The organism is Streptomyces sp. Ru73 (assembly GCF_002920575.1).
GTDB lineage: Bacteria > Actinomycetota > Actinomycetes > Streptomycetales > Streptomycetaceae > Streptomyces.
In genome coordinates this window covers 1-55,623 of sequence record NZ_PQSQ01000050.1, presented here as the reverse complement: position 1 = coordinate 55,623, position 55,623 = coordinate 1, and the positions used below count along the sequence as shown (strand labels likewise).

Sequence of the window (55,623 nt, the reverse complement as noted above, 5' to 3'; positions counted from 1 at the left end):
GGGCGGCTACGCCAAGAAGTCCCGCGCCAAGGATTCCGCCGCGCGTTCCAGCAGCGGACCCGCTTCGGCCATGGAACGGGCCGGATCCGGCTCCAGCGCCGTCAGGGGGTACGCCCGTTCGATGCCCGCCTGGAGCAGCGCCGACGGCGGCAGCAGCAGGCGGCCGCAGACCGCTACGACGGTCAGGCCGCGGGCGCGGGCCGCGGCCGCGACGCCCGCCGGGGCCTTGCCGTGGAGGGTCTGCTCGTCCAGCGACCCCTCGCCCGTGATCACGAACGTGGCCCGCTCCAGCGCCGGCCCGAAGCCGAGCACGTCGAGCATGACGTCGATACCGGGCCGGAACTCCGCACCGAGCCCGACCAGCGCCCCGTACCCGATGCCGCCCGCCGCGCCCGCGCCCGGCGCCACCGCGTACTCCGCGGCCTTCGGCCCGACCGCCGCCTCCAGCACCTTCGCGTAGTGCGCCAGCGCCGCGTCCAGCGTGGCGACGTCCGCCTCGCTCGCGCCCTTCTGCGGGCCGTAGACGGCGGGCGCGCCCTTCGGGCCGGTCAGCGGGTTGTCCACGTCGCTGGCCAGGATGATCTCGGTGCTGGCCAGCCGGGGGTCGAGGCCGCTGAGGTCGGCGGACGCCAGGCCGGCCAGCGGGCCGCCGCCCGGCGCGACCGGCTCCCCCGCGCGGTCCAGGAAGCGCGCGCCGAGCGCCGCGAGCATGCCGGCGCCGCCGTCGGTGGTGGCGCTGCCGCCGACGCCGAAGACGATCGAGCGGGCGCCCGCGTCCAGCGCGGCCAGCAGCAGCTCGCCGGTGCCGTACGTGGTGGCCGTGAGCGGCGCGAAGACGCCGTCCGGGAGGTGCTGAAGGCCGGACGCCTCGGCCATCTCCACCACGGCCGTACCGTCGGCGCGCAGCGCGAACGTGGCCGTGACGGGCTCACCGGTGGGACCGGTGACCCGTACCTCGTGCCGCGTGAAGCCCGCGGCCAGCGCCGCCGCGACCGTGCCGTCGCCCCCGTCGGCGACCGGGACGGCCGCCACCGACAGCCCCGGCACGGCGCGCCGCAGGCCGGCCGTGACGTGCTCGGCGACCTGGACCGCCGTCAGCGAGCCCTTGAACTTGTCCGCGGCGATCAGCACGTGTGCTGCCGGTGCCTCATTCGTTGCTGCGTCCGCCACCCTGACTCCCCTTGCCGTCGAACTGCCGTCGCGCCGCTGTGACCCTATCCGGCGGTGGACGGGGGCAACAGAGACGCCGATGAAGTTTTCCACGAAGCGGATTTAATTTTCCGCTGTAGTGGTCGTACGGTACCCCGCACCCGCACACGCTGTCCCGGGTGGCGTCTCCGCGGCCGCGCACGGCACACGGGGCCGCGCTCCGGAGCATCGGCCCGCCCGGCACAGCCGCGCCCGCATCCGCGCACCGCGCCCGGTTCGGCGCGTTCCGGCCCACGCGCGCCTCCCGGGTCTTCGGTACACCTGAAGACATGACGCCGTCGCACCGCAGCGCTTCCCCCGCCGCCCCGCGGCCCGGCCTCGCCGACCGGATACACGGCGGCTGGCTCGGCCGGATCGCCGGGAACATGCTCGGCAAGCCCGTCGAGCACGGCGACCACTGGACCCGCGAACGCATCGACCGCTACCTGCGCCGCGCCGGCGCGCTGCCGCTCACCGACTACCTCCCCCCGCCGCCGACCGAGGAGGACGCCGCGCTGCTGCGCCCCGAGTGGCGGAGCTGCGTGCGCGGCCGGGTCGACGGCAGCTGCCGGGACGACGACGTCGACTACTCCGTCCTGGTCCTGGACCTGCTGGAGACCCACGGCCCGGACTTCACCACCGAACAGCTCGGCACCCTCTGGCTGCGCCGGCTGCCGTACCTGCAGACCTTCACCGCCGAGCGGGCCGCCTACCGCAACCTCGCCACCGGCATCCAGCCCCCGCTCGCCGCCACCACCGACAATCCGTACCAGGAGTGGATCGGCGCGCTGATCAGGGCGGACGTCTACGGCTGGGTGTCGCCGGGGCAGCCGCGCCGGGCTGCGTCCCTGGCCCGCAGGGACGCGGTCCTCTCGCACACCGGCAACGGCGTGTACGGCGCGATGTGGGCGGCCGCGCTGATCGCCGCGGCGTTCGAGGCGAGCGGCCCGCGCGAGGCCGTCGAGGCGGCGCTGGCCCGTATCCCCGCCGGCAGCCGGCTGGCCCGTACCGTCCGGCACACCACAGCGCTGTACGAGGCGGGCGCCGGATGGGCCGACACGCTCGCCGAGATGGAGCGCGAGGCCGGCCACCTGCACTGGATCCACGTCGTGCCGAACGCCGCCGTGCTCACCGCCGGACTGCTGTACGGCGGTGGCGACTTCACCTCGACGATCGCGCTGACCGTGCGCGGCGGCCTGGACACCGACTCCAACGGCGCGACGGCCGGCTCGGTCGCGGGCGTGCTGTGCGGCGCCGCCGCCATCCCGCCGCAGTGGACGGAGCCCCTGAACGACCGGCTGCGCACGGCCGTGTTCGGCTTCGACGGCGTACGGATCAGCGAACTGGCCGAGCGCACGCACCGGCTGGCGGCGGGGAGCGCCGTACCGGAGTGACCGGCGGCGGCCGAGGAGCCACGGGCCCGGTAGCCTCCGGGGGCTTCCGCGGGCCGGCGTTAGGCTCGCGGGATGACCTTGGATTACGCCGCATACATCGCAAGCCTGCCCCGCGTGCTCGCGGGCGCCGGCACCGTCTTCCGTGACGCGGCGGGGCGCGTCCTGCTCGTCGAGCCCAACTACCGCGACACCTGGATCCTGCCCGGCGGAACCGTGGAGTCCGACCAGGGCGAGTCGCCGCGGCAGGCGGCCCGCCGGGAGACCGCCGAGGAGATCGGCCTGGACATCGAGCCCGGCCCGCTGCTGGCCGTGGACTGGGTGCGCGGCCCGGAGCGCCCGCCGCTGGTGTCCTACCTCTTCGACGGCGGGGTGCTGACCGAGGACCAGCTCGCCGCGATCCGGCTCCAGGAGGAGGAACTGCTGTCCTGGCGGCTGGTCGACCCGGCCGAGCTGGCCGGTTACGTCGACGAGCGCATGGCCCTGCGGCTCGGTGCCGCGCTGCGCGCCCTGGCGGACGGCAGCGGCCCTGCCGAGCTGGAGGACGGCGTACCGCCGCAGCAGCGCCGGGCATCGTAACGCCCGCACAGCACCCGTGCCGGTGCCCCGGCGGCGCGCTCGCGCCGCCCGCGCACCGGCCGGGCAAGGGGGTGCTCACCGCACGGCGGCGTCCTGCCGTGCGGTCGCCCTCGCCCGCTCGAAGTCGAGCAGGTGGCGCTTGCGGTCCAGGCCGCCGCCGTAGCCGGTCAGGCTGCCGCTCGCGCCGACGACGCGGTGGCAGGGCACGATGATCCCGACCGGGTTGCGGCCGTTCGCCAGGCCCACCGCGCGGGCCGCCGTCGGCCTGCCGAGCCGCTCGGCCAGCTCGCCGTAGGAGACCGTCGCGCCGTACGGGATGTCGCACAGCGCCGCCCACACGCGCCGCTGGAACGGCGTCCCTTCGAGGCGGAGCGGCAGATCGAAGGCGGTCAGCTCGCCGTCGAAGTAGGCCCGCAGCTGCCGGATCGCGGTGGCGAAGGGCTCGGTCCCGGGATCCTCCGGCGGCCCGAAGCTCTCCTGCGGCGGCCGGTGCCGCTGATCGGTCATGTACAGCCCGGTGAGCGCGCCGTCCCGGGCGACCAGGGTCAGCGCGCCGACCGGCGTACCGGTCAGGACGGTGTGGGTGCGGACAGGTGTGGCGGTGACAGTCATGAACGTCCCTCACTCCGCGGGGAGGTGGTTGATCGGGTGGTCGTCGGTGGCCCAGAGGTACTGGACCGCGTAGGCCCGCCAGGGGCGCCAGGCGGCGGCCCTGGCCAGCAGGGCCGCCGGCGTGCCGGGCAGCCCGAGGCCCTGCGCCGCGCGGCGCACGCCGAGGTCGGTGGCGGTGAACGCGTCGGGGTCGCCGAGCGCCCGCATCGCGATGCACTCGACGGTCCAGGGGCCGAACCCGGGCAGCGCGGCGAGGGCGGCGCGGGCCCGCTCGCGGTCGCCGCCGGGGCCGAGCTGCAACTCCCCTGCGGCCAGCGCGGAGATGAGACCGGTGAGCGTGGCGCGCCGGGACCGCGGCATCGCGAGCGCCTCCGGGTCCAGTCCGGCCAGCGCTTCCGTGCTCGGGAAGAGGTGGCTGAGCCCGCCCTCGGGGTCCTCGATCCGCTCTCCGTACGCGGCCGCCAGCCGGCCCGCGTGGGTACGCGCCGCCGCGGTGGACACCTGCTGGCCGATCACCGCGCGTACGGCGAACTCGTCGGCGTCCACGGTGCGCGGCACCCGGCGGCCGGGCGCCTTGGCGACGAGCGGTGCGAGTACCGGGTCCTCGGCCAGCAGCCCGTCCACCGCCTCCGGGTCGGCGTCCAGGTCGAGCAGCCGCCGGCAGCGGGCGATGGCCCCGGCCAGGTCGCGCAGGTCGGTCAGGGACAGCCGGCAGTCGATGTGGCCGGGGCGTGGGGTGAGCGCGACGATGCCGTGCCCGTACGGGAGGCGCAGGGTGCGGCGGTACGCGCCGTCCCGCCACTCCTCCACGCCGGGGACGGCGGTGGCGGCGAGGTGCCCGAAGAGGTTGTCCGGGCACAGCGGCTTGCGGAAGGGCAGGCGCAGGGTCAGGGCCGTGCGGGCCGGTGCGTCCGGCGCTCCGGGCGCCGCGGCCGGGGCCGCCGTCAGGGACGCGGGCCGTGCCCGCTGCCGCAGCTCGCTCGGCGACAGCGCGAAGACCTCCCGCACCGTGTCGTTGAAGCTGCGGATGCTGGCGAACCCCGCGGCGAACGCAATCTCCGCCATCGGCAGGGCGCTGGTCTCGATGAGCAGCCGCGCGGTCTGCGCGCGCTGGGCCCGGGCGAGCGCGAGGGGCCCGGCGCCCAGCTCGGCCAGCAGCTGGCGCTCCACCTGCCGCGGGCTGTACCCGAGGCGCGCGGCCAGACCCGGTACCCCGTCCCGGTCCACCACCCCGTCGGCGATCAGCCGCATGGCCCGTGCGACCAGGTCGGCCCGCTCGTCCCACTGCGGGGAGCCGGGCGCGGCGTCCGGCCGGCACCGCTTACAGGCGCGGAACCCGGCCTGCTGCGCGGCGGCCGCACTGGGGTAGAACCGCATGTTCGCGGGCTTGGGCGGGACCACGGGGCAGCTGGGACGGCAGTAGATCCGCGTCGTGGTGACGGCGGTGTAGAACCACCCGTCGAACCGGGCGTCCTTGGACTGCACGGCGCGGACGCACCGCTCGGTGTCGGTGTGCATACCTCAAGGATTCCGCAGGCGGCGCCGGGTGGCTGGCGAGAATCCGACATGGACGTGCCGGGCCGCGGGCGGCGCCCACCGGCGGCCGGCGCCTGCGACGGGGCGCCCCGGACCATGCGCCCCACCGGCGGCGGCGCCTGCCGCGAGTCGTCCCCGCCTACTCCTCCAGCGCCGCCGCGAACGCCTCACGGGCCCGCTCGTCGAACACCACGAACCGCACCTCGTCGAACGGACCGGTCCCCGCGGCCAGCGCCTCCCGCACCGTCCGCACCGCGATCCGCGCCCCGTCGTCCAGCGGCCATCCGTACACCCCGGTGGAGATCGCCGGGAAGGCCACCGTGCGCGCGCCCAGCCCGGCCGCCACCGCCAGCGACTCCCGGTAGCAGGAGGCGAGCAGCGCGGACCGGTCCTCGGACTTCGCGTACACGGGACCCACGGTGTGCACCACCCAGCGGGCCGGCAGCTCCCCGGCCGTGGTGGCGACGGCCTGCCCGGTCGGCAGCCCGCGCCCGTACCGGGAGGCCCGCAGCGCCCGGCACTCCTCCAGGATGCGCGGCCCGCCACGCCGGTGGATGGCCCCGTCCACTCCCCCGCCGCCGAGCAGCGAGGAGTTCGCCGCGTTCACGACGGCGTCCACGTCCTGCTCGGTGATGTCGCCCCGCACGAGCGTCACCCGCCCGCCCCCGTCGTCCTTCTTCGCGCTCTCACTCATGGGGGCATGATGACGCAGCGGGGCGGCGTCGCAGGTCCGGCGGGCCCAACTCAGGGGCGCGGATTGACCGGTGAGGGAAATGACCGCTCGGGTTAAGCTCGGCGAATGACCTTGCGATGGCAACATGTGATTGTCCATTCGGCGGACCCTGCGGCCCTGGGACAGTGGTGGGCCGAGGCCCTCGGCTGGGTCGTCGTCCACACCTCCGACGTGGAGTTCGCGATCCGCCCGGCGCCGGACCGCCTGCCGGGTCTTGAGTTCGTCCTGCTCGACGAGCCCAAGAAGGCCAAGAGCCGGCTGCACCTCGACTTCGTGCCGGACGATCAGGACGCCGAGGTGGCCCGGCTCCTGGCGCACGGCGCTCGGCGGGTCGACGTCGGCCAGGGCGAGCAGCCGTGGGTGGTCCTGGCGGACCCGGAGGGCAACGAGTTCTGCGTGCTCGGCCGACGGAAGCAGTGAGTCCGCTGCCCTGAGCCGACGGTGTCAGGAGGGCTCGCGCCCGGTCCGGACGGGTCGTACCGGTCGCGGGTCCTACTGCCGCGTCTCCCTGATCCTTCGCCAGGCGGCGCGGGCGGCGTTGTGGCCGCACATGCCGTGGACGCCGCCGCCGGGCGGGGTCGCCGAGGAGCAGAGGAAGACGGCGGGGTGGGCGGTGGTGTACGGGATGCGGCGGAGCTTGGGGCGGAAGAGGGTCTGGAGGCCGGCGAACGCGCCGACGCCGATGTCGCCGCCGATGTAGTTGGCGTTGCGCGCGGCCAGTTCGGGCGGGCCGGCGGTCGCGCGGGCCAGTACGAGGTCGCGGAAGCCCGGGGCGAAGCGTTCCAGCTGGGCCTCGACGGCTTCGGTGAGGTTGCCCGTCCAGCCGTTGGGGACGTGGCCGTACGCCCAGAAGGTGTGCTTGCCCTCGGGGGCGCGGCTCGGGTCCGTCAGGGACGGCTGCGAGGTGATCAGGAAGGGGCGCTCCGGGGCGCGGCCCTGGTGGACGTCGCGCAGCGCGCGGCCGATGTCCTCGGCGGTCGGGCCGACGTGGACCGTACCGGCGCGGCGGGCCTCCGGTGAGGTCCACGGCACGGGCCCGGACAGCGCGTAGTCGATCTTGAAGGCGGAGGGGCCGTAGCGGTAGCCGTCGAAGGCGTTGCCGAGGCCCGCGATTCGGGCCAGCGCCGTCGGCGAGGTGTCGAAGAGGTACGCGCGGGCGGGCGGCAGGTCGTCCAGCCGCTTGACCTCGTAGTCCGTGTGGATCTCGCCGCCCTGGTCGCGGAGGTACCCCGCCAGGGCATCGGGAACGGCCTGCGAGCCGCCGCGGGCGATGGGCCAGCCGTACGCGTGCGCGAGCAGCGCGAAGGTGAGGGCGATGGCGCCGGTGGCGACGCCGCTCAGCGGGTGGATGACGTGGGCCGCGCAGCCGGCGAGGACGGCGCGCGCCTTCTCGCCGTGGAAGCGGCGGTTCAGCACGGACACCGGCGGGATGCCCGCCAGCCCGAAGCGGGCGAGCATGACCGGGTCGCGCGGGAACCCTTCGAGGACGCCGCGCATCATGTCCCGCGCGAGCGTGTCCCACTTGCCGCGGAAGGGGTCGACCAGACGGCGGTACGCGCCCGCGTCCCGTGCGCCGAAGGACATCGCGGTCTCGCCCACGGAACGGGCGAGCACGGCGGCGCTGCCGTCCGGGAACGGGTGCGCCATGGGGAGTTCGGGGTGCAGCCACTCCAGGCCGTACCGCTGCAGCGGCAGGGCCCGGAAGGCCGGCGAGCCGATGCCGGTCGGATGGACCGCCGAGCACGGGTCGTGCCGGAAGCCCGGCAGGGTGAGCTCCTCCGTGCGGGAGCCACCGCCGATGGTGTCGCGGGCCTCGAAGACCTCGACGGACATGCCACGGCGGGCCAGTTCGACCGCCGCGGTCAGGCCGTTCGGCCCGGCCCCGATCACCACGGCATCGAGCATCGTCGGCACCTGCGCCACTCCCCTCGTGTCGGCCCTCCTCGGCGAGGACCGGTCAGCGGCTGCCGGCCTGTGCCAGGACGGTGGTCGGGGTCATGCCACAGGCGCTGCCAGCAGATCGAGGATACGCCGTGCCGTGGCTGTGTCCCGTGCTGCCGTGAACGGCAGGGTGTTGCCCCCGGCTATCCGGAACGGGTCGCCCGAGAGGGTCATGCTGCTGCCGCCCGCCTCCTCGACGAGAAGCAGGCCCGCCGCGTGGTCCCAGGGGTTCTCCCAGGTGAAGGCGGTCGCCTCCAGCGTGCCGCGGGCGATGGCCAGGTACTCCAGGCCCGCCGAGCCGCAGGGGCGCGGCGCGATGCCCTCGCAGACCAGGCCGGACAGCGCGCGCTTCTCGGCCACGGTGGTGAAGTCGTGGTGCGACATGGCCACTTCCAGGGTCTTGCCCTCGTGCGGCGCGCCGGAGCGCAGCCGGCGGCCGTTCAGCAGGGCACCGCGGCCGCGCACCGCGACGGCCATCTCCTCCAGCGCGGGCGCGTACGTCCAGGAGGCCAGCAGCTCGCCCCGGTGCGCGAGCGCGACCAGGGTCGAGAAGCCGGGGTCGCCGTGCACGAACTGCCGGGTGCCGTCGACCGGGTCGACGATCCACACCGGCGCGTCGCCGTGCAGCGCGTCCAGCACCCGGGGGTCGGCGTGCACCGCTTCCTCGCCGACCACGGCCGAGCCGGGGAGCAGGGCCGTCAGGGCGGCCGTGAGGTGCTCCTCGGCGCGCCGGTCGGCGATGGTGACGAGGTCGTGCGGGCCGTTCTTCTCGATCACCTCGTGGGCGGCGAGCTGCCGGAAGCGCGGCAGGATCTCCGCCGCTGCCGCCTCGCGCACGGCCTTCTCGACGGCGTCGAGGTCGACGGCGGCGAGCACCGCGTCGGCCGCGGTGGCGCCGTCGGCTGCCGCGGTCGGGCCGGCGCCGGCCGCCGTCCCGCCGGAGGCTCCGGCCACCCCGGCCGCCCCGGCCGCCCCGGCCGGCACCGTCATGTCCGTGCTGTCCGCCCTGTCCGTCCTGTCGTCGTTGTTTGCAGGAATCGCAGGAATTGCTTCGATCATGTCTCCATGGAAACACGGGGCACCGACACACCGGCTGGAATCCAGGTGAACCCGGGGTGACCTGCGTCGGGCGGGCTCAGCGCCCCACGGCGTAGCCCTGCATGCCGCGCGGATTGGCGCCGGCGGAGAGCACGCCGGTCTCCGGGTCGCGGGCCACCGCGCACAGCCGCCCCTCGGACCAGGCGTCACCCACGGTCACGTCGTGACCACGGGCCCGCAGCCCCTCGACGACCTCCCCGCCGATCCGGGACTCCACCGTCACGCTGCCCGGCCGCATGGCACGCGGGAAGAACGACCCCGGGAAGGAGTCGGTGTGCCAGTTCGGCGCGTCGATGGCGCCCTGGAGATCCAGGCCGCCGCGTACGGGGGCACGCTCGGTCACGGCCAGGAAGAAGTGCAGCTGCCACTGGTCCTGCTGATCGCCGCCGGGCGTGCCGAAGGCCATCACCGGCACCCCGTCGCGCAGCGCGAGGGACGGCGTGAGGGTGGTACGGGGGCGGCGCCCCGGAGTGAGGGAGTTCGGCAGCCCCTCCTCCAGCCAGGCCATCTGCAGACGGGTGCCGAGCGGGAAGCCGAGGCCCGGGATCACCGGGTTGGACTGCAGCCAGCCGCCGGAGGGCGTCGCCGAGACCATGTTGCCCCAGCGGTCCACGACGTCGATGTGGCAGGTGTCGCCCCGGGTGGCGCCGGTGCGGTCCACTTCGGGGGCGACGGCGGGCGGCGCCGCGGCCTCCCGTGCTGCGGCCTCCCGTGCCGCCGCGCCCGTCCCCGTGCCCTTGGCCACGGTGGGCTCGCCCGCGCCGCTGCCCGAGACGCCCAGCGCGTCGAAACCCGGCTCGCCCGCCGCCACCGCCGCGGCGTGCTTGCTGAGGCGCGGAGTGCGGCCCCCGGGGCTGCCGGGGCGCAGCTCGTACGAGGCGCTGCCGGTGATCAGCGCACGGCGCCCGGCGTTGTACTCCGGGGAGAGCAGCGTCTCCACCGGCACGCTGTCGGCGCCCTCCGCGTCGCCGTACCAGGCCTCGCGGTCCGCCATGGCCAGCTTGGTGCCCTCCACGAGGGTGTGCACGTACTCGGGGCTCCCGTGCGCGGGCAGCTCGTCGGGGAGCAGCGCGAGCTGCTGGAGGAAGGCCGGGCCCTGGGACCAGGCGCCCGCCTTGGCGACGGTCCAGCCGTTCCGGTCGTACGTCACGGGCGCCTCGTACGTCGCCCTGAACGCGGCGAGGTCGTCGCCGGTCAGGGTGCCCGCGTGCCGCTCGCCGGAGGTGTCCATGGCCGGGCGCGCGGCGAACGCGGCCATGGCCTCGCCGATGAAGCCCTCGCGCCAGATGCGGCGGGCCGCGTCGATCTGCGTCTCGCGCCCCGGGCCCGCGGCCTCGGCCTCGCGGACCAGCCGCTCCCAGGTGGCGGCCAGCTGCTCGTTGCGCTGGAGCCCGCCGGGAGCGACGGAGCGGCCGCCGGGCAGGTACACCTCGGCCGAGGTCGTCCACTCGGTCTCGAAGAGCTCGCGGACGGTCTCCACGGTCTCGCCGACGCGTTCGACGGCCGGGTGGCCGTTGCGGGCGTACCCGATGGCGTACGACAGGACCTCGGCGAGCGTCTTCGTGCCGTGGTCGCGCAGCAGCACCATCCAGGCGTCGAACGCGCCCGGCACGGCGGCGGCGAGCGGGCCCGTACCGGGGACGAGGTCCAGGCCGAGGGAGGTGTAGTGCGCGACGGTGGCACCGGCCGGGGCCGGGCCCTGGCCGCACAGCACCTGTACGGGGCCGCCGGCCGGGGCCAGGATGATCGGTACCTCGCCGGCCGGGCCGTTCAGGTGCGGCTCGACGACGTGCAGCACGAAGCCGGCGGCGACCGCGGCGTCGTAGGCGTTGCCGCCGCCCTCCAGGACCGCCATGGCGGACTGGGACGCCAGCCAGTGGGTGGAGGAGGCCATCCCGAAGGTGCCGTTGAGGGTGGGGCGGGTGGTGAACACGGGGCTCCCTTGCGGTCGCGGTTTTACGGATGGTGCGGGTGGACTGTGGCGCGCCGGAATCGCCCTACCGGGCTCGTCCTCAAACTCCCCCAGCTACCGCTGGGAGGTGCCCCCGGACGGGCTTGATTCTGCTGGGCTTGCTCCCTCACTCGACGGGCGGCAACCGGGATCTGCCAGGTGGCACGCCACCCGGCGGCCCCCGGGCAGCTCCCGCAGCTCCGGGGGTTCCGTGCGGCAGCGGTCGAGCGCCACCGGGCAGCGGGTGTGGAAGTGGCAGCCCGGGGGCGGGTCGAGGGGGCTGGGGAGGTCGCCGCTGAGGACGATGCGCTCGCGGGTGCGCTGGAGGGCGGGGTCCGGTACGGGGGCCGCGGAGAGGAGCGCCTGCGTGTACGGGTGCAGGGGTTCGGCGAAGAGGCGGGCCGTCGGGGCCTCCTCGACGATCCGGCCCAGATACATCACGGCGATGCGGTCCGCCAGGAACTCCACGGCGGCCAGGTCGTGGGTGATGAACAGGCAGCCGAAGCCGCGGTCCCGCTGGAGGTCGGCGAGGAGGTTGAGGACGGCGGCCTGGACGGAGACGTCCAGCGCGGAGGTCGGCTCGTCGGCGATCAGCAGGTCGGGGCCTACGGAGAGGGCGCGCGCGAGGGAGATGCGCTGGCGCTGGCCCCCGGACAGCTCGTGCGGGTGCCGGTCGGCGTATTCGGGGCGCAGCCCGACCTGGGCGAGCAGCTCCCCGACCCGGTCCCGGAGCCCGGACCGGGGCACCAGCCGGTGCAGCCGCAGCGGTTCGGCGACGATCTGCCCGATGGTCATGCGCGGGTCCAGCGAGGACGACGGGTCCTGGAAGACGAGGTGCATGTCGGTGCGGAGCGGGCGCAGGACGCGGCGCGAGAGGTGGGTGATGTCGGTGCCCTTGAGGGCGATCCGGCCGCCGGTCGGCTCGTCCAGCCGGACCACGCAGCGCCCCACGGTGGACTTGCCGCTGCCCGACTCCCCCACGAGGCCGAGCACTTCCCCGCGCCCGATGGTCAGGCCGACCCCGTCCACGGCCCGCACGGTGCCACCCTGCGCGGCGAAGTGCCGCTCCAGGTCCCGCACTTCGAGTACGGGCACGTCGCCCCCTTCACGCGCAGCGGCACCCGCGCCTCCCTCGCGCGGCGACGGGACTTCCTGTACGGCGCTCATCGGGCGGCCTCCTCGTGCGGGGCGACGGGGGCGGCCACGGGGTGCCAGCAGGCGGCACGGTGGCCGGTCTCCGGGGCGAGCGGCGGGCGGGACGTGCCGCACTGTTCGTCCGCGTGGGCGCAGCGGTCGGCGAAGGTGCAGGCGTCCGGCTGGACGGTCAGGCTCGGGACCAGGCCGGGGATCTCCGGCAGCCGGCGCTTTCCTTCCTGGCCGGGGCGGAGCACGGCGCTGAGCAGGCCGCGGGTGTACGGGTGCCGGGGCGCGGCGAACAGCTCGTCGACCGGGGCCTGTTCGACGGCCCGGCCCGCGTACATCACGAGCACCCGGTCCGCCGCCTCGGCGACCACGCCCAGGTCGTGGGTGATCAGCACGATGGCGGTGCCGAGGCGTTCGCGCAGCGACCGGAGGACCTCGAGGATGCCGGCCTGGACGGTGACGTCGAGCGCGGTGGTCGGCTCGTCGGCGATGAGGACCGCCGGGTCGCAGGCCACCGCGACGGCGATCATGACGCGCTGCCGCATGCCGCCGCTGAGCTGGTGCGGGTACTCCGCCACCCGGCGCTCCGGCGCGGGAATGCCGACCAGCGCGAGCAGGTCGACGGCCCGCTCCCGGGCCTCCTTGCGGCTCAGGCCCTGGTGGCGGCGGAGCACCTCGCCGATCTGCCGGCCGATGGTGAGGACCGGGTTCAGCGAGGTCATCGGCTCCTGGAAGATCATGGCGAGGTCCTTGCCGCGGACCGCGGCCAGTTCCTTCTCGGCGGCCCCCGCCAGCTCCCGGCCGCCGAGCCGTACGGACCCGGTGACGGTCGCGGTCGGCGGCAGCAGCCCCATGACGGCCATGGAGGTGACGGACTTGCCGCACCCGGACTCGCCGACGACGGCCAGCACCTCGCCGGGCGCCACGTCGTACGACAGGGAGTCGACGGCGTGCACGGTACGGGTGCCGGAGCGGAAGGAGACGGAGAGGTCGCGGACGCTCAGCACGGGCGTGCCCGGCGCGTCGGAAGCGTGCGGCGCGGTGCTCATCGGGTGGCTCCACGGGGGTCGAGGACGTCCCGGAGGCCGTCGCCGAGCAGGTTGAAGGCCAGCGTCGCGGCGACGATGGCGAGGCCGGGGAAGACGGCCATCCACGGCGCGGGCCCGAGGAAGGGCTGGGCGCCGGAGAGCATCACGCCGAGCGAGGGGGCCGGGGGCTGGACGCCGAGGCCGAGGAAGCTGAGCAGCGCCTCGCCGATGATCGCGGCGGGGATGCCGACCGTGGCCTGCACGATCAGCGCGGAGGTGGCGTTGGGCAGGATGTGCCGGAAGAGGACGGTCCCGTCGCCGCCGCCGTTGACGACCGCGGCGCCCACGTAGTCCAGCGTCTTCAGCCGCAGCGTCTCGGCGCGTGCGATGCGGATGACGGCCGGTACCTGGGAGATGCCGATGGCGATGGTGGCGTTGAGCAGGGACGGGCCGAGGACGGCCGCGAGCCCGACCGCGAGGACGAGGAACGGGAAGGCGAGCAGGGTGTCGGTGAGCCGGGAGACGGCGGAGTCGGCGTACTTGCCGTAGTACCCCGCGGCCAGGCCCAGCGGTACGCCGACGACGAAGGCCAGCAGCACGGCGAGCAGCCCCACCTGCATCGACGCGCGGGCGCCGTGGATCACCCGGGAGAGCTGGTCGCGGCCGAGGTCGTCGGTGCCGAGCCAGTGCGCCCAGGACGGCGGGGCGAGCGCGGCGCCGAAGTCGGGACGCGCGGGGTCGTACGGGGCGATGAGCGGGGCGCAGAGCGCCACCAGGACGAAGACGGCGGCGATGACGGCCCCGGTGAGCGCGAGCCGGTTCTTCCGCAGGGCGCGCAGCCGGGTGCGCAGGGTGCCGGGCCGCGGCCCCTCGGGCCCCGCTGAGGGTGCCCCGGCGGGCCCCATGGCGGACGCCGGGCCGGGCGCCGCGCCGGGACCGGTCGCCGCGGGCGCGGCCGGGATGTCCGGGGTGGTCATCGGGCGCCTCCGAGCCGGATCCGCGGGTCGATGACCGAATAGAGCACATCGACCGCGAGGTTGACGAGGATGTAGGCGGCGGAGGTGCACAGCACCACGCCCTGGAGCATCGTGTAGTCGCGGGTGAAGACGGCGTCGATGGTGAGCTTGCCGAAGCCGGGCAGGACGAAGATCTGCTCGGTGACGACGGCGCCGGAGATCAGGTGGCCGAGCTGGAGGCCGAGGACGGTCACCACCGTCACCAGGCTGTTGCGCAGCGCGTGCCCGCCGACGACCTGGCGCCGCGAGAGGCCCTTGGCGCGCGCGGTGCGCACGTAGTCGGCGGAGAGGTTGTCGAGCATCGCGCCGCGGGTCTGCCGCATCACCACGGCGGCGAGCCCGGAGCCGAGGACGACGGCGGGCAGGACCATGCGCCGCAGGTTGTCCACCGGGTCGGTGCCGAAGGGCACGTACCCGGACGCCGCGAAGACCGGTACCGCGATGGCGAAGGCCAGCACGAGGACGATGCCGAGCCAGAAGGTGGGGACGGAGAGCCCCAGCAGGGCGATCGCGTTGGCCAGCCATTCCGTGGCCTTGCCGCGCCGGACGGCCGCGAGCACGCCGGCCCCGATGCCGAGGACGACGGCCAGCAGGAGGGAGAGCGCGGCCAGTTCGAGGGTGACGGGGAGGGCGTTGCGGATCGAGTCGAGTACGGGCAGGCCGGTGCGAGCCGAGGTGCCGAGGTCGCCGGTGAGGGCGTGGCCGGCGAACCGCCCGTACTGGACCACGATGTTGTCGTTCAGGCCGTACGCCTCGCGGATCGCGGCGAGCGCCTGCGGGCTGCGTTCCTCGCCGGCGAGCGCGAGGGCCGGGTCGCCGGGCAGCGCGCGGATGCCCGCGAAGACGACGACGCTGACGAGGAAGAGGGTGATCAGGGACTGGCGCAGCCGGGTGAGGAGGTAGCGGCTCATCGGGCGCCTCCCGCGGCCGGGGAGTGGTTCATCGGGCGTACCCCGCATCCTTGACGCGGACCAGGCCGTCGCCGTAGACGCGCACGCCCGCCACGTCCTTCCGCGCCACCACGTAGTTCTTCTGCCGGTAGAGGTAGATCAGGGCGTGCTGGTCGCGGATGCGGTCGGTGAGCCGCCCGTAGACGCGGGCGCGTGCGGCCGGATCCTGAGTGGTGCGGCCCTCGGCGATCAGCCGGTCGATGTCCGGGTCGGAGATGCCGTAGGTGTTCATGGCGCCCGCCGTGCCGACGAAGGAGGCGATGTTGCCGTCCGGGTCGAGCCGGCCCGACCAGCCGCTGACGTACGCGTCGTAGTGCCCGGCGTCGGTCTCCTCCAGGAGCGTCGCGTACTCCATGGGCCGCAGCCGCACGTCGAAGCCGGCCTCGCGGGCCATCGCCTGGATCACCTGGCCGAGGCGGCTGTCCTCGGGCGAGGTGGAGACCTTCAGCTCGATCTTGACCGGGAGGTGGACGCCGGCTTCCTTCAGCAGCTTCTTGGCGCGCGGCAGGTCGCGCGCCGGGCAGCCGGCCTTCCCCGGGGCGATGGCCGACTCCGGCGAGACGGGGCCGCAGGCGGGCTCGTACATGCCCTGGAAGACGACCTTGTTGATGAGCTTGCGGTCCAGGGCGAGCGCGAACGCCTCGCGGACGCGCGGCTCGCGGGCGATGACCGTGTTCAGCTTGCCGGGCTTCCGGCCGGTGCCGTGCACGTTGCCGGTGTTGAAGCCGAGGCCCTGGTAGCCGAGCGAGGGCGAGGTGAAGAGCTGGAGCTGCTTCTCGGTGAGCGAGCTCTGCACCTCCACCGGGCCCATCTGGTCGCCGACCTGGACGTCGCCGGAGCGGAGGTTGGCCAGCCGTACGTTGCCGTCGGTGATCGTCTTGTAGACGACCCGGTCCAGGTGGACCTGGTCCGCGTCGTAGTAGTGCGGGTCCTTCGCGAGCACGATCCGGTCGCCCGCGACGCGTTCGACGTACCTGAACGGGCCGACGCAGGACGGGTGGTTGGTGAAGTTCTTGCCGTACTTCGCCAGCGCCTTCGGGGACATGACCATGCCGGCGCGGTCCGCGAGGACGCCGGTGAGCGGGACGTACGGCTCCTTGAGGCGGATGCGGACGGTGTACGGGCCGGCCGCCTCGGCCTTGACCACCGGGCCCAGTTCGGTGGCGCGTGCCGAGCCGGCGAGGGTGCGGTGGCGCTCCAGGGAGCGGGCGACGGCGGCGGCGTCGAGCCGGGTGCCGTCGCTGAAGGTCAGGCCGTGGCGCACCTTGATGGTCACGGTCCGGCCGCCGTCGGAGGTCTTCGGGAGGGCCGCCGCCAGCTGCGGCACCACCGTGCCGGTGCGGTCGGTGTCGTACAGCTTCTCGCACATGGCCGCGAAGACGGTGCGCCCGACGAGGGTCTGGGCGAGGCTCGGATCGAGCTTGTCCGGGTCGGACTTGAGGGCGACGGTGAGGGTGCCGCCGTCCCGTACGGGGCGCGGGTCGGTCATCCGGACCCCGCCCACCTCGGTGGCGGCCGAGGTCAGCGACCCGCACCCCACGGTCCCGGCCAGCAGGCCCGCCACCCCCAGAAGAGCCGCTGTTCGGCGCACGTGGTCCTACCTCCCGCATGAGTGGTGCAGACGGCGAACGATCAACTTGCGTGGCTATCGGTCAACTTGCATGGGTGGTGCGAACGCGAACGGCCGGACCGCAGGGCAACCGCGGTCACGAACGATCACGAAGAGCGAATGCAGCAGACCGTATTTCGCATACAGATGACCGGCAAGAGGTTGTCCCGGATCTTGGGCTAGTTTCTGGTTACAGCTAAATAACCGGACCCGACAACCCGGCCAAGTCCCCCGTCACCACCCCCGGCCTCCTGCGTACCCTGGCCGGATGAGCAGCACGGACGACTCCCCCGCCGGCGCGGCCCCGCGCCCCCTGGTCGCCGTCCTGAGCGGCGCCGGGATCTCCACCGACTCCGGCATCCCCGACTACCGCGGCCCGAACGGGGTGTGGCGCCGCGACCCCGAGGCCGAGAAGCTCGTCACGTACGAGTACTACATGACCGACCCGGAGATCCGGCGGCGGTCCTGGCTGATGCGGCGCGACGGCCCCGCGCTGCGCGCCCGGCCGAACGCCGCGCACGAGGCGGTCACCCGCCTGGCGCGCTCCGGCGTCCCGGTCCGCGTCATCACCCAGAACGTCGACGGGCTGCACCAGCTCGCCGGGATGCCCGACCGCAAGGTCCTGGAGCTGCACGGCAGCGCCCGCACCGCGCTGTGCACCCAGTGCGACGCGCGCACGCCGATGACGGACGCGCTGGCCAGGGTGACCGCGGGCGAGCCGGACCCCAAGTGCCTGGACTGCGCGGGATCATGAAGTCGGCGACCGTGATGTTCGGCGAGAGCCTGGACCCGCAGGTGCTCGGCGCGGCGATCACGGTGGCCAAGAACTGCGACGTCTTCGTCGCGGTGGGCACCAGCCTGTCGGTCCAGCCCGCCGCCTCCCTCGCGGGCCTGGCCGCCGAGCACGGCGCCCGCCTGATCATCGTCAACGCCGAACCGACCCCGTACGACACCCTCGCCGACGAAATCATCCGCGAGCCGATCGGCGAGGCGCTTCCCCGGCTGCTGGCCGGGTTTGCACCGGGCGGGGACCGCTAGCGGCGAGCCGGGGCGGCCCGTGCCGGGGCCGGCGGTGCGTGGCCCGCCCGTGTTGCGTGGTCCGGCGGTGCGTGGTCCGCCCGTGCCCGGTCCGACTGTGCTGGCGTCAGCGGGCGAACTTCGCGATGGCCGCCGGGGTGACGGGGGTGAAGAAGTTGACGAGGTTGCCGTCGGGGTCACGGACCAGCAGCGACCGGTTGCCCCAGGGCATCGTGGTGGGCTCGTTGACGAAGTCGGTGACGAAGCCGGTCAGGTTCTGGTGGACGCGGTCCACGTCGTCGACGAGGAACTCGGTGATCACGCTGTGGTTGTCCGCCGGGCGGGCGGAGCCCGGGGCGAACAGCGGGACCGTGCGGGTGCCGGCGATCGCGAGGGTGGCACCACCGGTCCTGAGCTCCGCGAACTCTTCGGTGGCCCACGTCGCCCGCACCCCTGTGGCGCGCTCGTAGAACTCGACGAGGCGTGCCACGTCGCCGGTGATGATGCGGATCGAGACGAACTCCATGGGGATCTCCTTGGCTGTGCTGAAGGCGTGCACCGCGCAGGCTAGGAGAGATAGTGGACAGATTCGGTCCGGTATTCGCGCTAGGTTGTGCTCGTGCCCCGACCCACTGCCCGCGTGCTGACACTCTTGGAGCTGCTGCAGTCGGGCGGCACCCGGACGGTGGCCGAACTGGCCGACCGGCTCGGCGTCGAGGGGCGCACCGTGCGGCGGTACGTGGACCAGCTGATCGACCTGGACGTGCCCGTGGAATCGGTGCGCGGCCGCTACGGCGGCTACCGGCTCGCGCCCGGGTACCGCCTGCCGCCGCTCATGCTCAGCGACGACGAGGCGCTGGCCGTACTCCTCGGCCTGATCGCCGGCCGCCGAGCGGGGCTGACCACGACGCAGCACACGGCGAGCGAGACGGCAGCGGCGAAGATCCGGCGGGTGCTGCCCCGGCACCTCGCCCGCCGGCTCGACACGCTCCTGGAATCCCTCGCCTTCACGGAACGGCCCGGAGAGTTCGACACCCCGGACGCCGGGGTCCTGCTCACCCTCGCCGACGCGGTGCGCCACCGCCGGCCGGTCTCGGTCCGCTACACCGACCGCGAGGGGCGGCGCAGCGAGCGCACGCTGCACGCGTACGGGATCGTCGCGCATGAGGGCCGGTGGTACGTCACGGGCCAGGACGCCCGGCTCGGCGAGGACCGGACCTTCCGGCTCGACCGCATCACGGACGCGCGGACCCTGCCCGGCTCCTTCGAAGTGCCCGCGGGCCCCGGCCCGGCACAGCGCGTGGTGTCGGCGCTCGCCACGGCCCCGTACCGGCACGAGGTGACCCTGCGGATCCACGGGACGGTCGAGCAGGTCCGCGCCCGCCTGCCCGCCAGTGTCGCGAGCGTGGCGGAGCACGAGCCGGCGGCGGGCCAGGACCCGGCGGCCGAGCGCTGGCTGCGCGTCGAGCTGCGGGCGGAGCGGCTCGACTGGCTGCCTCCCGTACTCGCCTCGCTCGACCGGCCGTTCGTCATCGAGCGCCCCGCTGCACTCCGCGACCTCGTCACCGCGCTCGCCGACCGCCTCGCGGCCTCCGCCCTCCGCGCCTGACCCCGAGGAACCGATGTCCTGAGCGGGCACGGCCGGCTGCCGGACCGCCGGCCGGGACCCCGGCGGGCAGGTCAGCGAGGCTCCGGGGACACGCCATGGAACAGGTCGTCCTCGGGCAGTTCGGTGCGTACGTGCGAGGCGGCCAGGTGGTAGTCCTCGGTGGGCCAGGCGGCGGCCTCCAGGTCCATCGGGCAGGAGAGTTCCGGGCCGTCGGGGTCGACCTGGGTCTCGTGCGCGAGCAGGGCCGCACGGCGGACAGGGAAGTACTCGGCGCAGGCGACACGGGTGGTCGTCTCCCAGGTGGGCCAGGAGTCCGGCCAGTCGTCGAGGAGGCCGCGGGCCGGGGAGTCGAGGCCGGCGCCGGTCATGGCGGCGTCGATGGCCTCGAAGTACTCCTTGTTGAAGGCGCAGGTGTAGTAGAGCTTCAGCGGCTGCCACGGGTCGCCGGTACCGGGGTAGCGGCCGGGGTCGGCAGCGGCCTCGAAGGCTTCGACGGTGACCTGGTGGGTCTTGATGTGGTCGGGGTGCGGATAGCCGCCGTTCTCGTCGTACGTGACCACGACGTGCGGGCGGAAGGCGCGCACGGCCGCTACCAGGGGGCGGGCCGCGGTCTCCAGCGGCTGGCGGGCGAAGCAGCCATCGGGCAGCTCCCCGTCCTCCGGCGGCATCCCGGAGTCGACGAAGCCGAGGAACTCCTGGTCGACGCCGAGGATTTCGCGGGCGCGTGCCATCTCCTTCCGGCGGCGCTCGGGGAGTTCGGCACGGACCTCGGGGGTGTCGAGGCGGGGGTTGAGGACGTCGCCGCGCTCGCCGCCGGTCATGGTGCACACCAGGACCTCGGCGCCTTCGCGGGCGTACTTGACGAGGGTCGCCGCGCCTTTGCTGGACTCGTCGTCGGGGTGGGCGTGGACGGTCATCAGGCGCAGGCCGGAGCGGGACGGGCGGACGGTGGCGGTCATGTACTTCTCCAGGGGGGTTGAGGTACGGGGAGGACGAGCGGTGCGTCAGCCCTTGCCGGGCGCGTGCTTCGGGTACAGCGCGGCCGGGACGAGGGTGAGGGCGCTGAAGGCGAGGGCCCACCAGAAGGTGTGCGTGTAGGCGTCGCGCACGCCCGCAGGGCCGTCGCCCGCGCCGGACAGGGCGTTCTGCAGGAGGACGGCGAGCACGGCCGTGCCGAGCGAGCCGCCGATGCGGTTGAGCACGGTGCGGGCGCTGGTGGCGGCGGGCACCTGGCTGCGCTGTACGGAGGTGTAGGTGGCGGCGACGTTGGGCGGGGTGATCGCGCCGAGCCCCACGCCCCTGACGAACAGCGCGACGACGAGTCCGAGGGTGCCGGCGGCGGCGTCCAGGACGAACGGCACGGTCCCGGCGAGGGTCAGCAGGATGCCCGCGAGCACCACGGCCCGCGGCCCGTACGCGTCGGTGACCTTGCCGGCGAGCGGGGTGACGACGGCCGTGCCGAGGGCCTGCGGGGCCAGCATCAGGGCGGCCTCGAAGGCGCTCATGCCGCGTACCTCGACGAAGTAGAGCGGCAGCAGCAGCATCGAGCTGTAGAGCGCGGCCCCGAGCAGGAAGGTGTTGACGCTCGCGAGGGTGAAGCCGCGCCCGGCGAACAGCCGGAGGTCGATCAGCGGCGCCCGGTCGGTGCGCAGCGCGTGCACCCCGTACCCGGCCAGCAGCAGGAACCCGCCGATCAGCAGCGCGGCCTGCAGGGGGTCGAGGCCGCCGCCGCCCACCTGGGCGAGGGCGTAGACGAGGGCGGCGAGGCCGGGCGGCAGCAGGGCCAGGCCCAGCCCGTCGGGCCGCAGCCCGGTCTGCCGTTCGCCGTGGTCGCCGGGGACGATGCGGGCGGCGAGGACCAGCGCGAGCAGCCCGATGGGGATGTTGACGTAGAACAGCCAGCGCCAGCCGGCGCCGTGCACGATGAGGCCGCCGACCACCGGGCCCAGGATCGGCGCGAGGGAGACCGGCATGGTGATGATGCCGACCAGCCTGCCGATCCGCCGGGGCCCCGCGATGCGGGCGACGATGGCCTGGCCGATGGGCTGCATCAGCCCGCCGCCGAGCCCCTGCACGATCCGAAAGCCGATGAGGGCTCCGGGGGACCAAGCGAGCCCCGCGAGCGCTGAGGCGGCGACGAAGACGGCGACGGAGGCGAGCCACATCCGCTTGGCGCCGACGCGCTGGATCAGCCAGCCGGAGAGCGGAGCCACCAGAGCGACGGCCAGCAGGTAGCCGGTGCTCACCCACTGGATGGCGGTGAGCGAGGCGGTCAGCCCTTCGGCCATGGAGCCGACGCCGACGTTCACGATCGTGGTGTCGAGCTGGGCCAGTACGGCGCCGAGGATCAGCACCCAGCCGATCCGCAGCAGCCCGGGGTCGAGGCGGTCGGCGGCGTCGCCGGGTGCGCTCGCGCCGACGGGCCGAGTGCCGGTACGGCCGGCAACCAAACGCTTCAAGGAACCTCCAGGGCGGGACGCGGGGTCGGCGGGGACGGTCGCGAGCGAACTTATGATGGACCAAAATTTATGTCAACCATAAATATCGGTCGCGCATAAGCGGGGCGTACCATGAGGCGCATGCAGCAGCGCGAAGCACGGCCGGCCGCCGGTACCGGCCTCAGGGAGCGGAAGAAGCAGGAGACGCGCGACCGGCTGTCGCACGTCGCGACGCTGCTCTTCATCGAGCGCGGCTTCGACGAGGTGACCATCAGCGAGATCGCGGAGGCCGCCGGCGTCTCGAAGATGACCGTCACCAACTACTTCCCGCTCAAGGAAGACCTGGTCTTCGACGCGCACGAACTGGTCGCCGACAGCCTCGCGCGGGTGGTGCGCGAACGGCGGCCGGGCGAGTCGGCCCACCACGCACTGCACCGGGCGTACGTCGACGCGCTCGGCGGCGCCCACCCCGTCCTCACCGGCCACTCCTCCCCCGGCTTCGCCCGCATGGTGCACGCCAGCGCGCGCCTGCGGGCCCGCGAACGCGAGATCGAGGAGCAGCGCGAGGAACGCCTCGCCGCGGCCCTCGCCGAGGAGACCGGCGCCGCCCCCGACGACCTCGCGCCGCGCCTCGCGGCGGCCCAGCTGGCCGCCGCCCACCGCGTGCTGTTCCGCCTCGTACGCACCCTGATGCGCGCGGACGCCCCCCAGCCCGAGGCCGACCGCCGGGCCGAACAAGCCGCCCAAGAGGCCTTCGCCCTGCTGGAGTCCTCCCTCGGCGACTACGCGGTCCGCGAGCCCTGAACCCCCGCCACGGCCACCGGCCCCCGGACTCTCGCGGCCCTGGCTTCCCGACCCCTCCCGCACACGAGATATGCCCTGAAAGGGCATATTCCCGCTTCGGATAGCGTTGCTACAGGTTTGGTACGGCGGATCCGGCGCGGCGAGCCGACGACGGTCCACACGAGTCGACGGGACAGGGGTCAACGGAGTGCACGGCGAGTACAAGGTGCCCGGGGGGAAGCTGGTCGTCGTCGACCTGGACGTCGTGGGGGGCGTGCTGCGGGACGTGCGCGTCGCCGGGGACTTCTTCCTGGAGCCGGACGAGGCGCTGCTCGACATCAACGCGGCGCTGGAGGGCGCGCCCGCCGACACCGGGGCGCGGGGGCTGGCCGACCGTATCGAGGCGGCGCTGCCCACCGGGGTCGCGCTGATCGGGTTCACCGCCGAGGCGGTCGGCATCGCGGTCCGCCGGGCCGTCGCGCAGGCCACCGACTGGACGGACTACGACTGGCGGATCATCCACGAGCCGCCGCAGGAGCCCGCGCTGCACATGGCGCTGGACGAGGTGCTGACCACCGAGGTCGCCGAGGGCCGGCGCCCGCCGACGCTGCGCGTCTGGGAGTGGGACCGCCCCGCCGTGATCATCGGCAGCTTCCAGTCGCTGCGCAACGAAGTGGACCCCGCAGGCGCCCAGCAGCACGGCATCACGGTCGTCCGCCGGATCAGCGGCGGCGGCGCCATGTTCGTCGAGCCCGGCAACACCATCACCTACTCGCTCTGCGTCCCCGAGTCCCTGGTCCACGGGCTGACCTTCGCGGAGAGCTACGCGTACCTCGACGACTGGGTGCTCGGGGCGCTCGGCGACGTGGGCATCAACGCCTGGTACAAGCCGCTGAACGACATCGCCACGGACGCCGGGAAGATCGCCGGCGCCGCCCAGAAGCGGATCGTCGCCGGCTCCGGGGCCGTCCTGCACCACGTGACCATGTCCTACGACATCGACGCGGACAAGATGGTCCAGGTACTGCGCATCGGCAAGGAGAAGCTCTCCGACAAGGGCACCACCAGCGCCAAGAAGCGCGTGGACCCGCTGCGGCGGCAGACGGGGCTCCCCCGCTCCGAGATCATCTCCCGCATGATCGGCTCCTTCCGCGCCCGGTACGGCGGCACGGACGACACGGTGACGGACGAGGAGTTCACCCGCGCCCGCGAACTGGCCACCACCAAGTTCAGCGACCCGCAGTGGACGGCCCGGGTGCCGTAGCGACGGCACCCGCACGACGCGCGATGCGGGCGGCCGGCTCACGCACTGCGCGGCACCGGCGCCCCGCCGTTGAGCCGGGCCGGCACGCGAGTGCGCGCCCCTTCCTTGGCTCGGGTGTCGGCGGAAACACGGGCGGGTCCGCCGGCGCCCGCCCGTGTGCGCATGGTCCGGCGGATGGCCTGCAGCTGCAAATAGGAATCACCCAGAGCGCTCTTCAACTGGGCGATTTCTTTGCGGAGTTCGACTTCCCGGTTGGCTTGCTGGTCCGAGGTCGCTTCGAGTCCGCCGCAGCCCGCCTCGATGAAGCGGCGCTTCCAATTGCTGATGGCCTGCCCGGTGACTCCCGCGGACCGGGCGGCTTCGGCGGCGGTGACCTCACCCGCCAGAATGGACAGCACGATCGCTGCCTTCTGGTCAGCGGGCATGGCTGGGGGACGGGGCACGGACGTTCTCCCTTTGTGCGTTCGCTTTCGTGGTGACCCGCGGACGGCGGGTGAAAGGACTGCTGACCTCACGGCCGTCCGGCAGAAGTGCGGCACGCCGAACTCCGTGAGCGGCCGAAGCGCTGCTCAGCGGGCCGGTCAGCTCGGAGCACGAGCCCAGCCACGCACGGTGGACCGGGCGAGTGCCTCGTCCACGGCGCGGGCGGCTTCCGCCCATGACGCTTCCCCGGGCGGGGTGAGGAGCAGCGTTGCGGTAGTGGGTGTGCACTCCAGTTGGGTGCAGGTCCACCGGGCGGGCAGGAGGGCGACCAGCCGGACTGCGGCAAGCTCCGACGGAGTGTCGTTCGGCACGTCGGCCACGATCCGCACGCGGTGTTGAGTGGGCACGGGCAGGTCCTCTGTCACAGGGCGGGTGGGCAAGTGTCGGAAGGGCATGTGCGCGGGGTGGCCCTGCTCACGGCGTCCGCGCTCCGTACGCCTGTGCCGGACCTCCCGCTTCCGGGACCGGTCATGGCCGGCCGGGGCCCTTCGCCCGCTGTCCGGCGAAGCCCCGGCACACTCCTGGCCCGGCCGTCGAAGCCGTACGGCTCACCCCCAGTCGTGGAAGTCGGGGACCAGCTCCCCGACCAGCCCGACCACCTCGCTCGGCAGGGAGGTCACGACGGGCGGAGCGGGGGGCGGCGTCGGCTCGTCGGCGTGGGCCGTACCGACGGCGCACAGGGCGAGGAAGGCCGCGCCCAGCAGCGAACAGAGCCCGGTGCGGAGAACCGATCCCTGCCGGCGGACGGCTGACTTCCCACGGACGGTGCGGTGCATGGTGTCTCCCCCTGAGGTACGAATCGCTCGGCGGCTCTCGCCTTGCGGGGACAACTCTGCCAACGGAGCGAGCTCCGCTCGAGGTCCCCACTGCGCATACTCCTGCACCGTGCGGTGCCACATGTTGCACCGCTGATCAGTGGTTTCCGGAGGAACGGAGTGCTCGGTCCGCGACATGGGGTGCTGTCGGCCGCTGCCGCACTTGCCGGGGCGATCCGTCGCTTGGGTACGCGCATGCGCCGGGCCCACCGCATCCGATCCGGTTCGCCGCAGACCTGGAGAGCGGGTCCCCGGGGTCAACTTTCGGATCCGCTTGCCTTTTCGCTCCGAACAGGCCGGTCAGCGGCCTTGGGATTCAATGGCTCGGTGCTCGGCACATCGACGCACCTGTCCGGCTGGTGCTGAACTCCTCTCACAACAACACCGACCGGTGAGGTTGCGGAACACGCGTCCCGCAGAGGCGCACAACAAAGGAGATTCCCATGAACGAGAAGCTCATCGCCGGCTACACCGCCTACACCAACGCCGACGAGTACGGCGCGACCACCCTCGGCGACGCCCCGGGCTCCGCCGAGTCGGCCAGCTGGGTCCTGTCCGCCGCTTCGCTCGGCGCCAGCGTCGCGGCCACCTTCGACAAGGGCTGCTGACCAGGCACATCGATGAGAGGTGCGATGCTCATGCACGAGCGTGTGCCCTGCGAAGGGTGGCGACGTGTGAGGGGATTCAGCGCGCCTTGCGTCCCCCCGGACAGCTCGGGCCTCCGTGCCGAGGCCCGGCTCTCCGCCAGCAGGCGCAATATCCGGGGCAGCAACCCGGTTACTCCCGTCGTTTATTGAGGTTCGCACATCGGCGCGGCCCTCAGGGGAAGCGCATCACACGGTTCTTCCACTGCGTTCCGAATTCTTCGGAACTCCTCATGAAAAGGATTCCCGCATGAACGAGAAGCTCATCGCCGGCTACGCCGCGTACACCGACGCCGACGAGTACAGCTCCGACGCGCTGGGCGAGGCGCCCGGTTCGGTCGAGATCTCCGTCAGCATCGCGTCGTTCGTGGCCTCGGCCACGACCTACGACATCAAGTGCTGATCAGGTGACTCCCTCTCAACGGAGTGCCGTCTCCGCCGGGGACGGCACCCCGTTGGGGTAGCAGTTGCACCCGCCCGCCCCGCCGCTCAGGCGTGGCGGGCAGCGCTGTCGGCGATCTCCTGCAGTGCGGCCATGTGACCGGCCAGGGCACTTCGGCCGGCCTCGGTGAGCGCGAGCCAGGTGCGAGGTGTCTTACCGACGTACCCCTTGCGGATCGCGACATAGCCCAGGTCCTCCAGGGCGGAGATGTTCTTGGAGAGGTTCGAGGGCGTGAGATCGCAGTACTCCTGGACGGCCCGGAACTCCGCCTCGTCACAGCCGGAGAGGAAAGCCGCGATCCGGATACGGGTGACGGTCCTGAACGCGTCGTCCAGCCCGGCCGTCACGTGCGCACCTGCTTCTGCAGCCTGATCCAGGTGTAGAGGAACACGACCAGACCCAGTCCGGCCCACATCCAACGGAGGTCGGGGCTCACGGCCAGTGCGCAGATCAGGATGACGGCGCAGGCGTTGACCGTGCGACTGCGCTTCTGACGGGCGGGACCACGCAGGCCGGTGACGCCCTGCCGGGCCCGGATGCGGGTCAGGATCTGATCCGCCGCCAGGGCCAGGACGACGCCGGCGGCGATGGTCAGTGCCTTGAGCCAGAGGGGCGAGGGGCTGACGCCGCCCAGCGCTATGGCAGCACCCACGAGGAAGCCGCAGGTGGGCGGTGCCCATCTCGGCAACTTCGGTTCCACGGAGGCTCGGTAGGACTCGCGCGCCTGCTCAAGGTCGTGTCGTGCTTCTTCAGCGTCCATGGTTGCCATGCTGGCACGCACTTTCCTAATATTCAAGTAGTGGCTCTCCGGAAAGTTTTGTCCGTCGCATCTCCGCCGGACCCGGCTCCGCACCACGTCCCCGAGAGTCCGCCGACTGCGGCGGCCCCCTGACACGGCCCTGCCGCCGCCCCCCTCAACTCCAGGAAGCGAGACCGGACTTGAAATCCTTGGAGATCGACTCCCTCTCGAAGCGATACGGAGCACGCCAGGCGCTCGACGCGCTCTCCTTCACCGTCCCGCCCGGCGAGATCTTCGGCTTCGTGGGCAGCAACGGGGCGGGAAAGACCACCACGATGCGCATCTCCGTCGGTGTACTCGCCGCCGATCAGGGCGAGGTCCGCTGGGGCGGCACTCCGGTGGGCGTCCATGACACCGCGCGCTTCGGCTACATGCCGGAGGAGCGTGGCCTCTACCCGAAGATGACGGTGGGCAAGCAGCTCGTCTACCTCGGCCGGCTGCACGGTCTGTCGGCGTCCCAGGGGCAGGCCGCGATGATGCGCTGGACCGAGCGCCTGCACCTGTCGGAGTACCGGAACAAGACCGTCGAGTCCCTGAGCCTGGGCAACCGGCAGCGGGTACAGCTGGCGGCGGCTCTCGTCCACGACCCCGACGTGCTCATCCTCGACGAGCCGTTCTCCGGGCTCGATCCCTTCGCCGTGCAGGACATGAGCGCCGTGCTGAAGGAGAAGGCGGCGCAGGGCACCCCGGTGCTCTTCTCCAGCCACCAACTGGAGCTGGTGGAGCGGCTGTGCGACCGCGTCGCCGTGGTACGCCACGGCAGGCTCGCCGCGTGCGGCAGCCTCGACGAACTGCGATCCGCAGCACCGGCCCGCCTTCACCTCGAGGTCGAAGGGGCCGATGAGGACTGGCCGGCGCACTCGGACGCCGTCGCCTCCTACGAGCGGTTGCACGACGGGGTGCTGCTGGAACCGGCCGGCTCCCACACCGAGAACGACGTGCTCCGGGCGGCCATGCGGCACGGCACCGTCCGGCGCATGACCTGGCACCAGGCAACGCTCACCGACATGTTCTGCGACCTCATCGAGTCGCCGGAAGGCGGTACCCACCGATGACTTCACACTCGCGCACGTACCGTTCCAGGGCCTGGCAGGACGTCCTGCTCGTCTACCGGCGGGAGATCGGGGCGCGCCTCGCCACCAAGGGATACTTCGCGGGTATGGCGGTCATGGTCGCCCTGGTCGTTGCGCTGATGGCCGGGTTCTCCTCCCTGGGGGCCGACAAGACCTTCGACATCGCGGTGTGCGGGGCGCCCCGGGCCGACTTCGGAACCACGGCGAAGGACGTGCGGGTGCGGCCCTGCTCGGGCCCCGAGCAGGCTCGGGAGCAGACCGAAAGGGAGCAGATCGAAGCCGCGGTCGTGGTCGCCGACGGCCACGTATCGGTCCTGGTCCGCGGCAACACCGACCCACTGGCACAGGAGGCCGCCATGGCCATGAGCCGGGCCTGGGCCACGTCCCGGGCCCTCGCGAGCCAGCACGTCGACCGGCAGCGTCTCGACGCCGCCGTCGCCGAAGCGGCCCCCGGGATCGTCAGGATCGGCAACAGCCCTCCCACCGGACAGGTGGCGGCCACCGTCAGTCTGCTGATCGTCCTGTTCATGCAGATCGTCGGGCAGGGCTCGGTCATCGCACAGGGCGTCGTGGAGGAGAAATCCACCCGTATCGTCGAGGTCCTGCTCTCCACGCTGACCCCGCTGCGGCTGATGATCGGCAAGGTGGCCGGCATCGGAACGGCCGCCGTCCTGCAGATCGCCGTACTGGCCGGAGCCGTGATCGGTGCGGGCGCCGTCAGCGGCGGCTCCTCCGGCCCACTGCCCGGCACCGCGGCCATGCTGTCCCTCCCGGTGTGGTTCCTGCTGTCCTTCGCCCTGTTCGCCGGCCTCTTCGCGGCGGCGGGATCGCTGGTCTCCCGGCCTGAGGAACTCCAGTCCGTCCTCATGCCGGTGATGGTGCTCGCGCTCGTCCCGGTGGGCGTCGTCGCCGCGGCCGCCGGCGACCTGTCCGCTTCCTGGGTGAGCGTCGTGCAGTACATCCCGCCCTTCTCCGGCATGTTGATGCCGCTGCAGGCCGGCCTCGGAACCGTGTCACCGGCCCAGCAGCTGCTGGCCGGCGGCCTGATGCTGCTGGCGACCGCCGGCTGCATGTGGCTGGCCGCGCGGGTCTACCGCGCCTCGATCCTGCGCACCGGAACCACCGTCCGCTGGCGTCAGGCGCTCGCCGCCTAGGCGACGAACCCGCCCCCTCGTGTCCCCTCTCCCCCGGCGAGGGCGGCGCGCCCGGGGGAGGCGGTCCCTGCTGCTTCCCCCGGGCTTCCATTTCCGCAGGTCCCCGCTCTGCCGTAGAAGGGCTGTGAACGATGGTCTTGTTGCATGTGGCGGCCGTACTCGCCGTCGTCCTGGTGGCCGCGAAGGCCGGACGCGAGGCAGCCCGCCGGCTGCGCCAGCCGGAGGTCATCGGCGAGATCACGATGGGGCTGCTCGCCGGCCCCGTTGCCCTGGCGGTACTCGGCGAGGAGACCTTCGCGGCGGTCCTGCCGGAGGCCGTGCTCGGCGATCTGAAGCTGGTGGGGCAGGCCGGCCTCATCCTCTTCCTCGTCGGTCTCGCCCACCACATGCGCCGAGGGACGAGACGTCTGCCCGGACGGGCGGTCGGCTGGGTGACGGTGGGATCGCTGGCCCTTCCGCTGCTGTGCGGGGCGCTGCTGGCGCTGTGGGTCACCACGCAGGAGGGGGCCGCCGTACGCGGCACGGCGCCCCTCCCGGCGTTCATCCTGATGGTCGCCGTTTCGCTGTCCGTCAGCGCGGTGCCGGTCATGGCCAGAATCCTGGACGCCCGCAGGATGCAGGGCTCGGCAGTGGGGGCGCTGACCCTCTCGTCGGCGATCGTCATCGACGCGGTGGGCTGGCTGCTGCTGACCCTCGCCATCTGCCTGAGCACCAGCAGCGCGAACGGGCTCCTGCACTCCCTGCTGGCGCTCGCTGTGGCAGGGGCGTGCGGGCTGGCCCTCCGGGCCGTGCTCGCCACCGACTGGGCGCGCCGTCTGTGCGTACGGGCACCCCGGCCGGCGGCCGTGGCCCTGGGCGGTACGGCGATCTCCGTGGCCGTCGCCGTCGAGCACGTGGGGATGACCGCGATCCTCGGAGCCGCGGTGGTCGGGCTGTCGATCCCCGCGGGCCGGTGCTCGCCGTGGGACCGGGCGGTGGAGAGCGTGACGCGGGCGGGGGCCGCCGTGGTGCCGGCGTTCTTCGTGGTCACCGGCGTCACCGTCTTCAGCGGGACGCTCGCCGCGACGCCGTGGGGGCTGCTCACGGTGACGGTTCTGCTGGGCATCGTCGGCAAGGCGGTCGGCGGCTATCTCGGGGCCCGTCTCGGAGGGCAGTCGCACCATGACGCGCAGCAGGTCTCCGTCCTGATGAACACCCGTGGGCTCACCGAACTCATCATGCTGCAGGCGGGGCTCCAGTCCGGGATCCTGACGCCACCGCTGGTGCTTGCCATGGTGGTGATGGCCCTCGTCACCACGGCGATGACCGGTCCCCTCCTGGCCCGTACGGAGCGCCTCGGGGCCCGGACGTCGGTACCGGTGGGCCCGGCTCGCGGAGCGCCGCGCGCGGCGGCGCGTCACGGGTCCTGAAGAGCTCTACCGCGTCCCGGTGGACTCCCTCCCGGTGGCTGTGCCGGTGACCAGCGGATGCTCCAACGCGGCCGCCACCCTGACCAGGTAGGCCCGCTCGTCACCGGCAGGCAGACCGGGCACGGGGCACGATCCGTGCCGGGGATGTGCCGGCAGGCCGCGGCGCTTGCGGGACGCGGCGTCGGCGAGCGTCGCCGCCGCACACACCGCCGCCACCTCGGACGACGGCATGAGACCGCTCGCGGCCAGGCGCACTCGCTCCGCGGGCTCCGGGGACATCCAGGGGTGCAGAGTACGCAGCGCGTCCGCGATCTCCATGACACGGCGGGGCAGGTACCAGCTCCGGACGTTCAGCGCGAGACCCTCGGTGAGGCGGCCGGGCGGATGGAGCGCCAGGTGGGGCTCGCAGCTGCGCACCGTGAGGTCCCAGAGAGAGCGCAGTCGGCGGAAGTCACGACGCTCACGGCGCCAGGCCGACCACGCGGGCGCGAGATAGCCGTACTGCACGAGATGACAGCCGACGCCCGCGGCGAGGGGCGCCACCAGGCGCAGGACGTCCGGGTGACGGTGGGTGACTGCCGCGGTCAGCAGCGGAAGCACCCGCAGGAGGTGGGACACCACGATGAGGAGGGACCCCCAGCCGATCGCCCGGAGCGCCCGGCTCATCGGCGGACGGCCGGTACCGACGACGCGATGGATCTGCCGGCATGCCCTGGCCGTGGACAGGAGCGCGTACGCGCCCGCGGCACACGAGAGGAGCAGGAACGCGAGGGCGGCAGGATCACGCGCGAGACCGGCTCCGGACGCCACGGCGGGTGAGTCCGGCAGGTCTGCCGAGAAGTACAGCGCGGTCAGCACGGCAGCGATGACGAGGTACAGCACGGCCAGTGCCCGGGGGCTCGCGCCGAGCCGGCGGTCCGGGAGGCTCTCGCGCCCCCACAGGGCGGCGAGGATGTGGGAGTGCGCGGCGAAACCGTGGACACACAGCTGAATGACGAGGGTGTCGAGTCCCGTGAGTCCGGTCAGGGAGCCGATCCACCGGTGGACGGGGAGCAGCGTCGTGACGAAGGCGGCCGTGGCGAGGACCGATCCGGACGCGATGACCACCAGCGCCGGGGAGCGATCGTGGCGCAACGCCAGCAACTTGCCCGCAGTGATCACGGCTGAGGTGAGGGCGGCACTGTGGAACAGCACCACGTACAGCACGCGGAGGTACGGACCGGCGTCAGCCACCTTGTCTCCGATGCGCCAGGGCGGCGGAGATCTGGGTGGTGCCGGTGTGTTCCCGGCGCAGATCGAGCAGGGTGACGAGCCGGGTCGCGAGGAATTCGGCCTCGCGTTCCAGCGGAGCGCCATAGCGAGTGCGCCCCAGCAGCACGGCGCGGGCGACGTCCGGGCGCACCCCGGGCAGGAGCGTGCTCACCGTCGCGTCGTCGAGCAGGCTGTCCTGCGTCGGGGTGTGACCGCACAGCAGGTGCGCCAGTTCATGGCAGACGGCCAGGACTTGGCTGAGTTGCGGGGCACTGCCGTCCACGACGATGACGTCCTGCTTCTCGAGCCGGGCGCAGATCCCGGACACGGGCAGGGGGAGCCGGCGGGTCGTGATGGAGATGGGCCTGCTCCGCGTGGCGGCCACGGCGTCGACGACGTCCTGGAGCGTCGGCGTGCCGGGCAGGCGCAGCCGGCGGATACGCCGTAGTGCCCGACGCCGCTCCCGTCCGAACCGCATCACAGCCCCCGTGAATGATCTGCTTGCATGTGGTCAACTCTGCAACGTAATCACACGGCGACGTGATCACAATCGAACGAGTTTCACCAACATGCACCGAGACTTCGGACAACGGTCGTGCAGGGACGCCCGGAAGAGCCGATGAACCGGTCAGTCTCCGGCCGGGGCAGTCCGGTCGTCGGGCGGTGCGGACGCGACGTCGTGCAGGAGGTCCTCCACCGCGGCGGCGAGCTCCGCCGCCTGCCCGGCGGGCAGCTCGGCCATGCGGAAGGCCAGCTGCACGGCTACCGGGCTGCGCGCGATCCGCCGGTACGCACGCAGCGCCTCAAGGGTGTCCATGAGTTCCGTGACGGCCGGCGCGTCGTCCTCATAGGTGAGGGCTTCCCTCCGCACGCCGAAGTGGCGGGCGAGGGCGCCGAGGTCGTCCACGGCGAAGAAGCCGATGTCGACGCGGAGGAAGGCGGCCAGCGGGGCCAGCTTCGACAGGGTCGGCTGGCTCCGGCCGTCGAGGAGCCTGTCGAGGTAGGTGGAGGACATACCGGAGGACCTGGCGACCGCGCGCATGGAGTACCGCTGTCCCCGTTCGTCCCTGCGCCGCTCCAGCAGATGGTTCAGCCGGTCGGCGAGCCGGCCGGTGACCTCGTGCTGCGGTGGGTCACGGTGGACCGGGTCGACGGGCCGGCCCCGGCGCAGACCGGCGATCCTGGCAACGGTGACACCGGACGCCTCGGAGACCTCCCGGTTCGTCCACGGGCGCCCGAGGGCCGCCGGGTACACCGTCTCGAACAGGAGATCCAGGCGCGACGCCACGCGCTCGGGTGGCACACAGCGTTCATCGCTCACCGGCCCGCTCCTCCCCACCCCGCCGACCCCGCGCCCGGCGCCGGTCGGTCGTGCGGTACGCCCCCGAAGTAGGGCATGAGTCTGTCACTCATTGATGCCTTCGCACAGTGGAATTGTCGTGCTGTCAGCCGCTTCGCCCGTCCATGCCGTGCGACTGTCACTCATAGTTGACACTTCATGGAGGTCCGGTGAAGATTCAGCCGATGACGGGAACCGCCGACGTACTGGCAGGTCCTCCGGCTTTCGGGCAGTCCCGACCAGGACCTGCTTGATCCACACGGCGCCCTCGTTGACCACGGGCGTGCACCGGTGAAGGGGGAAACATGGGAGAGCCGACGCTGGCGTTCCTGGGAGTGGGTGCCGACGACGAGGAGCTCTACCGGCTGTTGTTGCGCGCGGGCGAGGCGGGACGTGCCGAGTTCGCCCGGAACCACTCCCTCGACGTGCGGCAGATGCAGGACGCCTGCGCACGGCTGGCCGCCCTGGGGCTGGTGGGCGAGGGAGCAGGCGGCGCGCTCCGTCCCGTACCCCCCGCCAAGGCGGTCGAAGGGCTGGTGGAGACGGAAGTGCGCCGGCTGCGCGACGCCCTGGAGGGACAGGTGGTCACGCGGCGGATCGTCGACTCCCTCATCGCCGAGCGCGGCAGACGCCCTGCACCCGAGGACGCCGGTGACGCGATCCAGCACCTGGAAGGCATGGAGGCAGTCCGGGCCGCCATCGACGAGCTCACCTTCTTCACCTGGGCCGAGAGTCTGACCACCAACCCGACCGGGGTGATGAGTCCGGAGAACATCGCCCACGCGCGGCCGCTGGACGAACGCATCCTCGAGACGCGGGGTCAGCATGCGGACACTGATCGGTGCCGCCGCTCTCGATGACCCCACGACGATGGACTACGCCCGTGAGCTGATCGGCAGAGGGGCTCAGATCCGCATCTCCTACGCCCCGCTGGAACGCCTGATCATCTGCGACCGGTCCGCCGCCCTGACCCCTCTCGACCCCGCCAGGACGGCCAAAGGAGCCGTGCTCATACGGGAGTCGGGCCTGGTGGCCGCCCTGGTCGCGCTGTTCGAACGGATGTGGAGCGCGGCGCAGGAGCTGCCGCCCGCCGAGGACGCGGAGTCCCAGGGGACGGAGCCGCTCAGCCGTCTCGAACGCAAGGTGCTGAAGTCGCTGTACACGGTGGACAAGGACGAGAGCGGCGCTCGCGAACTCGGCATCTCGGTACGCACCTACCGCAAGCACGTGGCGAACCTGATGCGCCGCCTGGGTGCCACGAACCGCATCCAGGCGGCGCTGCTGGCCCGCGAGCGCGGCTGGCTCTAGCCGGGCCCCGTCACTGTCACTCAGCGGCCGCTGCAGCCCTCTCCGCAGCGATCTTCTGCCGCTCCACCATGATTTCCTGCAGGCCCTCCACACCCATGGGGTCGAAGTTGACGAGGTCCGCCACCGCCCCGATGCCGGAGACCAGCGCCATGAAGCCCACCCGGGACGACCGGGTGTACACCCGGGCGATCTGCTGTGCGCGCTCCATGTACTCCTCGCGCAGCCGGTTGGGCTCCATGAAGAAGCGCACGTACGACAGGATGTCGGAGAACAGCTGACGGTAGACGGCTTCGAAGCGCTCCAGCGCAGGGGCTTCGTTGGACGGGTCGCTGAGCGCGGCGTCGAGGGCGCGCGCCGCCAGCCACGCACCCGAGGTGCCCAGCCAGACGCCGGAGGAGAACAGCGGGTCGATGAACGCCGCCGCGTCGCCCACCGCGACCCAGCCGGGGCCGAAGAACCTGTCGCTCAGGTGGGACCAGTCCCGCGCGCTCTTCAGCGGCACGGAAACGCCAGCATCGACCATCGTCCTGGCCATGATGCTGGATTCCAGGCCCTGGGCGAAGATCTCCTGGTGGCTCAGCCCTTGCCGGGTGGCCTCGGTCAGCTTCTCGACCGAGAGGACGTAGCCCAGGGACAGCTTGCTCTTCGACAGCGGGATGCCCCACATCCAGCCCCCGCCCTCGATCGCTTCCACGAGGATGTCGTCCTCGTCCTCGAGCGGGGTGTAGGTGTCGTAGTAGCCCCAGATCGCAACGTTGCGCAGGTCGTCCTGCCACTGGGTCTCGGTGAGCCTGCGCGAGACGGTGCGGCTCTGCCCCGAGGCGTCCGCCACGTAACGGCTGGACACCCGGTGCGTCCGTCCCTCGTGCGTGTAGACCACGCCGGTCACGGTGCCGCTCTCGTCCTGCAGGATCTCCGTGACATGAGCCTCTTCCCGGACCTCGGCACCCAGCTTGCGGGCGTTGTCGAGCATCAGCTCGTCGAAGTCGCTGCGGGTGACGTGCCAGGCGTGGTCGTAGTCGGTGCCGGCCGCGGAGAAGTCACTGCGCCAGGGCTGCGGGTCCTTGCCCCAACGGAGGGATATGCCGGTCTTGTGCCGGTAGCGGGCGTCCAGCTGCTCGACCAGGCCGAGCTCCTCCATCAGCGGAGTCATTCCCGTGACCAGCGACTCACCGATGTGGTACCGGGGGAATCTCTCGCGCTCCAGGATCAGTACCCGGTGGCCGGCCTTGGCGAGCAGGGCACCGACCGTGGAGCCGGCCGGCCCGCCGCCGACGACGACGACATCGTAGTTCTGGGTCTCAGACATACAGAGAAGTCCTTCCTTGCTGCGGGGTTCAGGAGGGTCGCAGGACGTTCACGACAGGAGAGGAGAGGTTCCGGGCGGGTTCGCTCGGGTCGATGCCGGCGTCCATGAAGGCGGTGGCGATGGTGTCGGCCAGCACCTCGTGCTCGTCCGTGAGCGAGGCGGCGTGCCGTACGAGGGCCTCGGCGAAGACCTGCGCGCGGTGCTGGCCGAAACTCAGACCGCGACGGGTCGTGCCCGGGTCGTCCGGCTCGAAGGCACAGCTGACCGACGCGGTGATGGGCCGGGTGAAGGGGGACGTCCCGTCGGCCAGCAGGCCGGTGTCCTGGAGCATCTCCGCACACGGGCGGGCCACCTGCCAGGCCGGGCGGGGAAGGTAGACCACCAGGGCGTCCTTACGGGGATACACGGCGGGCGCGGAGGCGATCTTCGCCCGCCACGGGACACCGGCTTCCTCCAGGAAGTCCACCAGCCGGCCCCAGACGCCGGGCGCCACCTCCGGAGTGTCGAGGTGTGCGTACACACGCAGCAGCGGCCCCCGCCTCGCCGGCTGGGGAACGGTCGAATCGGCCAGGAAGAAGCCGGCGGACAGCCCCGGCCGGGCGCACGGCATCACCACCGTGACCTGGTCGCCCGTGCGCTCTGCCACGGCCTCGCTCGGAACCCGTACGCGCACCCCGTCCAGGTGCACCACGGTGTGTCCGTCCCCGTCGGCGACGAACGCGCCCACAACCGTGGTCGTACGGGGGCCGGTGGCGGCGTGGAGAGCCGCGTCGAGGGCCGGGGTACGCAGCGATCGCGGCTTCATGCCGAGCGGCTCGTCCCGCCCCGAATGCAGGGTGTCGTACAGCACCGAGCCGAGCGTGCGGGCCAGGGACTGCGGGCTGTCCGCTTCATGGACCTCGCCGGCGGTCTCCGCCTTCAGGCCCCCGTCGTACACGGTGACCAGGTCCGTCAGTGCGGCGATCCGGTCGGACAGGCCGAGGTTTCCGTGTGCCATGTCATGCCTCCAGGCCGAGGGACGAGGTGAATTCGGCCGGCGACAGCAGCACCGTGCGCCCGATTCCTGCCGCGGCCCGGGTGACCGGGGTGAGGCGGGTGGCGGAGCCCGCCGTGGCGAGCATCCGGTCCATCATGTGCCAGCCGGCGTAGGCCGCTGCGCGGGTGGCCAAGCCCTTGTCCTCGCGGATGAACGCGGGCGCCCGGTCCAGGTACGCGCTGAAGAAACGGCGCGCCAGGGGCGTACGCTGCTCGATCTCGCCCACCCCCGTAGCGATGATCTCCTCGTGGGTCGCGGTGTGACCCATCGGGGACGCGTCGGCGAGGGTGCGCGGGATGGCCATGGCGGCCTGGTGGAGCCACTCACCGGCGAAGGCACCGAGGTCACGCGCCGGGTCGCCGAGCCGGGACTCCTCGAAGTCCGTCAGATGCAGCACTCCGTCGGCCAGCAGGAACTGGTCCAGCCGCAGATCGCCGTGGATGGGACAGCGTGCAGGGAGGTCCTCGGTGTCCGCCGCCCGCAGTTCCCGCAGCGCCCGGGCCAGCTCGGCATCGCCGTGCAGGAGCCGCCAGGTCGCCAGTTCCGCGGCGGTCGCCTGGGTGTAGAACTCGTACCCGACCGCCTCCAGGTAACCGGTCGGGGGCAGCGGGTGCGGTGCGGTGTCGAAGCCGTCCGGGGGCAGGCCGTGCACCTCCGCCAGGGCAGCGGCCGCGCGCTCGCACATCGCCTCGTCGAAGGCGTCGTCCGCCACCAGGTCGCGGCCGGAGCGGCTACCGGAAAGACAGGCGAAAACGAGCAGTCCGTGGTCTTCGTCGAAACCGAGCAACCGGGGGGTGTTCAGGCGGCCTTCGGCCGCGGCGCAGAACGCCGTGGTGTGCCGCATACGGGCGGCGCGGTCCGGGCTCGTGATCTGCTTGACGAATACCTCGGTTCCTCCGGTGGTGGTGCCGCTCCAATTGTCATTGCGCCCCTGGGCGCTGGTGACGGTCGTACGGTCGAAAGGACCGAGCCCGAGGCTGATGAGCAGCGCATCGACGTGCGGGACACCATCCAGATCGACCGGTGTGAACCGGAGTGCCCCGTCCTGGGCACGGCTACTTGTCTGCATGGTGAGGGACGCTAGAGAGCGTCATCCGAGAACGGCAACCTTCAACTAACGAGGAAACTTGAAGCGCCGCCAGGACTGTTCTCGGGGAATTGGGATGATGCGGCACCGACGAAAGTAACGGTTGCCGCTTCGGGTCCGACGGGCGTCTAATCCGCCGTATGCCGGACGCCATCCATCACACGACACTGGACAACGGGCTGCGCGTCGTAGTCCAACGGGTCGAGGGAGTATCCGGGGTAGCCGTATCGGTCAACTACCGGGCCGGCTTCCGGACCGAGAAACCGACTCGTTCAGGCTTCTCCCACCTGTTTGAGCACATGATGTTCCAGGGATCGAAAAATGTGGCCGGCGGCGAGCATTTCGCTGCCGTCCAGGCGAGGGGAGGCGTGGCCAACGCCAATACGTTTCCCGATTCGACGGACTATTACCAAGTCGTGCCCGCCGATGCCCTGGAGAACGTGCTCGACCTCGAAGCCGATCGCATGGGATTCCTGGCCATCACCGGAGAACGTCTCGCCACGCAGCGGAACGTCGTCAAAGAAGAGATACAGCTGCAGGTGACCGGGCGCCCCTACGGCGGATTCCCGTGGACAGTCCTTCCGTCGGTCATGTTCGACAGGTGGGAGAACGCCCACAACGGCTACGGCGAAATGGCCGATCTGGACGCGGCCACCGTCGAGAACTGTGCCGAGTTCTTCCACCATTACTATGCGCCCGGCAACGCCGTACTGGCGGTCTGCGGGGACGTCGCCCCAGGCCCGGCTCTGGCCGCGGTGCGCCGCAGCTTCGCCCGGGTGGCTGCGCGGCCCGTCCCCGTCCCCCCTGACATCGACGAACCGGTGCCCGGGGAGGAGCGGCGCGGCACCTGCCACGACCCGGTCGCCCCGCGTCCCGCGCTGGCGATCGGCACCCGCCTGCCCGACGCCCGCACGGACCTGAGCGGGTACGCCGCTCACGTCGCCCTCTCCCACCTGCTGACCACCGGCTCCGACTCCCGCCTGCGCAAGGCGCTCGCGGCCATCGGGGCGAAGGCGGACTCCGCCGTCGGGTTCTTCGGCCCCCTGGTCGTCACCCGTCCCGACACCTTCGTCATCGTCGCGCACCACGGTCCCGGCCAGGCGCACGACGCCGAGGCGCTCATCTCACGGCAGCTGGCGGAGGTCGCCGACGGGGCGGCACGCGGCCCCGAAAGCAGCCGCGCCGTGGCCTGCGCCCGCACCACGCTGTACCGCAACCTCGATTCGCTGTCCTATCGCGTGCGCTTCCTCGCCCGCGGGCAGCTGCTCTTCGGCCGGGCGGACATCGGCGACGAACTCGCCGAGCGCGTCGCCGCCACCACCGCGGACGACATCGCCGCTGCCGCTGCCCGGGCCGCCTCCCCCGCGGGGCGCGCGGTGCTCACCCTGCTCCCCCACGAGGACGCCTCATGACCGTGTCGACCACCCGGGCATTCAGTCTGGTCACCCGCCGGGCGGCCAGTGGGCTCACGCTCACCGCCTCACAGCTGAACACCGTCCCGCTCCTGCAGGCGAATCTCACCGTGCGGCTGCCGATCGAGACCCGTGCGGACACCGCGGCCCTGGAGGTACTGGCCGCCTGCTGGTCCAGCCACCCGGCCGGCGCCCGCCTCGAGCAGCAAGGTGGCATGGTGAGCGTCCACCGCACGCGCAAGTGGCTGATGTTCTCCATCCTGGCGACCTCCGACCTGCTTCCCCTGCTGGCCGACACGCTGACCGACGTCATCCACACCCAGTACCCGCAGCAGCTGGTCGACGCCGCGGCCGCCAAGGTCGCCCAGCAGGCGACCCTGGTCAACGCGCAGCCGGCCGTCGACTCCGTACGCCAGATGTGGACCCGTTTCTACGGGCACCTCCCCCCGGAAGCCGATCCCTCCCCCGGCGCCGAGGAAGTCCTGGGCGTGACGGCACGTCAGGTCACCGAGGCCCACCGCCGGTTCATCGTCCCGCAGCACGCCGATCTCGCCCTCGTGGGCGCCGCAGCACCCGAGTACTGTCTGGACCGCTTCGAAACCGCACTGACCAGCTGGCACCCCAGCCGTACCGCCCCGCTGCCTGCGCCCAGGGAGCTCGCCGGCCTCTCCCCGGGCGTCGTCACCTGCGACCGCCCCGGCCGGCAGCAGACGCAGATCCGTCTCGTCTCGGCGGCACAGCCCCGCACCGGGATCGCGGACTTCGCCGCGAACCAGGTCGCCGCAGCCGTCCTGGGCGGCAGTTTCTCCTCCCGGATCAACACCGTGCTGCGCGAGGAGCACGGCCTGGCCTACCGCTGCAAAGCAGCGCCCGACTTCATCGACCGGGACGTCTTCATCATCGAGGCGGACGTCACCGCCGCCCGGGCCGCGGAGGCCATGCATCATCTGCACCGCCTCACCGAGGAGTTCGCGACCGACGGCCCCACGGAGGAGGAGCTCGCTGCCGCCGTCGGCTTCATCACCGGCACCTACGCCCTCAACCTGGGGTCCCAGCTCGGCCGGGTCGCCCTGCTGAACGCGTGCAGCACCCAGCAGCTGCCCGGCACGGCCCTCGTCGACATTCCCGCCGCCGCGGCGCGCCTCACGGTCCACGACGTCCGGCGGGCAGCGGCGCACTGCCATCCGTCCCGTCTGCGCGGTGCCGTGTGCGGGGAGGGCGAGAACCTCCCGGACCACTGGTTCTGAGCACCGCGCCGCGCCCCGGCCCCGCAGCGGAAGAAGGAGAAGTATGACCACGATCAGCGTCATGTACCCCGTCATGCCCACCGACATCGGAGACGTGCTGCCGTACGCACGCGTCGCCGAGACCACCTCGGCACGCCGACTGTGGCTCGGGCAGTCCTTCGGCATCGAGACCCATGCCGTCTTCGCGGCGCTCACCGGCATGGGCCTCGACCTCGGTTACGGCACCGCCGTGACGCTCATGCCCCTGCGCCACCCGTTGACCGCCGCGGTCAACGCCCGTTCGATCGCCGCCCTGTCGGGCCATCCCTACGTCGCCGGGATCGGGCCCGGCGCCGCCGCGTTCCAGAAACGCGCCAATGGCCACGCCTACGAGAAGCCCGTCACCGCCGCCCGGCACTACCTCCGCATGCTGCGCACCCTCGCCGACGGCAAGGAAGCCACGGACGACGACGGGCCGTGGCCCACCGAGGGACTCCAACTGCCCCCGCTGGACGCGCCGCCCGTCGAAATCGGCCTGGGGGTGCTGCGCGAGCCGATGGCCCGGCTCGCCGGCGAGGGCGCCGACCGGGCCATCACCTGGCTGACCCCGCTCGACTACCTCCGCGAGCGGCTCGCCCCCGCCATGCAGGAGTCCGCCCGGAAGACCGGCCGGAACACCCCGCGGATCGTGAGCGTCGTCCACTGCGCCGTCGCACGCCCACGGCGCGACCTGCAGCAAGTGGCCCTCAAGGCAGTAGGAGCACACCTTCGGTCACCGCACTACAGCAACATGCTCAACCAGGCCGGCATCCCCGTGGACCCCGCCGATCCGTCCACCGCGGCGCAGATGATCGTCAAGCACAATCTGTACGCCACCGGCACCCCCGACGAGATCGCCGACACCATCGCCTCCTACCACCGGGCCGGGGTCGACGAGGTCGCCCTCAACGTCTGCGGCGTCCACCTGCACGAAGGACGCGGCGCTGCCCTGCGCGACCTCACCGCCATCACCACCGCCCTCGGCCGCCGGAGCGCCCAGTGACCCTCCACGCCCCGCAGCCCGCCGCGCCGGAGTTCCACGCCAAGCGCCTGCTCCACCTGGTCACCGGCGGAATCCAGGCCATGATGCTGCCCACCTGGCTCACCTGGTTCCGCTCCCACTACCCCGAAACGGAGGTGCACACCGTCCTCACCCACTCCGGCCGGCGCTTCGTGGGCACCACCGCCGTCGCCGTCACGGGCGGCGGCAAGCTGCCCACCATCGACACCTGGCCGGAAGAGCCGGACCGGTCCCTGCACGTCGAACTCGCCGCCTGGCCCGACGCCGTACTCGTCCACCCGGCCACCATGCACTTCGTCGCGCGCCTGTCGCTCGGACTGGCCGACACCCCCGCCCTGCTCGCCCTGCAGTGCACCCGGGCCCCCATCGTGGTCTGCCCCTCGCTCCCCCCGGGCGGGCACCTCAACCCCGCCTACCAGCGGCACGTCCTCGAACTGTCCGAACGCGACAACCTCACGGTCCTCCCGCCCGTCCGCGGGACCAGCGTCTCCACCGGAGAAGAAGGCATCGGCACGGCCGCCTATCTGCCGCACGCCCTCAGCGCTCTGGAGGACCTGCGCTCCTGGAAGGAGAGTGCCGCGGCATGAGCGTACTGACCGGCCCCGAACTGATCGACACCTTCGCCAGCGGACTCCAGGTCACCCGCATCACCCGGCAGGCCGACGGCCGGATCCACTGGCAGCGCACGCCCGGCGTCAACCACAGGACCCCCTACCCCGCGGTGCCGCCCGGCTTCGCCGAGCAGGCCGCGAACGCCTCCGACGACCGCGTGTGCTTCGCGACGCCCTTCGACGCGGGGCCGCACCACACCAGCTGGCACACCACCGGGAGCACCACAGCGGCCCGGGCACTGCTCAGTGACACCGTTCCCGTCCGGCAGCTGCTGGACGTCTGCAGTGCCCTCGGGTCCCGGCTCACGGTCCTGCACGGCCGGCGCGCCGCGGAGCCACCGGCCGCCGGCCCGCAGCCCGTCGGCCCGGTCCCGCCCTGGCTGGACAGGCTCAACACCTGGCTGGAGAGCGGGCGCGGCCCGCGCGCCAGCGCCGGCTTCCACTACCGGCTGCGCAGCCAACTCGGCCCCTCCCGCTGGGACAGCCTCCGCGACTGCTCGCGAGAGCTGCTCCGGCCCCAGGAACCGGCCGCCACGCTCCACGGATGGCTCACGCTGGGCAGCGTCGTCCTGCCCGACCCGCCAGGGCGCGGCCGGCCGAGCACCGTCCTGTCCGGCGCCGAAGCGACCGTAGGGCGCCCCGAGGTGGACCTGGCCTGTGTGATCGGCGAACTCGAGGAGTTCCGCATCACGGCCGACCGCCTCGGCACCGACGCCACGGTGCAGCGCTCCCTGGCCGCCGCCTTCCTCACCCACTACGGCGACGGATGGGACCGCGACGCCGTGGCCGCCGGCGCCCTCGCCCGGATCGCCTCCCACGCGCACGACTTCGCCTCGTACGTCGGTTGGCACGCCAGCCTCCACGATTACGTCCCGATGCTGGCCGACCTCCTCGACGGCGCAGGAAGCACCGTACTTTCCGACCTGTGACCGGCGGACACACCACCGGACCACCCGACGCATCACCACAGGGGGCTGCCGTGGCACCACAACCCGTCATACCGGCAGAGGAAAAGGCACGCCTCGTCCTGGACCTGCTCGCCAAACGCACCACACTGTCCCAGGCCGCACAGCACATCGGCGTCTCCCCGCAGGCGGTCGCGAACTGGCGGCGCCAGTTCGTCACCGCCGGCCAGGACGGACTACGACCCGTCGCCCGCCGCACCGAGGACTCGCGCCGCGAGCGTCAGCTCCTCAGTGAGATCGCGCTCCTCAAGGCCGCACTCGGCGAAGCACACCTCGCCCTGCGCAGTCACCGCATCCGGGACCTCGACCGCCGGGCCACAGCGCCCCGGGCCCACTTGAGAACTCCCGACCTCTAGACCCCAGCCGCACCCACCAGAGAGGTGCTCCACGTGAAGCAGAAGCAGTCCACTCCCGCAACGGGCCGGCCGTCCGCCGGCCGCATCCGGATACGTCGTGAACTTGCCACCGCACCCGCCCCGCTGGCATTCGCCCTGCTCCTTGCGGTGGCCGCGACCGGAGCCGCACTCGCGGTGCCCCTGCTGGTCCGCGAGGTCATCACCGACGTCACCCTGGGCGAGTCCATCACCACCGCCATCGTCTGGATGTGCGCCGCCGCCGTCGGCGGCGCACTGACCCAGGCCTGCGCCGGGTTCCTCATCGCCCGCGTCGGCGAGCAGATGATCTACCGGCTGCGCAACCGCATCATGGCCCACACCCTGCGGCTGCCCCTGGCCACCGTCCGCGCGCAGGGAACCGGCCATCTCACGGCCCGTGTCACCTCGGACGCGCTGCAGCTGCGCCAGGTCGTCGATGTCGGGACTCAGGTGCCCATCGCCGGGCTCACGGTGCTCCTGACCCTCGTCGTGATGATCTGGGTCGACTGGCTGCTCACCCTCGTCACCGTCCTCGCACTCGCCATCGTGACCGTGACCCTCACGACCCTGCTCCGGCGGCTGCGGACGAACGTCATGAGCCAGCAGAACGCCATCGGCCGGATCGCCCAGCGCTTCACCGCCCACCTTGACGCGCTCACCACCATCAAGACCTACCGCGCCGAACCGCTCGTCTCCCGGGCCCTCGACAGCGACGCGGGCGACCTGCGCGACGAATCGCTCACCGGAGCGCGGCTGCAGGCCGTCATCCCGGCCATCACCCAGCTCGGGAACCAGTTCGCGATCATCGCCGTGATCTTCACGGGGGCCGCACGCATCCACTCCGGCGACCTCAGTGTGGCGGACTTCGCCGCGTTCTTCCTCTACCTCCTGCAGACCATTCCCTCCGCCACCACGCTGACCAGCAGTCTCGGCCGTATCCAGGCCGGCCTGGCGGCGCGCGACCGCTGCAACGAACTCCTCGACATCCCCGGCGAGGCCGCGACGTCCCACGCCGTCGATGCTCCCCTGCCCGCGCCGAAGGCACCGTCCGTCGCGTTCAGCGACGTCTCCTTCACGCACCCCGGAGCGAGCTCCCCCGCACTCCGCGGCCTCTCCCTCACCGCGCCTGCCACCGGCCTCACGGCCATCGTCGGGCCCTCGGGCGCCGGAAAGAGCACCGTTCTCTCCCTCATCGGCCGCTTCATGCACCCCGACCGCGGTGACATCCGCGTCCTGGGCCATGACGCCGCCGCCTGGCCGCTCGACGAGCTCCGCTCCCACATCGCCTTCGTCGACCAGAAGTTCACCCTCCTGGAGGCGACCGTCCGCGAGAACCTCCAGCTGGGCAGGGCCACGGCGGCCACGGACCGAGAGCTCCACGATGCCCTGAAGGCCGTCGACCTCAGCGCGGACATCGCGGCACTCCCCCAGGGACTCGACACCCTCCTGGGGCGGGAAACGGACCTGTCCGGTGGCCAGCGCCAGCGCATGGCCCTTGCCCGTGCGCTCCTCTCCGACGCGGACATCGTCCTGCTCGACGAACCCACCAGCCAGCTCGACGGCATCAACGAACAGCGCTTCCGGACAGTCGTGGACGAGCTCGCGAAGAACCGCTCCGTCATCGTCGTCGCCCACCGGCTCTCCACCGTCCACCACGCGCACCACGTGGTCCTGATGGAGTCCGGCGGCGTCGTCGACTCCGGCGATCACGACACGCTCATGCGCCGGTGCTCCGCCTACCGAGAGCTCGTCGCGACCCAGACCCTCCGGGCCGGCGCCGATCTCACCACCGTCGCGTAGCCGCCCTACCCCCTCCTCCGCGCCGTCATCAGCCCCGTGTACACCAGCAGCGACGTCAGCAGGCCCACCGCCCAGCCGTAGTCCGCCAAGGGCCGCAGGAAGGGGATCAGGCCGTCGGCGGGGAACGGGCCCTTGCCCGGGTGGGAGTAGGAGCCGCCGACCGCGAGGAGGCCGCCGAGGGCGAAGGCCGCCAGGGCGCGCCGGTTCCAGCCGGCCCGGTACCAGTACGGGCCGTCCGGGCGGTAGAGGCCCGCGAGGTCGAGGACGGTGCGGCGGACGAGCCAGTAGTCGGCGATGAGGATGCCGGCGACCGTGCCGAGGAGGCCGCCGACCACGCCGAGCCAGGTGAAGATGTACAGCTCGGGCGTGGCGGTGAGCTTCCAGGGGAGGACCAGCACGCCGACGATGCCGGTGATCAGCGCGCCGCCGCGGAAGGTGAGGAAGCGCGGGGCGAGGTTGGCCAGGTCGTACGCCGGGGAGACGACGTTGGCCGCGATGTTGACGCTGATCGTGGCGATCAGGACCGTGACCAGCGCGAAGAGCAGGCCGAAGACGTTGTCGGCCTTGCCCGCGAGGGCCACCGGGTCCCAGATCGGCGCGCCGTACACCGCCTGGGAGCCGGAGGTGACCAGGACGGAGAGCAGTGCGAAGGCCGTCATGGTGGTGGGCAGGCCGAGCGTCTGGCCCCAGACCTGGGCGCGCTGCCCGGCACCGAAGCGGGTGAAGTCGGGGATGTTGAGCGAGAGGGTGGCCCAGAAGCCGATCATGCCCATCAGGGACGGGAAGAAGACCGGCCAGAAGTCGGCGCCCCAGCCCAGCTTGCTCGGCTGGTCCAGCAGCGGGCCGAGGCCGCCCGCCTTCGCCGCGATCCAGGCGAGCAGTGCGACAGCGCCGACCAGGACGAAGGGCGCGGCCCAGTTCTCGAAGCGGCGCAGGGTCTCCATGCCCCGCGCGATGATGGCCAGTTCGAGGGCCCAGAAGACGGCGAAGCAGAGCCAGAGGGTCCAGGGGTAGCCGGCGACGGGCGCGGCCTTCGCCCAGCCGCCGCCGAAGATCTTGCCGAGCAGGATGTAGATGCCCTGGCCGCCGATCCAGGTCTGGATGCCGAACCAGCAGCAGGCCACGGCGGCCCGTACGAGGGCGGGGAGGTTGGCCCCGCGCAGCCCGAAGGAGGCGCGGGCCAGGACCGGGAAGGGGATGCCGTACTTCGGGCCCGCGTGCCCGGTGAGCAGCATGGGTGCCAGCACGATGACGTTGGCGAGGGCGATGGTGAACACGGCCTGGCGCCAGTCCATGCCGAGCGCGACCAGGCCGGAGGCCAGCGTCCAGGAGGGGATGTTGTGGGCCATGCCGACCCAGAGGGCCGCGAAGTTGTACGTGGTCCAGTGCCGGTCGGCGGCGGGCACGGGGCGCAGGTCGGCGTTGCTGAACCGGCCGTCGGGTATCGCGCCCGGCGGGAGTTCGACGCGGCCGTCCGCGCCGGGCTGCCCGCCGTCGCGGCTGCCCGGCGCCGCCGCGGCGCTTTTCACCCCGCCGCCAGGGCCGGGATGACGTGGGTGCCGTACGTGTCGATCGTGGCTTCTTTGTTGTCGTGCATGGCGTAGACGGCGAACTGGTCGACGCCCAGGGCGCGGAGGGTGCGGAGCTTTTCGATGTGGGCCTCGGGCGGGCCGAGGACGCAGAAGCGGTCGACGATCTCGTCGGGGACGAAGGCGGTGTCGGGGTTGCCGGCCCGGCCGTGGTGCGCGTAGTCGTACTTCTCGCGGGTCTTGATGTACGCGGTCAGCTCCTCCGGGACCATGCCGGAGTGCTCGCCGTAGCGGCTCACCAGGTCGGCGACGTGGTTGCCGACCATGCCGCCGAACCAGCGGCACTGCTCGCGGGCGTGTGCCAGGTCCTCGCCGATGTACGCGGGCGCCGCCACGCAGATCGTCAGCGCGTCCGGGTCGCGCCCGGCCTCGGCGGCCGCGTTCCGTACCGCCTTGACCATCCACTCGGTGAGGAAGGGGTCGGCGAGCTGGAGGATGAAGCCGTCGGCGAGCCGGCCCGCCATGGCCAGCGCCTTGGGGCCGTACGCCGCCATCCAGACCGGGAGTTTGCCGTCCCGGACCCACGGCAGCCGCAGCGGCCTGCCCTCCACCGTCGCCTCGCGGCCCTCGGCGAGGTCGCGGATGACGGTGATGGCCTCGCCGAGGCGGGCCAGGGTGTTGGGGCGGCGCCCGGCCACCCGCATCGCGGAGTCGCCGCGGCCGATGCCGCAGACGGTGCGGTTGCCGTACATCTCGTTGAGCGTGGCGAAGGTGGAGGCGGTGACCTCCCAGGTGCGGGTGGCGGGGTTGGTCACCATCGGGCCGACGATCAGCCGCTCGGTGTGTTCCAGCACCCGGCTGTGGATGACGAACGGCTCCTGCCACAGCACGGCCGAGTCGAACGTCCAGCCGTAGCGGAAGCCCTGCCGCTCAGCGCGGCGCATGAGCCCGACCACGGCGGAGCCGGGCGGGTCGGTCTGCAGGACGACTCCGAAGTCCATCTCTTCCACTCCCTGTGTAGAGCCGGTGATGACTGAAGCCCCGGAGTGAGCCCGGCCGGGGGCTCAGGAGAGGTACTGGCAGGTGGCCCGCGGGGTGTACTGGCCGTGGCCCGCGTGCCCGGTGAACTCCCGCCGGTCGATGACGAGTTCACCGCGGGAGAGGACAGTCTCCACCTGTCCCGTGACCCGTCGCCCCTCGTACGCGGAGTAGTCCACGTTCATGTGGTGGGTTTCGGCCGACATGACCTGCTCGGCGTGCGGGTCGTAGATGACGACGTCCGCGTCGGAGCCGGGCGCGATCGTGCCCTTCTTCGGATAGAGCCCGAACATCCGCGCGGGCGTGGCGCAGGCGATCTCGATCCAGCGGCGGCGGCCGATGTGGCCGTCCAGGACGGCCTGGTGGAGCAGGTCCATGCGGTTCTCGACGCCCGGCATGCCGTTCGGGATCTTGGAGAAGTCGCCGCGGCCCAGCTCCTTCTGGCCGCGGAAGCAGAAGGGGCAGTGGTCGGTGGAGACGACCTGGAGGTCGTTGGTGCGCAGGCCCCGCCAGAGGGCCGCCTGGTGCTCGCGCGGCCGCAGCGGCGTGCTGCAGACGTACTTCGCGCCCTCGAAGTCCGGCTCGGCGAGGTTGTCGGTGGAGAGGAACAGGTACTGCGGGCAGGTCTCGCCGAAGACGGGGAGGCCCTTGTCGCGGGCCTGGGTCAGTTCGGCGACGGCCTCCTCGGCGGAGACGTGGACGACGTAGAGGGGCGCGCCGGCGACCCGGGCGAGCTGGATCGTCCGGTGCGTGGCCTCGGCCTCCAGCAGCGCGCGCCGCACCTCGCCGTGGTACCGCGGATCGGTCCGGCCCTCGGCCAGCGCCTGCTCGATGAGCACGTCGATGGCGATGCCGTTCTCCGCGTGCATCATGACCAGGCCGCCGTTGCCGGCGGACTGCTGCATCGCGCGCAGGATCTGCCCGTCGTCGCTGTAGAACACCCCCGGGTAGGCCGTGAACAGCTTGAAGGAGGTGACCCCCTCGGACACCAGGTGGTCCATCTCCTTGAGGGTGTGCTCGTTCACGTCGGCGAGGATCATGTGGAAGGCGTAGTCGATGGCGCACTGCGCGTCGGACTTGGCGTGCCACTGGTCCAGGCCCTCGCGCAGCGACTTCCCGCGGGTCTGCACGGCGAAGTCGATGATGGTGGTGGTGCCGCCCCAGGCAGCGGCCCGGGTGCCGGTCTCGAAGGTGTCGGAGGAGGCGGTCCCGCCGAACGGGAAGTCCATGTGCGTATGGGCGTCCACGCCGCCCGGGATCACGTACTTCCCGGTGGCGTCGATGACCCGGTCGGCGGATCCGGTCCAGCCGAGCGCCCCCTCCTGCCCGTGTGCGGCGAGGGCGGCCACGCGGCCGCCCTCGATCAGGACATCGGCATGGATCTCGTCTGCGGCGGTGATGACCAGCCCGCCGCGGATGACCGTACGACTCACAGTCCTGTCCCCTTCCGCCACTGCACCCGGCACCGGCCGGAACGGGAGGAGGGCCCACGCGCATCGTCACCCGGGCACCGACCACCCCTGCCGTCCCTGACACCGCGTCACGCGTCACGGCCGTATCTACACACGTAGAGTGCGACCGGATTCACAGACGGTAGAAGCATGACACCCGACCGGGCAATACCGCGGTCGCCGACCCGCCGGAACGGGCGCACGACCACACCCCCGCCGTCACCCGGAGTGGCCATTGAACACGTATGGTCACCTTCTCCGTCTCGGAGTGCATATGGGGCGGTATGCCGGGAAGATGGACCGTAACCGTGAGGCGCGAGGAGGCGGCATGGACAAGCAATCCCGGCCCGAGCCCGACGATCTGCGCACCCCGGACCGCAGTCTGCACAGCGGTCCGGCGGCGGACGTGAGCCCGGAGGACCTCGTGATGGCGACCGGGCGTGATGTCACGCCCAAGAATCTGGAATGGGCGCGCCGCAAGCTGGCCGACGAGGGGCGCGCGGCCGTGGAGAAGATCCTGCCCTGAGGACGGAGGACGCGGGAGGGCCTGCCGGTGGCCGCCGGCAGGCCCTCCGCGCGTCGGTGGGACACCCCCAGGAGTCAGCTCACGGGCGCCGGCCGCGGGACCCGGAGGGACGAGGTGCCGATGCCGGTGGGGACCGGCGGGCGCCACGCGGCGGTCCCGGCGGGCCGGGGCCGCTGTGCCTCGGGCGCGTGGTGGCGGATGAGGTCGGCCTCCGTGTAGCGGCGGCAGTCGTAGTGCCACCGGAGGATGCCGGACATCCAGTCGCCCAGCTCGGTGATGTACGTGGCGAGGTCCCGCCGCGCCTCGGCCGGGAGCCCGAAGTCGTCGTAGAGCACGGGCAGTTCGTTCGCCACGATGTGCTCGAACTGCTCCAGGCGGCTGTTCATGAGGTCGTCGACGATGCGCAGCGCGGTCGGGTAGTCGACGTCGAAGAAGTTCTGGACGACGAGGATCGCGTTGTGCACCTCGCCCTCGTACTCGATCTCCTTCTGGTACGAGAAGACGTCGTTGATCAGGCAGGCGTAGTCCATGACGGCGTTCTCCATCGCCCGCCACGGCCCGCTCTCGTAGATCTCGTCGGGCACGGTGTTGCCGTGGCCGAGGCGGGACAGGGTCAGCGTCATCTCGGAGCCGAAGGTGCGCCGCCGCATCTCGATGTAGTCGACCGGGTCGGGGATGCGGTTCTGGAGCATGTTGTCCAGCTCCCAGAGCCAGCTCCTGGTCATCGCGCGCACCGCGTCCCGGAAGCGGCGGCGGCCGGCCTCGCCCATCGGGCCCGCGGTGCGCTGCCAGAGGTCGGCCAGGCCGCGCTCCAGTGCGTGCGTGGTGGGCGGCGGGGCGCTGAGGTCCAGCGGCATGCAGGCCGCCAGCCGCTCGTCCATGGCCCTGGCCCCGGCCAGGTCGCCCCGGCGGCCGAACACCACGGGGTAGTAGTCGTCGCCGTACGTGCCCCAGGCGAGCCAGGCCGAGCTGAGGTCCAGCTCCTCCTGGGTGGCGTCCGGGTCCAGGCCCGCGGCACACAGCGGCAGGTCGTAGTCGATGATCTTCTCCTCGGTCCAGACGCCGGAACCGGGGATGCCGGGCTGCTCCTCCAGAATGCCCATCCGGTGGGCCCACTCGACGACGGTGCGCCGGGCGGTGTCCAGGTGCGGGCAGAGCGTGGCGGGCAGCGGCTGTCTGAAGTCGGGCAGCCGGGACGGGCCGACCTTCTGGAACGGCACGTGCGTGAAGGTGCGGGCCCGTGCCGCCTCGGCGCGTGCCGTGGTCGGCGCACCCTGCGTGACGTTCAGCGCGGACAGGCCCAGGCTGCCCAGCGGGAGCGAGAAGAAGCGGGGCGGCCCGGCCGGTGCGCCGTCCTCCCCCGCGCCGTTCATGTACCGGCTGGAGACCATGTGCCACTCCTGGCCGCCGGACTGCCAGTCCTGCAGTCCCTTGACGTACGCCAGGACCCTGGCCCGCTCCTCCGGACCGAGGGCGTGCTCGGCGAAGAGCGGCTCCAGCTCGGTGAGCGCGGTGTGCTCGAACTGCTGGAGACGGGAGGTCAGCAGGTCGTTGACGGCCTCGGCGGCCTCCTGGGTCGAGCAGTCCAGGAACCGCTCCAGGACCAGGATGCCGTTGCTCAGCTCGCCCTCGTCCTCGACCTCGCGCTGGTAGGAGAAGATGTCGTTGCGCAGGTGCACCGCGTCGGAGAAGGCGTCGCGCAGCACCCGCAGCGGCCGGGAAGCGGCGACCCGGTGGGGGATCTCGGCCCCGGCGGCGTACTCGACCAGCCCGGCCGACCAGGGGGCGCCGCCGACCTTGCGGCGCATCTCGATGTACTCGACCGGGTTCGCCACCCGGTGCGCGTTGATGTTGGACAGCTCCCAGAGCGATTCGTTGAGCAGGTTGACCGTGCTCTCGGCGAAGCGCTCGCGCCACTTCACGGACATCGCGGGGACCGTGCGGGTCCACAGGTCGGCGAGGCCGGCCTCCACGGGGTTGGTGGGCTCCGGCATGCCGTCGGCGAGGTCCATCGGCATGAAGGCGGGCAGCCGGTCGAGGTACGCCTTGCCGCCCGCGCGGTCGCCGGAGCGCTTGAAGGTCTCCAGGAAGTGGTCGTCGAAGAAGAAGACCCAGACGTACCAGTCGGTGACGAGGGCCAGCTCGTCGGCGCCGCAGTCGGGGTGGGTGTAGGCGCACAGCAGTGCGTAGTCGTGCGCGTCGAGGTCCCGCTGCTCCCAGATGCCGGACCCTTCGAGCATGTTCATCCCGCGGGCCCATTGCCTGCTGTGCGTGCGGGCCGCCTCGAGGTGCGGGTTCAGGCGCGCCGGATACGGCGTGTAGAAGTCCGGCAGTTGGAAGGGCTGTGTCACGGTCCCCGGCCTTTCTCGACTGTGCCGGGGAGCAGGCATGACGGGCACCCTTGCGGATGCCCGTCGCCCCCCGGCGTGCTCCCGGGAACTACCCGTGTGGCGACCCGAAAAGCGGGATACCGGAGGAGTCACCCGTACGAGTGATCGAGAGGGGGGTCGTGCCTGCCCGTTCTCAGCGGACGTTGATCGCGGCCCAGGCCGCGTTCACCGCGTTGTACTCGGCACTTCCGGAGCCGTACAGGTCGCTGGCCGCCGACAGCGTGGCGGTGCGGGCCGCCGCGTAGTTGGTCGTGGAGGTCATGTACGTGCTGAGCGCGCGGTACCAGATCTTCTCGACCTTGGCGCGGCCGATCCCGGTGACGGCCTTGCCGTCGTAGGTCGGGCTGTTGTAGCTCACGCCGTTGATGGTCTTGGCGCCGCTGCCCTCGGAGAGCAGGTAGTACCAGTGGTTGGCCGGGCCCGAGGAGTAGTGGACGTCGAGCCGGCCCAGGTCCTTGGACCAGTAGTCGCGCGAGGCGCCGTCCTTGCTGGGCTTGTCCATGTACCGCAGCGGGGAGCCGTCGCCGTTGATGTCGATCTTCTCGCCGATGAGGTAGTCGCCGGGGTCCTTGCTGTTGTTGGCGTACCACTCGACGGAGGTGCCGAACATGTCGGAGGTGGCCTCGTTGAGGCCGCCGGACTCGCCGCTGTAGCGCAGCCCCGCGGTGTTGGAGGTGACGCCGTGGCTCATCTCGTGCGCCGCCACGTCCAGGGAGGTGAGCGGGTTGGCGTTGTTCGCGCCGTCGCCGTAGGTCATGCAGAAGCAGCTGTCGGACCAGAAGGCGTTGACGTAGGAGTTGCCGTAGTGGACCCGGGAGTACGAGGCGACGCCGTCGTTCTTGATGCCGGTGCGGCCCAGCACGTTCTTGTAGAAGTCCCAGGTGGTGGCGGCGCCGTAGTGGGCGTCGACGGCGGCGGACTGACGGCCGCCGCCCCAGACGTCGTCGGCGTCGTTGAAGAGCGTGCCGGTGCCGGAGGTGCCCTGGTTCAGGTCGTACGTGCGGTGGCCGCCGCGGCCGCCGTCCTTGAGGTCGAAGGTCGAGCCGTTGGGCGTGGTGCCCAGGGTGACCGTGCCGTTGTAGTCGCCGGTGCCGGTGCCGGTCTCGATGCGCTCGTCGGCGAAGAGCTGCTTGCCGGTGGCGGCGTCGGTGACGACGTGCAGCTCGCTCGGGGTGCCGTCCTTCTGGACGCCCTTGACCACGGTCTCGTAGGCGAGGACCGGCTTGCCGGTGGCCGCCCAGATCACCTTGCGCGGCGCCTTCTCCGCGTCGGCCTTGGTGTTGTGCTGCGCCGCCGACGCCTTCAGCGCGGTCTTCTCGGCGCTGGCGGCGGGCAGTTCGGCAGCGGTGGTCGGCACGGCTATGCGGGCCGCGGTCGCCTTGGTGACCTTGCGGGCGCCGTCCTTCTTCTGGTGCACGACGAGGTCGCCGCCGAGGACCGGCAGGCCGTCGTAGGTCCGCTCGTAGCGGGTGTGCACGGTGCCGTCGGCGTCCTTGATGACGTCGCGGGCGACCAGCTTCTCCTTGCCGCCGAGGCCGATGGCGCGCGCGGTGGCCGCCGCGCCGGACTGGGCGTCCTGGATGGCGGCCGCACGCTGGCCGGCGGACAGGGCGACGGCCCCGTCGGCCTGGCCCGGCTGCGCGCCGGCCGGCGCGCTCTGCACGCCGAGCACGACGGTGGCGGCCGACGCGACCAGGGCCGCGGTGCGCAGGGCGTAGGTGCGTCTGGGGGAAGTGCCTCTCACTCGGTCTCCTTGGTACGGGGCCGCGGGTGACGGCCCGTCGAGGGGGGAGCGGCGGCCAGGGGTCGTGGCCGCCGTCGTACGCGTGGTACGGAGCGGTGCGGGTGGTGCCGAGGCGGAGCAGGATTCCGCCTCCGAACAGGCGGAACCAGACCCTCCCGTTGTGAAGCGGCGGTTGGGCCGGAGAGAGCGTGCCACTTCCGGACCCGTTTCGAACAGATCAGCAACGTAAATTTGACCGCCCGTTATCCGTACAGCGAACTCCGCACGACGGTCACCGGCGGCGCAGCCGCTCCCCCGTCGGCGAGCCCGGATGCGCCGCCAGGTCCCGCGGCCGGCCGCTGAACAGCACCTCGCCGCCCCGCCTGCCGCCCTCGGGGCCCAGGTCGATCACCCAGTCCGCGTGCCGGACGACGGCCATGTCGTGCTCGATCACCAGCACGGTGTTCCCCGCGTCGACCAGCCGGTCCAGCAGCGCCAGCAGCCCGTCCACGTCGGTCATGTGCAGTCCGGTCGTCGGCTCGTCCAGCACGTACGTCCCGCCGGCGTCGTGCAGGTGCGTGGCGAGCTGGAGGCGCTGCCGCTCGCCGCCCGAGAGCGAGGAGACCGGCCGGCCGAGCGTCAGGTAGCCGAGCCCCACATCGGCCAGCGCGGTCAGCGGGCCCCGCATGACCGGGTCGTCGGCCACGAACTCCCGTGCCTCCCCGGCCGTCATGTCCAGCACGTCGGCGATCGACCTGCCGCGCACGGTCAGCGCCAGCACGTCGTCGTGGAAGCACCGCCCGCGGCACGTCTCGCAGGTCCGGGTCACCGGGTCCATGAACGCCAGGTCGGTACGGATCTCGCCGCGCCCGCCGCAGGTCCCGCACGCCCCGGCGGAGTTGAAGCTGAAGAGGCCGGGGGCCACGCCGTGCGTGCGCGCGAAGAGCCTGCGCAGCGGGTCCATGACGCCCAGGTACGTGGCCGGGGTGGAGCGCGCCGAGGCGCCGATGGGCCCCTGGCCGATCACCACCGTGTCCGGGTAGCGGGCCGGGAACGCCTCGGCGGCCAGGGTGCTCTTGCCCGAGCCGGCCACCCCGGTGACGGCCGTCAGCACGCCGGCGGGCACGGTGACCGAGACGTTCCGCAGGTTGTGCAGCGTCACGTCCGTCAGGGGCAGCTGTCCGGCGGGCTCGCGGACCACGGCCTTGAAGTCCGGGGTACGGCGCAGCCCGCGGCCGGTCGGGGTGCCGGCGGCGCGCAGCCCCTCGACCGTGCCCTGGTGGACCACCCGGCCGCCGTCCGTGCCGGCGCCGGGCCCCATGTCGACGACGTGGTCCGCGACGGCGATGACGTCCGGGTCGTGCTCGACCACCAGGACCGTGTTGCCCTGGTCCCGCAGCCGTAGCAGGAGCGCGGTGAGCCGGGCCACGTCCCTCGGGTGCAGCCCGGTGCTCGGCTCGTCGAAGACGTACGTCATGCCGGT

Annotated in this window: 51 protein-coding genes and 2 pseudogenes; 22 read left to right on the top strand and 31 right to left on the bottom strand. The window is 72.4% G+C overall.

Translation table 11 applies throughout. The features are described from left to right. Nucleotides 1-6: 6 nt before the first annotated feature. Nucleotides 7-1,131, bottom strand: a complete 1,125-nt coding sequence (locus C3486_RS21415) for a glycerate kinase (protein ID WP_103834359.1) — start codon at nucleotides 1,129-1,131, stop codon at nucleotides 7-9. A gap of 347 nt (nucleotides 1,132-1,478) precedes the next feature. Between C3486_RS21415 and C3486_RS21410 the strand changes: the two genes are divergently transcribed. Both C3486_RS21410 and C3486_RS21405 read left to right on the top strand, forming a co-directional pair. Further along, complete coding sequence (locus C3486_RS21410; RefSeq protein ID WP_103834358.1) at nucleotides 1,479-2,582, top strand: ADP-ribosylglycohydrolase family protein; 1,104 nt, start codon at nucleotides 1,479-1,481, stop codon at nucleotides 2,580-2,582. A 72-nt stretch (nucleotides 2,583-2,654) separates the two neighbouring features. After that, nucleotides 2,655-3,158: an NUDIX hydrolase gene (locus C3486_RS21405; protein WP_103834357.1), complete on the top strand. Its 504-nt coding sequence runs from the start codon at nucleotides 2,655-2,657 to the stop codon at nucleotides 3,156-3,158. A gap of 75 nt (nucleotides 3,159-3,233) precedes the next feature. Here C3486_RS21405 and C3486_RS21400 read toward each other — a convergent pair whose 3' ends face one another. The 3 genes from C3486_RS21400 to C3486_RS21390 form a co-directional block, all read right to left on the bottom strand. Then, nucleotides 3,234-3,770, bottom strand: coding sequence for a methylated-DNA--[protein]-cysteine S-methyltransferase (locus C3486_RS21400; protein ID WP_103834356.1), 537 nt, complete (start codon nucleotides 3,768-3,770; stop codon nucleotides 3,234-3,236). A gap of 9 nt (nucleotides 3,771-3,779) precedes the next feature. Further along, nucleotides 3,780-5,288, bottom strand: coding sequence for an AlkA N-terminal domain-containing protein (locus C3486_RS21395; RefSeq protein ID WP_103834355.1), 1,509 nt, complete (start codon nucleotides 5,286-5,288; stop codon nucleotides 3,780-3,782). Nucleotides 5,289-5,445: 157 nt separating this feature from the next. Then, nucleotides 5,446-6,000, bottom strand: a complete 555-nt coding sequence (locus tag C3486_RS21390; RefSeq protein WP_103834354.1) for an O-acetyl-ADP-ribose deacetylase — start codon at nucleotides 5,998-6,000, stop codon at nucleotides 5,446-5,448. Between the two features lie 105 nt (nucleotides 6,001-6,105). Here C3486_RS21390 and C3486_RS21385 point away from each other — a divergent pair, with 105 nt between their 5' ends. Then, on the top strand, nucleotides 6,106-6,459 hold the full coding sequence (locus C3486_RS21385) for a VOC family protein (RefSeq protein WP_103834353.1): 354 nt from the start codon (nucleotides 6,106-6,108) through the stop codon (nucleotides 6,457-6,459). Nucleotides 6,460-6,531: 72 nt separating this feature from the next. On the opposite strand, the gene C3486_RS21380 is transcribed toward C3486_RS21385, so the two are convergent. The 8 genes from C3486_RS21380 to C3486_RS21345 all read right to left on the bottom strand — a co-directional run bounded on the left by C3486_RS21380 (nucleotide 6,532) and on the right by C3486_RS21345 (nucleotide 16,757). After that, a complete protein-coding gene (locus tag C3486_RS21380; RefSeq protein WP_103834366.1) occupies nucleotides 6,532-7,944 on the bottom strand; it encodes an NAD(P)/FAD-dependent oxidoreductase in 1,413 nt (470 codons plus the stop codon). Between the two features lie 90 nt (nucleotides 7,945-8,034). Next, nucleotides 8,035-8,970, bottom strand: coding sequence for an inositol monophosphatase family protein (locus C3486_RS21375; RefSeq protein WP_103834352.1), 936 nt, complete (start codon nucleotides 8,968-8,970; stop codon nucleotides 8,035-8,037). Between the two features lie 145 nt (nucleotides 8,971-9,115). Beyond that, entirely contained in the window at nucleotides 9,116-11,011 is a 1,896-nt protein-coding gene (locus C3486_RS21370) for a gamma-glutamyltransferase family protein (protein WP_181138637.1), read from the bottom strand. A 93-nt stretch (nucleotides 11,012-11,104) separates the two neighbouring features. Next, a complete protein-coding gene (locus tag C3486_RS21365) occupies nucleotides 11,105-12,196 on the bottom strand; it encodes an ABC transporter ATP-binding protein (RefSeq protein ID WP_103834351.1) in 1,092 nt (363 codons plus the stop codon). Beyond that, nucleotides 12,193-13,221 carry an ABC transporter ATP-binding protein gene (locus C3486_RS21360; protein WP_103834350.1) on the bottom strand — a complete coding sequence of 343 codons (1,029 nt, stop codon included), beginning with the start codon at nucleotides 13,219-13,221 and terminating at the stop codon, nucleotides 12,193-12,195. Before C3486_RS21360 ends, C3486_RS21365 begins: the two co-directional genes overlap by 4 nt. Next, nucleotides 13,218-14,105: an ABC transporter permease gene (locus C3486_RS21355; RefSeq protein WP_219822237.1), complete on the bottom strand. Its 888-nt coding sequence runs from the start codon at nucleotides 14,103-14,105 to the stop codon at nucleotides 13,218-13,220. The genes C3486_RS21360 and C3486_RS21355 overlap by 4 nt, the downstream gene beginning before the upstream one ends. Nucleotides 14,106-14,173: 68 nt before the next feature. Beyond that, nucleotides 14,174-15,127 carry an ABC transporter permease gene (locus C3486_RS21350; RefSeq protein ID WP_103834348.1) on the bottom strand — a complete coding sequence of 318 codons (954 nt, stop codon included), beginning with the start codon at nucleotides 15,125-15,127 and terminating at the stop codon, nucleotides 14,174-14,176. 28 nt (nucleotides 15,128-15,155) lie between these two features. Then, the gene (locus C3486_RS21345; protein WP_258052913.1) at nucleotides 15,156-16,757 is read right to left on the bottom strand and encodes an ABC transporter substrate-binding protein; all 1,602 of its coding nucleotides are present in this window, start codon (nucleotides 16,755-16,757) and stop codon (nucleotides 15,156-15,158) included. Between the two features lie 286 nt (nucleotides 16,758-17,043). Here C3486_RS21345 and C3486_RS21340 point away from each other — a divergent pair. Beyond that, nucleotides 17,044-17,813 (top strand): annotated as a pseudogene (locus tag C3486_RS21340) (NAD-dependent deacetylase). A gap of 106 nt (nucleotides 17,814-17,919) precedes the next feature. On the opposite strand, the gene C3486_RS21335 reads toward C3486_RS21340, so the two are convergent. Continuing rightward, nucleotides 17,920-18,318, bottom strand: a complete 399-nt coding sequence (locus C3486_RS21335) for a glyoxalase/bleomycin resistance/extradiol dioxygenase family protein (protein ID WP_103834347.1) — start codon at nucleotides 18,316-18,318, stop codon at nucleotides 17,920-17,922. A gap of 93 nt (nucleotides 18,319-18,411) precedes the next feature. On the opposite strand from C3486_RS21335, the gene C3486_RS21330 reads away from it, so the two are divergent. Next, nucleotides 18,412-19,401 carry a YafY family protein gene (locus C3486_RS21330; protein WP_103834363.1) on the top strand — a complete coding sequence of 330 codons (990 nt, stop codon included), beginning with the start codon at nucleotides 18,412-18,414 and terminating at the stop codon, nucleotides 19,399-19,401. 71 nt (nucleotides 19,402-19,472) lie between these two features. On the opposite strand, the gene mca is transcribed toward C3486_RS21330, so the two are convergent. Both mca and C3486_RS21320 read right to left on the bottom strand, forming a co-directional pair. Continuing rightward, nucleotides 19,473-20,360 (bottom strand): mycothiol conjugate amidase Mca, encoded by an 888-nt coding sequence (gene mca / locus C3486_RS21325; protein ID WP_258052912.1) that lies wholly within the window; start codon nucleotides 20,358-20,360, stop codon nucleotides 19,473-19,475. Nucleotides 20,361-20,405: 45 nt separating this feature from the next. Beyond that, on the bottom strand, nucleotides 20,406-21,860 hold the full coding sequence (locus tag C3486_RS21320; RefSeq protein ID WP_258052911.1) for an MDR family MFS transporter: 1,455 nt from the start codon (nucleotides 21,858-21,860) through the stop codon (nucleotides 20,406-20,408). 120 nt (nucleotides 21,861-21,980) lie between these two features. Here C3486_RS21320 and C3486_RS21315 point away from each other — a divergent pair, with 120 nt between their 5' ends. Together C3486_RS21315 and C3486_RS21310 are read left to right on the top strand one after the other, a co-directional pair. Then, nucleotides 21,981-22,643 (top strand): TetR family transcriptional regulator, encoded by a 663-nt coding sequence (locus tag C3486_RS21315; protein ID WP_103834346.1) that lies wholly within the window; start codon nucleotides 21,981-21,983, stop codon nucleotides 22,641-22,643. Nucleotides 22,644-22,830: 187 nt separating this feature from the next. Next, the gene (locus C3486_RS21310; protein WP_103834345.1) at nucleotides 22,831-23,886 is read left to right on the top strand and encodes a biotin/lipoate A/B protein ligase family protein; all 1,056 of its coding nucleotides are present in this window, start codon (nucleotides 22,831-22,833) and stop codon (nucleotides 23,884-23,886) included. 38 nt (nucleotides 23,887-23,924) lie between these two features. Here C3486_RS21310 and C3486_RS21305 read toward each other — a convergent pair whose 3' ends face one another. After that, a complete protein-coding gene (locus C3486_RS21305; RefSeq protein ID WP_103834344.1) occupies nucleotides 23,925-24,311 on the bottom strand; it encodes a transposase in 387 nt (128 codons plus the stop codon). A gap of 606 nt (nucleotides 24,312-24,917) precedes the next feature. Then, a complete protein-coding gene (locus C3486_RS21300) occupies nucleotides 24,918-25,145 on the bottom strand; it encodes a hypothetical protein (RefSeq protein ID WP_103834343.1) in 228 nt (75 codons plus the stop codon). A 482-nt stretch (nucleotides 25,146-25,627) separates the two neighbouring features. Between C3486_RS21300 and C3486_RS37385 the strand changes: the two genes are divergently transcribed. After that, entirely contained in the window at nucleotides 25,628-25,792 is a 165-nt protein-coding gene (locus tag C3486_RS37385; RefSeq protein ID WP_181138636.1) for an LxmA leader domain family RiPP, read from the top strand. A 286-nt stretch (nucleotides 25,793-26,078) separates the two neighbouring features. Then, complete coding sequence (locus C3486_RS37380; protein WP_181138635.1) at nucleotides 26,079-26,231, top strand: LxmA leader domain family RiPP; 153 nt, start codon at nucleotides 26,079-26,081, stop codon at nucleotides 26,229-26,231. 86 nt (nucleotides 26,232-26,317) lie between these two features. Here C3486_RS37380 and C3486_RS38120 read toward each other — a convergent pair whose 3' ends face one another. Next, nucleotides 26,318-26,617, bottom strand: a complete 300-nt coding sequence (locus tag C3486_RS38120) for a transcriptional regulator (protein ID WP_258052910.1) — start codon at nucleotides 26,615-26,617, stop codon at nucleotides 26,318-26,320. Then, the gene (locus C3486_RS38115) at nucleotides 26,614-26,970 is read right to left on the bottom strand and encodes a hypothetical protein (RefSeq protein WP_258052909.1); all 357 of its coding nucleotides are present in this window, start codon (nucleotides 26,968-26,970) and stop codon (nucleotides 26,614-26,616) included. The genes C3486_RS38120 and C3486_RS38115 overlap by 4 nt, the downstream gene beginning before the upstream one ends. Before the next feature lie 239 nt (nucleotides 26,971-27,209). On the opposite strand from C3486_RS38115, the gene C3486_RS21290 reads away from it, so the two are divergent. The 3 genes from C3486_RS21290 to C3486_RS21280 all read left to right on the top strand — a co-directional run bounded on the left by C3486_RS21290 (nucleotide 27,210) and on the right by C3486_RS21280 (nucleotide 30,705). Continuing rightward, entirely contained in the window at nucleotides 27,210-28,124 is a 915-nt protein-coding gene (locus C3486_RS21290; RefSeq protein WP_103834341.1) for an ABC transporter ATP-binding protein, read from the top strand. Next, on the top strand, nucleotides 28,121-29,296 hold the full coding sequence (locus C3486_RS21285; protein WP_103834340.1) for an ABC transporter permease: 1,176 nt from the start codon (nucleotides 28,121-28,123) through the stop codon (nucleotides 29,294-29,296). Before C3486_RS21290 ends, C3486_RS21285 begins: the two co-directional genes overlap by 4 nt. A 131-nt stretch (nucleotides 29,297-29,427) precedes the next feature. Next, complete coding sequence (locus C3486_RS21280; RefSeq protein ID WP_103834339.1) at nucleotides 29,428-30,705, top strand: cation:proton antiporter; 1,278 nt, start codon at nucleotides 29,428-29,430, stop codon at nucleotides 30,703-30,705. Nucleotides 30,706-30,711: 6 nt separating this feature from the next. On the opposite strand, the gene C3486_RS21275 is transcribed toward C3486_RS21280, so the two are convergent. The 3 genes from C3486_RS21275 to C3486_RS21265 form a co-directional block, all read right to left on the bottom strand. Next, the gene (locus C3486_RS21275; RefSeq protein ID WP_103834338.1) at nucleotides 30,712-31,938 is read right to left on the bottom strand and encodes an MAB_1171c family putative transporter; all 1,227 of its coding nucleotides are present in this window, start codon (nucleotides 31,936-31,938) and stop codon (nucleotides 30,712-30,714) included. After that, a complete protein-coding gene (locus tag C3486_RS21270) occupies nucleotides 31,931-32,434 on the bottom strand; it encodes an ImmA/IrrE family metallo-endopeptidase (protein WP_103834337.1) in 504 nt (167 codons plus the stop codon). Before C3486_RS21270 ends, C3486_RS21275 begins: the two co-directional genes overlap by 8 nt. A 150-nt stretch (nucleotides 32,435-32,584) precedes the next feature. Further along, nucleotides 32,585-33,277, bottom strand: a complete 693-nt coding sequence (locus C3486_RS21265) for a helix-turn-helix transcriptional regulator (protein WP_146075031.1) — start codon at nucleotides 33,275-33,277, stop codon at nucleotides 32,585-32,587. Between the two features lie 323 nt (nucleotides 33,278-33,600). Between C3486_RS21265 and C3486_RS21260 the strand changes: the two genes are divergently transcribed. Together C3486_RS21260 and C3486_RS21255 are read left to right on the top strand one after the other, a co-directional pair. Then, nucleotides 33,601-34,155: a hypothetical protein gene (locus C3486_RS21260; protein ID WP_103834335.1), complete on the top strand. Its 555-nt coding sequence runs from the start codon at nucleotides 33,601-33,603 to the stop codon at nucleotides 34,153-34,155. Continuing rightward, nucleotides 34,121-34,603: a LuxR C-terminal-related transcriptional regulator gene (locus C3486_RS21255; RefSeq protein WP_103834334.1), complete on the top strand. Its 483-nt coding sequence runs from the start codon at nucleotides 34,121-34,123 to the stop codon at nucleotides 34,601-34,603. Before C3486_RS21260 ends, C3486_RS21255 begins: the two co-directional genes overlap by 35 nt. 16 nt (nucleotides 34,604-34,619) lie before the next feature. Here C3486_RS21255 and C3486_RS21250 read toward each other — a convergent pair whose 3' ends face one another. From C3486_RS21250 to lxmK, 3 genes are read right to left on the bottom strand one after another with little or no spacing between them, the layout of a single operon-like run. Next, complete coding sequence (locus C3486_RS21250; RefSeq protein WP_103834333.1) at nucleotides 34,620-35,912, bottom strand: NAD(P)/FAD-dependent oxidoreductase; 1,293 nt, start codon at nucleotides 35,910-35,912, stop codon at nucleotides 34,620-34,622. A gap of 28 nt (nucleotides 35,913-35,940) precedes the next feature. Further along, nucleotides 35,941-36,909 (bottom strand): T3SS effector HopA1 family protein, encoded by a 969-nt coding sequence (locus tag C3486_RS21245; RefSeq protein WP_103834332.1) that lies wholly within the window; start codon nucleotides 36,907-36,909, stop codon nucleotides 35,941-35,943. Nucleotide 36,910: 1 nt separating this feature from the next. Continuing rightward, nucleotides 36,911-38,017, bottom strand: coding sequence for a class V lanthionine synthetase subunit LxmK (gene lxmK / locus C3486_RS21240; protein ID WP_103834331.1), 1,107 nt, complete (start codon nucleotides 38,015-38,017; stop codon nucleotides 36,911-36,913). Nucleotides 38,018-38,175: 158 nt separating this feature from the next. Here lxmK and C3486_RS21235 point away from each other — a divergent pair, with 158 nt between their 5' ends. The 7 genes from C3486_RS21235 to C3486_RS21210 are packed head-to-tail and all read left to right on the top strand — an operon-like array spanning nucleotide 38,176 to nucleotide 45,483. Next, complete coding sequence (locus C3486_RS21235) at nucleotides 38,176-39,447, top strand: pitrilysin family protein (RefSeq protein ID WP_103834330.1); 1,272 nt, start codon at nucleotides 38,176-38,178, stop codon at nucleotides 39,445-39,447. Continuing rightward, nucleotides 39,444-40,694, top strand: coding sequence for a pitrilysin family protein (locus C3486_RS21230; RefSeq protein WP_103834329.1), 1,251 nt, complete (start codon nucleotides 39,444-39,446; stop codon nucleotides 40,692-40,694). The genes C3486_RS21235 and C3486_RS21230 overlap by 4 nt, the downstream gene beginning before the upstream one ends. Before the next feature lie 43 nt (nucleotides 40,695-40,737). Further along, complete coding sequence (locus C3486_RS21225) at nucleotides 40,738-41,715, top strand: LLM class flavin-dependent oxidoreductase (protein WP_103834328.1); 978 nt, start codon at nucleotides 40,738-40,740, stop codon at nucleotides 41,713-41,715. Beyond that, a complete protein-coding gene (locus C3486_RS21220; protein ID WP_103834327.1) occupies nucleotides 41,712-42,320 on the top strand; it encodes a flavoprotein in 609 nt (202 codons plus the stop codon). Before C3486_RS21225 ends, C3486_RS21220 begins: the two co-directional genes overlap by 4 nt. Continuing rightward, complete coding sequence (locus C3486_RS37375) at nucleotides 42,317-43,273, top strand: hypothetical protein (protein WP_181138634.1); 957 nt, start codon at nucleotides 42,317-42,319, stop codon at nucleotides 43,271-43,273. The genes C3486_RS21220 and C3486_RS37375 overlap by 4 nt, the downstream gene beginning before the upstream one ends. A 50-nt stretch (nucleotides 43,274-43,323) precedes the next feature. Further along, nucleotides 43,324-43,665 carry a helix-turn-helix domain-containing protein gene (locus tag C3486_RS37370; protein WP_181138633.1) on the top strand — a complete coding sequence of 114 codons (342 nt, stop codon included), beginning with the start codon at nucleotides 43,324-43,326 and terminating at the stop codon, nucleotides 43,663-43,665. Between the two features lie 33 nt (nucleotides 43,666-43,698). Beyond that, nucleotides 43,699-45,483 carry an ABC transporter ATP-binding protein gene (locus C3486_RS21210; RefSeq protein ID WP_258052908.1) on the top strand — a complete coding sequence of 595 codons (1,785 nt, stop codon included), beginning with the start codon at nucleotides 43,699-43,701 and terminating at the stop codon, nucleotides 45,481-45,483. 5 nt (nucleotides 45,484-45,488) lie between these two features. Here C3486_RS21210 and C3486_RS21205 read toward each other — a convergent pair whose 3' ends face one another. The 3 genes from C3486_RS21205 to hydA all read right to left on the bottom strand — a co-directional run bounded on the left by C3486_RS21205 (nucleotide 45,489) and on the right by hydA (nucleotide 49,483). Further along, the gene (locus tag C3486_RS21205; protein ID WP_103834325.1) at nucleotides 45,489-47,012 is read right to left on the bottom strand and encodes an NCS1 family nucleobase:cation symporter-1; all 1,524 of its coding nucleotides are present in this window, start codon (nucleotides 47,010-47,012) and stop codon (nucleotides 45,489-45,491) included. Then, nucleotides 47,009-48,013: a TIGR03842 family LLM class F420-dependent oxidoreductase gene (locus C3486_RS21200; protein ID WP_103834324.1), complete on the bottom strand. Its 1,005-nt coding sequence runs from the start codon at nucleotides 48,011-48,013 to the stop codon at nucleotides 47,009-47,011. The genes C3486_RS21205 and C3486_RS21200 overlap by 4 nt, the downstream gene beginning before the upstream one ends. Before the next feature lie 63 nt (nucleotides 48,014-48,076). Continuing rightward, nucleotides 48,077-49,483, bottom strand: a complete 1,407-nt coding sequence (hydA, locus tag C3486_RS21195; RefSeq protein WP_103834323.1) for a dihydropyrimidinase — start codon at nucleotides 49,481-49,483, stop codon at nucleotides 48,077-48,079. A gap of 346 nt (nucleotides 49,484-49,829) precedes the next feature. Between hydA and C3486_RS21190 the strand changes: the two genes are divergently transcribed. Further along, on the top strand, nucleotides 49,830-50,027 hold the full coding sequence (locus tag C3486_RS21190; protein WP_103834322.1) for a hypothetical protein: 198 nt from the start codon (nucleotides 49,830-49,832) through the stop codon (nucleotides 50,025-50,027). A 74-nt stretch (nucleotides 50,028-50,101) separates the two neighbouring features. On the opposite strand, the gene C3486_RS21185 is transcribed toward C3486_RS21190, so the two are convergent. The 3 genes and pseudogenes from C3486_RS21185 to C3486_RS21175 all read right to left on the bottom strand — a co-directional run. Next, the gene (locus C3486_RS21185; protein WP_103834321.1) at nucleotides 50,102-52,378 is read right to left on the bottom strand and encodes a terpene synthase family protein; all 2,277 of its coding nucleotides are present in this window, start codon (nucleotides 52,376-52,378) and stop codon (nucleotides 50,102-50,104) included. A 172-nt stretch (nucleotides 52,379-52,550) separates the two neighbouring features. Continuing rightward, the gene (locus C3486_RS21180) at nucleotides 52,551-54,161 is read right to left on the bottom strand and encodes a M4 family metallopeptidase (RefSeq protein ID WP_103834320.1); all 1,611 of its coding nucleotides are present in this window, start codon (nucleotides 54,159-54,161) and stop codon (nucleotides 52,551-52,553) included. A gap of 271 nt (nucleotides 54,162-54,432) precedes the next feature. Further along, a pseudogene (locus C3486_RS21175) lies at nucleotides 54,433-55,623 on the bottom strand (ATP-binding cassette domain-containing protein); the annotation flags it as partial.

What these genes read in the sequence shown, in the direction of transcription:
- C3486_RS21410 (WP_103834358.1), top strand. Translation starts at nt 1,479, where the DNA reads ATGACGCCGTCGCACCGCAGCGCTTCCCCCGCCGCCCCGCGGCCCGGC.
- C3486_RS21405 (WP_103834357.1), top strand. Translation starts at nt 2,655, where the DNA reads ATGACCTTGGATTACGCCGCATACATCGCAAGCCTGCCCCGCGTGCTC.
- C3486_RS21400 (WP_103834356.1), bottom strand. Translation starts at nt 3,770, where the DNA reads ATGACTGTCACCGCCACACCTGTCCGCACCCACACCGTCCTGACCGGT.
- C3486_RS21395 (WP_103834355.1), bottom strand. Translation starts at nt 5,288, where the DNA reads ATGCACACCGACACCGAGCGGTGCGTCCGCGCCGTGCAGTCCAAGGAC.
- C3486_RS21390 (WP_103834354.1), bottom strand. Translation starts at nt 6,000, where the DNA reads ATGAGTGAGAGCGCGAAGAAGGACGACGGGGGCGGGCGGGTGACGCTC.
- C3486_RS21385 (WP_103834353.1), top strand. Translation starts at nt 6,106, where the DNA reads ATGACCTTGCGATGGCAACATGTGATTGTCCATTCGGCGGACCCTGCG.
- C3486_RS21380 (WP_103834366.1), bottom strand. Translation starts at nt 7,944, where the DNA reads ATGCTCGATGCCGTGGTGATCGGGGCCGGGCCGAACGGCCTGACCGCG.
- C3486_RS21375 (WP_103834352.1), bottom strand. Translation starts at nt 8,970, where the DNA reads ATGACGGTGCCGGCCGGGGCGGCCGGGGCGGCCGGGGTGGCCGGAGCC.
- C3486_RS21365 (WP_103834351.1), bottom strand. Translation starts at nt 12,196, where the DNA reads ATGAGCGCCGTACAGGAAGTCCCGTCGCCGCGCGAGGGAGGCGCGGGT.
- C3486_RS21360 (WP_103834350.1), bottom strand. Translation starts at nt 13,221, where the DNA reads ATGAGCACCGCGCCGCACGCTTCCGACGCGCCGGGCACGCCCGTGCTG.
- C3486_RS21355 (WP_219822237.1), bottom strand. Translation starts at nt 14,105, where the DNA reads ATGGGGCCCGCCGGGGCACCCTCAGCGGGGCCCGAGGGGCCGCGGCCC.
- C3486_RS21350 (WP_103834348.1), bottom strand. Translation starts at nt 15,127, where the DNA reads ATGAGCCGCTACCTCCTCACCCGGCTGCGCCAGTCCCTGATCACCCTC.
- C3486_RS21335 (WP_103834347.1), bottom strand. Translation starts at nt 18,318, where the DNA reads ATGGAGTTCGTCTCGATCCGCATCATCACCGGCGACGTGGCACGCCTC.
- mca (WP_258052912.1), bottom strand. Translation starts at nt 20,360, where the DNA reads ATGACCGCCACCGTCCGCCCGTCCCGCTCCGGCCTGCGCCTGATGACC.
- C3486_RS21315 (WP_103834346.1), top strand. Translation starts at nt 21,981, where the DNA reads ATGCAGCAGCGCGAAGCACGGCCGGCCGCCGGTACCGGCCTCAGGGAG.
- C3486_RS21305 (WP_103834344.1), bottom strand. Translation starts at nt 24,311, where the DNA reads ATGCCCGCTGACCAGAAGGCAGCGATCGTGCTGTCCATTCTGGCGGGT.
- C3486_RS21300 (WP_103834343.1), bottom strand. Translation starts at nt 25,145, where the DNA reads ATGCACCGCACCGTCCGTGGGAAGTCAGCCGTCCGCCGGCAGGGATCG.
- C3486_RS37385 (WP_181138636.1), top strand. Translation starts at nt 25,628, where the DNA reads ATGAACGAGAAGCTCATCGCCGGCTACACCGCCTACACCAACGCCGAC.
- C3486_RS37380 (WP_181138635.1), top strand. Translation starts at nt 26,079, where the DNA reads ATGAACGAGAAGCTCATCGCCGGCTACGCCGCGTACACCGACGCCGAC.
- C3486_RS21285 (WP_103834340.1), top strand. Translation starts at nt 28,121, where the DNA reads ATGACTTCACACTCGCGCACGTACCGTTCCAGGGCCTGGCAGGACGTC.
- C3486_RS21280 (WP_103834339.1), top strand. Translation starts at nt 29,428, where the DNA reads ATGGTCTTGTTGCATGTGGCGGCCGTACTCGCCGTCGTCCTGGTGGCC.
- C3486_RS21270 (WP_103834337.1), bottom strand. Translation starts at nt 32,434, where the DNA reads ATGCGGTTCGGACGGGAGCGGCGTCGGGCACTACGGCGTATCCGCCGG.
- C3486_RS21260 (WP_103834335.1), top strand. Translation starts at nt 33,601, where the DNA reads ATGGGAGAGCCGACGCTGGCGTTCCTGGGAGTGGGTGCCGACGACGAG.
- C3486_RS21255 (WP_103834334.1), top strand. Translation starts at nt 34,121, where the DNA reads ATGCGGACACTGATCGGTGCCGCCGCTCTCGATGACCCCACGACGATG.
- C3486_RS21250 (WP_103834333.1), bottom strand. Translation starts at nt 35,912, where the DNA reads ATGTCTGAGACCCAGAACTACGATGTCGTCGTCGTCGGCGGCGGGCCG.
- C3486_RS21245 (WP_103834332.1), bottom strand. Translation starts at nt 36,909, where the DNA reads ATGGCACACGGAAACCTCGGCCTGTCCGACCGGATCGCCGCACTGACG.
- lxmK (WP_103834331.1), bottom strand. Translation starts at nt 38,017, where the DNA reads ATGCAGACAAGTAGCCGTGCCCAGGACGGGGCACTCCGGTTCACACCG.
- C3486_RS21235 (WP_103834330.1), top strand. Translation starts at nt 38,176, where the DNA reads ATGCCGGACGCCATCCATCACACGACACTGGACAACGGGCTGCGCGTC.
- C3486_RS21230 (WP_103834329.1), top strand. Translation starts at nt 39,444, where the DNA reads ATGACCGTGTCGACCACCCGGGCATTCAGTCTGGTCACCCGCCGGGCG.
- C3486_RS21225 (WP_103834328.1), top strand. Translation starts at nt 40,738, where the DNA reads ATGACCACGATCAGCGTCATGTACCCCGTCATGCCCACCGACATCGGA.
- C3486_RS37375 (WP_181138634.1), top strand. Translation starts at nt 42,317, where the DNA reads ATGAGCGTACTGACCGGCCCCGAACTGATCGACACCTTCGCCAGCGGA.
- C3486_RS21200 (WP_103834324.1), bottom strand. Translation starts at nt 48,013, where the DNA reads ATGGACTTCGGAGTCGTCCTGCAGACCGACCCGCCCGGCTCCGCCGTG.
- C3486_RS21190 (WP_103834322.1), top strand. Translation starts at nt 49,830, where the DNA reads ATGGACAAGCAATCCCGGCCCGAGCCCGACGATCTGCGCACCCCGGAC.